Annotated in this window: 37 protein-coding genes and 3 pseudogenes; 15 read left to right on the forward strand and 25 right to left on the reverse strand. The window is 69.2% G+C overall.

Annotation, left to right across the window (positions count from 1 at the left end; genetic code table 11):
* Positions 1-148 precede the first annotated feature (148 nt).
* The 17 genes from GFH49_RS10710 to glgX form a co-directional block, all read right to left on the reverse strand.
* Positions 149-1576 carry an IS1182 family transposase gene (locus GFH49_RS10710; RefSeq protein ID WP_456243052.1) on the reverse strand — a complete coding sequence of 476 codons (1428 nt, stop codon included), beginning with the start codon at positions 1574-1576 and terminating at the stop codon, positions 149-151.
* A gap of 137 nt (positions 1577-1713) precedes the next feature.
* Positions 1714-2001 carry a DUF6881 domain-containing protein gene (locus GFH49_RS10715; RefSeq protein WP_155055603.1) on the reverse strand — a complete coding sequence of 96 codons (288 nt, stop codon included), beginning with the start codon at positions 1999-2001 and terminating at the stop codon, positions 1714-1716.
* A 150-nt stretch (positions 2002-2151) separates the two neighbouring features.
* A complete protein-coding gene (locus GFH49_RS10720; RefSeq protein ID WP_155055604.1) occupies positions 2152-2598 on the reverse strand; it encodes a hypothetical protein in 447 nt (148 codons plus the stop codon).
* Between the two features lie 101 nt (positions 2599-2699).
* Positions 2700-3176, reverse strand: coding sequence for a hypothetical protein (locus tag GFH49_RS10725; RefSeq protein WP_230396228.1), 477 nt, complete (start codon positions 3174-3176; stop codon positions 2700-2702).
* A gap of 190 nt (positions 3177-3366) precedes the next feature.
* Positions 3367-3816, reverse strand: a complete 450-nt coding sequence (locus tag GFH49_RS10730) for a hypothetical protein (RefSeq protein WP_155055605.1) — start codon at positions 3814-3816, stop codon at positions 3367-3369.
* An 85-nt stretch (positions 3817-3901) separates the two neighbouring features.
* The gene (locus tag GFH49_RS10735) at positions 3902-4318 is read right to left on the reverse strand and encodes a contact-dependent growth inhibition system immunity protein (RefSeq protein ID WP_230396229.1); all 417 of its coding nucleotides are present in this window, start codon (positions 4316-4318) and stop codon (positions 3902-3904) included.
* Positions 4319-4402: 84 nt separating this feature from the next.
* Positions 4403-9124: a putative T7SS-secreted protein gene (locus tag GFH49_RS10740; RefSeq protein WP_155055606.1), complete on the reverse strand. Its 4722-nt coding sequence runs from the start codon at positions 9122-9124 to the stop codon at positions 4403-4405.
* On the reverse strand, positions 9124-9735 hold the full coding sequence (locus tag GFH49_RS10745) for a hypothetical protein (protein ID WP_155055607.1): 612 nt from the start codon (positions 9733-9735) through the stop codon (positions 9124-9126). Before GFH49_RS10745 ends, GFH49_RS10740 begins: the two co-directional genes overlap by 1 nt.
* Positions 9732-10178 (reverse strand): SseB family protein, encoded by a 447-nt coding sequence (locus GFH49_RS10750; protein WP_155055608.1) that lies wholly within the window; start codon positions 10176-10178, stop codon positions 9732-9734. Before GFH49_RS10750 ends, GFH49_RS10745 begins: the two co-directional genes overlap by 4 nt.
* 35 nt (positions 10179-10213) lie before the next feature.
* A complete protein-coding gene (locus GFH49_RS10755) occupies positions 10214-10723 on the reverse strand; it encodes a DUF1990 domain-containing protein (protein ID WP_155055609.1) in 510 nt (169 codons plus the stop codon).
* A gap of 69 nt (positions 10724-10792) precedes the next feature.
* Positions 10793-12445, reverse strand: coding sequence for a M4 family metallopeptidase (locus GFH49_RS10760; RefSeq protein WP_155055610.1), 1653 nt, complete (start codon positions 12443-12445; stop codon positions 10793-10795).
* Between the two features lie 204 nt (positions 12446-12649).
* On the reverse strand, positions 12650-14701 hold the full coding sequence (locus GFH49_RS10765; RefSeq protein WP_155055611.1) for a M4 family metallopeptidase: 2052 nt from the start codon (positions 14699-14701) through the stop codon (positions 12650-12652).
* Between the two features lie 239 nt (positions 14702-14940).
* Positions 14941-16728, reverse strand: coding sequence for an ABC transporter ATP-binding protein (locus GFH49_RS10770; RefSeq protein WP_155055612.1), 1788 nt, complete (start codon positions 16726-16728; stop codon positions 14941-14943).
* Complete coding sequence (locus GFH49_RS10775) at positions 16725-18440, reverse strand: ABC transporter transmembrane domain-containing protein (protein ID WP_155055613.1); 1716 nt, start codon at positions 18438-18440, stop codon at positions 16725-16727. The genes GFH49_RS10770 and GFH49_RS10775 overlap by 4 nt, the downstream gene beginning before the upstream one ends.
* A gap of 43 nt (positions 18441-18483) precedes the next feature.
* A complete protein-coding gene (locus GFH49_RS10780; RefSeq protein WP_155055614.1) occupies positions 18484-20346 on the reverse strand; it encodes an ABC transporter ATP-binding protein in 1863 nt (620 codons plus the stop codon).
* Positions 20343-22244 carry an ABC transporter ATP-binding protein gene (locus tag GFH49_RS10785; RefSeq protein ID WP_155055615.1) on the reverse strand — a complete coding sequence of 634 codons (1902 nt, stop codon included), beginning with the start codon at positions 22242-22244 and terminating at the stop codon, positions 20343-20345. The genes GFH49_RS10780 and GFH49_RS10785 overlap by 4 nt, the downstream gene beginning before the upstream one ends.
* Before the next feature lie 186 nt (positions 22245-22430).
* Complete coding sequence (glgX, locus tag GFH49_RS10790) at positions 22431-24689, reverse strand: glycogen debranching protein GlgX (protein WP_155055616.1); 2259 nt, start codon at positions 24687-24689, stop codon at positions 22431-22433.
* Between the two features lie 153 nt (positions 24690-24842).
* Between glgX and GFH49_RS10795 the strand changes: the two genes are divergently transcribed.
* The 9 genes from GFH49_RS10795 to GFH49_RS10835 all read left to right on the forward strand — a co-directional run bounded on the left by GFH49_RS10795 (position 24843) and on the right by GFH49_RS10835 (position 33427).
* Complete coding sequence (locus tag GFH49_RS10795) at positions 24843-26096, forward strand: L,D-transpeptidase (RefSeq protein ID WP_155055617.1); 1254 nt, start codon at positions 24843-24845, stop codon at positions 26094-26096.
* A gap of 186 nt (positions 26097-26282) precedes the next feature.
* On the forward strand, positions 26283-27587 hold the full coding sequence (locus tag GFH49_RS10800) for a L,D-transpeptidase (protein ID WP_408055894.1): 1305 nt from the start codon (positions 26283-26285) through the stop codon (positions 27585-27587).
* Positions 27588-27663: 76 nt separating this feature from the next.
* A complete protein-coding gene (locus GFH49_RS10805) occupies positions 27664-28431 on the forward strand; it encodes an enoyl-CoA hydratase/isomerase family protein (protein ID WP_155055619.1) in 768 nt (255 codons plus the stop codon).
* A gap of 179 nt (positions 28432-28610) precedes the next feature.
* On the forward strand, positions 28611-29219 hold the full coding sequence (locus GFH49_RS10810; protein ID WP_196217930.1) for an ATP-binding protein: 609 nt from the start codon (positions 28611-28613) through the stop codon (positions 29217-29219).
* A 363-nt stretch (positions 29220-29582) separates the two neighbouring features.
* Positions 29583-30353: a polysaccharide deacetylase family protein gene (locus tag GFH49_RS10815; protein ID WP_155055621.1), complete on the forward strand. Its 771-nt coding sequence runs from the start codon at positions 29583-29585 to the stop codon at positions 30351-30353.
* The gene (locus tag GFH49_RS10820) at positions 30353-31528 is read left to right on the forward strand and encodes a YncE family protein (RefSeq protein WP_155055622.1); all 1176 of its coding nucleotides are present in this window, start codon (positions 30353-30355) and stop codon (positions 31526-31528) included. Before GFH49_RS10815 ends, GFH49_RS10820 begins: the two co-directional genes overlap by 1 nt.
* A gap of 81 nt (positions 31529-31609) precedes the next feature.
* The gene (locus GFH49_RS10825; RefSeq protein ID WP_155055623.1) at positions 31610-32209 is read left to right on the forward strand and encodes an ADP-ribosyltransferase; all 600 of its coding nucleotides are present in this window, start codon (positions 31610-31612) and stop codon (positions 32207-32209) included.
* Positions 32210-32388: 179 nt separating this feature from the next.
* Positions 32389-32601 carry an EF-hand domain-containing protein gene (locus tag GFH49_RS10830; protein WP_155055624.1) on the forward strand — a complete coding sequence of 71 codons (213 nt, stop codon included), beginning with the start codon at positions 32389-32391 and terminating at the stop codon, positions 32599-32601.
* A 163-nt stretch (positions 32602-32764) separates the two neighbouring features.
* The gene (locus tag GFH49_RS10835; RefSeq protein ID WP_155055625.1) at positions 32765-33427 is read left to right on the forward strand and encodes an NADPH-dependent F420 reductase; all 663 of its coding nucleotides are present in this window, start codon (positions 32765-32767) and stop codon (positions 33425-33427) included.
* A gap of 21 nt (positions 33428-33448) precedes the next feature.
* Here GFH49_RS10835 and GFH49_RS10840 read toward each other — a convergent pair whose 3' ends face one another.
* From GFH49_RS10840 to GFH49_RS10860, 5 genes and pseudogenes are all read right to left on the reverse strand, one after another.
* Positions 33449-34006 carry a glycoside hydrolase family 25 protein gene (locus GFH49_RS10840; protein WP_155055626.1) on the reverse strand — a complete coding sequence of 186 codons (558 nt, stop codon included), beginning with the start codon at positions 34004-34006 and terminating at the stop codon, positions 33449-33451.
* Between the two features lie 106 nt (positions 34007-34112).
* Positions 34113-34781 (reverse strand): annotated as a pseudogene (locus GFH49_RS41435) (CdaR family protein); the annotation flags it as partial.
* A gap of 4 nt (positions 34782-34785) precedes the next feature.
* A complete protein-coding gene (locus tag GFH49_RS10850) occupies positions 34786-35244 on the reverse strand; it encodes a CBS domain-containing protein (RefSeq protein ID WP_155055627.1) in 459 nt (152 codons plus the stop codon).
* Positions 35231-36469, reverse strand: coding sequence for a cation:proton antiporter (locus tag GFH49_RS10855; protein ID WP_155055628.1), 1239 nt, complete (start codon positions 36467-36469; stop codon positions 35231-35233). The genes GFH49_RS10850 and GFH49_RS10855 overlap by 14 nt, the downstream gene beginning before the upstream one ends.
* A 384-nt stretch (positions 36470-36853) precedes the next feature.
* Positions 36854-37252: pseudogene (locus GFH49_RS10860) on the reverse strand (cation:proton antiporter); the annotation flags it as partial.
* On the opposite strand from GFH49_RS10860, the gene GFH49_RS40945 reads away from it, so the two are divergent.
* Positions 37248-37376 carry a hypothetical protein gene (locus GFH49_RS40945; RefSeq protein WP_268867477.1) on the forward strand — a complete coding sequence of 43 codons (129 nt, stop codon included), beginning with the start codon at positions 37248-37250 and terminating at the stop codon, positions 37374-37376. The pseudogene GFH49_RS10860 and the gene GFH49_RS40945 sit on opposite strands and share 5 nt — an antisense overlap.
* Positions 37377-38175: 799 nt before the next feature.
* Here the strand turns inward: GFH49_RS40945 and GFH49_RS10865 are convergent.
* Positions 38176-38694, reverse strand: coding sequence for a nitroreductase family deazaflavin-dependent oxidoreductase (locus GFH49_RS10865; RefSeq protein WP_155055629.1), 519 nt, complete (start codon positions 38692-38694; stop codon positions 38176-38178).
* Between the two features lie 169 nt (positions 38695-38863).
* Here GFH49_RS10865 and GFH49_RS10870 point away from each other — a divergent pair, with 169 nt between their 5' ends.
* Together GFH49_RS10870 and GFH49_RS10875 are read left to right on the forward strand one after the other, a co-directional pair.
* Positions 38864-39952 (forward strand): PP2C family protein-serine/threonine phosphatase, encoded by a 1089-nt coding sequence (locus tag GFH49_RS10870; protein ID WP_155055630.1) that lies wholly within the window; start codon positions 38864-38866, stop codon positions 39950-39952.
* A 34-nt stretch (positions 39953-39986) separates the two neighbouring features.
* On the forward strand, positions 39987-40523 hold the full coding sequence (locus tag GFH49_RS10875) for a MarR family winged helix-turn-helix transcriptional regulator (RefSeq protein ID WP_155055631.1): 537 nt from the start codon (positions 39987-39989) through the stop codon (positions 40521-40523).
* Between the two features lie 401 nt (positions 40524-40924).
* Here GFH49_RS10875 and GFH49_RS10880 read toward each other — a convergent pair.
* Together GFH49_RS10880 and GFH49_RS10885 are read right to left on the reverse strand one after the other, a co-directional pair.
* Positions 40925-42079: pseudogene (locus GFH49_RS10880) on the reverse strand (radical copper oxidase GlxA); the annotation flags it as partial.
* A gap of 387 nt (positions 42080-42466) precedes the next feature.
* Entirely contained in the window at positions 42467-42703 is a 237-nt protein-coding gene (locus tag GFH49_RS10885; protein ID WP_230396231.1) for a hypothetical protein, read from the reverse strand.
* Between GFH49_RS10885 and GFH49_RS10890 the strand changes: the two genes are divergently transcribed.
* From GFH49_RS10890 to GFH49_RS10900, 3 genes are all read left to right on the forward strand, one after another.
* Positions 42702-42896, forward strand: coding sequence for a hypothetical protein (locus GFH49_RS10890; RefSeq protein WP_155055632.1), 195 nt, complete (start codon positions 42702-42704; stop codon positions 42894-42896). The two genes, GFH49_RS10885 and GFH49_RS10890, sit on opposite strands and share 2 nt — an antisense overlap.
* A 470-nt stretch (positions 42897-43366) precedes the next feature.
* Positions 43367-43804 (forward strand): NfeD family protein, encoded by a 438-nt coding sequence (locus GFH49_RS10895; protein WP_155055633.1) that lies wholly within the window; start codon positions 43367-43369, stop codon positions 43802-43804.
* A gap of 29 nt (positions 43805-43833) precedes the next feature.
* Positions 43834-44712, forward strand: an 879-nt coding sequence (locus tag GFH49_RS10900) for an SPFH domain-containing protein (protein ID WP_155055634.1), incomplete at its 3' end; no start/stop codon positions are given.

Raw genomic sequence — 44712 nt, forward strand, 5'->3', positions numbered from 1 at the left:
CTAGGAGCGTGTCTCAGTAACGGGCAACTGGCCGGGAGGTCGTGATCGGCGGGATCGGTCGCGGTGGTCCGGTCAGCGCCTGTGGGGCCGACGGGCGGGTCGGTCGGGCCGGGATTTCGGCCCGCGGTGGCCGGGGCGGCCCGGTTGGTCAGTCGGCCGCGGCGGCGAGGCCGGTCGGTCCGGCGTGGCGGAAGATCTTGCGGAGGTTGTGGCAGGCGGCAAGCAGTCGCCACTCGCCGCGGGCGCCGTCTTCGCCGCGCAGGAGGAGCCGGCGGCCGTTGTGGCAGGTCATGATCTGTCCGAAGACGGGTTCGACGATGGCCTTGCGGCGGGCGTAGGCGGCCCGGCCGGGCTTGGTCCGCAGCTTGCGGGCCATGCGCTCCTTCAGCGTGGCGTCCTTGGGGATGCGTCCGCGTGGAGCGGGCGGAACCTGCTCGTCGTGGGCCAGTCGGCCGGTGGCCATGAACGTGTCGGTGCCGCAGGCCAGTTGGCGGTCCTTGGCGGCTTCGAGGTTGGCTTCCGAGCAGTATCCGGCGTCGACCAGCGCCTGCTTGGGGTGGGCGCCGGTGTTCGCCGCGGACTGGTCAAGCATCAGGGTGTAGTTCAGCGCGTCCGAGGGGTTGCACGTCACGTCGGCGGCGGTGATGACCTGGTGTTCCTCGTCGACTACGGCCTGCGCGTTGTAGGCCTGGATGTAGGCGCCGTCGCTGTTCTTCATGATCCGCGAGTCGGGATCGGTGAAGTTGGCCTGCGCCTTGGGCTTGGGCCGGGCCCTGGCGGCGGTCGCCTCGCCGGCGTCGGTGACGGCCTGCTCATCACTGGTGCCGGCGCGCTGCTGACGGCGGCGTTCCTTGTCCTCGGCATGCTTGCGGGCCTTGTCGGCGGCCTCGGCCTCGATCTGCGCGCGGGCGGCCTGCAGCTTCGCCAGGCGCTTTTCACGCCGGTCCAGTTCGGCGGGCAGGTCCACCTCCTTGCCGTCCACGCCGAAGACCTGGTCCTCGGCTTCGTCGGCGGCCTCCGCGTCGGCCAGCAGTGCCTGGGCCTTCGCTTCCAGCTGGGCGATCTCGGCCTCGATCCGCTCTTCCTTGTCGACCAGGCGGCCGTAGCTCATCGCCTTGTGCTTGGAGGCACTGGCCTCCAGCTTGGTGCCGTCCAGCGCGACGCGGCCCATCTTGACCAGGCCGAGTCGCATGGCCAGGTGCAGCGACTGGGTGAACAGACCGGCCAGTGCGTCCAGGTGGCGGCGGCGGAACCGGGCGATCGAGCGGAAGTCGGGGGCCTGGCCGGCGGCCAGGAACCGGAACGCGACGTCGTCGGCCATGCGGCGCTCGATCGCCCGGGAGGAGCGCACCCCGGTGGTGTAGCCGTAGATCAGCAGCCGCACCATCAGCCGGGGGTCGTAGGGCGGGTAGCCGCGCTTTTCGGTGTAGTCCGCCAGGACCGGTCCGAGGTCGAGCACCTCGTCGACCAGGTCGGCGACGAACCGGGCCGGGTGGTCCTCGGGCAGCCAGTCATCCAGCGACGGCGGCAGCAGCAGGACCTGATGCGGGTCGAACGCCCGGAACGTCTTGTCCACCGCCACCGCAGGACCCATCGGCCGCTTCTTCTCGACCGGCTCGACCTCGAACAGCCCATCCCCACCATGCATACCGTGATCATCCCGCACCAATGATCACGAACCATAGGCGGGTTGCCCGTTACTGAGACACGCTCCTAGAGTTTCCCGTTGAGAGTTGCGCGATTCCATGCTGCTTCGAATTCTGCTTCCGTGATGACGAATGCAGAGAATTCAGGCTGTGCGGCAACATCTTCGATATCTCCGACGGGAATTTCACTCAGTCCAATTGCTGTATTGTCGTTCGATCCGTCGGTGTACAGGAGGCGCCCATCGCGATATTCTTGCACCTTGCGCGTCTCGTAGCCATCTTCGCCGATTTCGCTGAAGAAGACCACCGACTCTTCCTCGAAGTCGTGATGCCAGATAACTTTCCAATACTGCATAATCGGCTCCTGCCATGGCCTATTACTCGTCCAGCCACGTCAAAGGGCTGCTGGTTTGGGGATACGATGCACGTCTGGCCGGTCGTCGGAGCACCATACAATCCCCAGGCGGTGTGGGGCTTGGCTGGACGGATGATGCATTTTGCGCAGCTACTGCGCGCTGCAGAACCCAAGGCATTCGTACTCTTCTTCAAAGAAGACAATCAGGAACTTCTTGTCATGGGAAACGATCACCAGGTCGCGGCTGATCGCTGTGCGAAGTGCCTTCGCCCACCCGCTCCCAGTGGCTTCACAATCAATCCAAGGGAAAAAGTGCATTCCGGTGCGACAGTAGAACCTTTTCCCTGTTCCCGCCCTATCAGCGAATTCTTCAATCCATCGATCGGCCTCATCCCTACTTTTGTCGCAAATCCGAGAGTCTGCTGACGATGTCGATCGGGTCCATTCTGTGAGTTTTCGGCGCGTCCAGTCGGGGATCTCGCTCTCTTGAACGTATCCGAAATTGCGCATGCCGATAAGCGATTCCGGAAGTTTTGACGCGCGTTCCTCCTCTCTGCGTCGCCGAAGCTTCATGCGCAAATCGTTGCTCGCCACCACTTGTCCCCAGGGTAGTAGAAATGGTGTTTTTGGCCGACCTGCTGATAAGCGTTGACCCGTCCTGTCAAGAGTCATAATATGCGGTCTGAACGTCTGAACTGCTAGGCAAAGAGTAGATGATCCTTGACAGCCAGGTTTGGGGATGTCTGAATTTCCATCTTTCCGACACACTCACCCATATGGAAATCCAGCAAGATATATTTGGCGCTCTCGCTGGAGTACACCGCCATGCGCGTTGCGCCTTCACGAAAGACGTCGAGAATGTCTTGCCCCTTTCCGTTTTTCCAGCGAACTCTCACTGATCGGGCGAGCGCATCGTAGGAGAATGAGATGGACGCGTCACCCTCACCTTGCAAGGTGAGCAGGCGGACGCTGCTGCTTTCCTCGGCTTCGGGCCACTCACCGATTGTTTCGAGGATTTCGTGGTCGTCAGGGACGATGAACTCTCTATACATTCCTTCTCCGGCGTCGTTCGGACTAATGACTGTATGGCGGCCAATAACCCGTGTCCCGTTAGGGGTCTCGTCCTCAACGTGATCAGCTGGCTGCTGCCTCAACTCCCGCTGGACGCGGACCATCTACGGTCCCGGAACTGGCAACCACGCTGGCCGAGGTCAGCGCCGAGGCCACCTGGGAGGGCGTGGCGCTCGGGTTATCGCCCAGGTGGGCGGCGCTGGCGACGTGCGGCCAATTGGTGGCGGGTGCGTGCCGTCATGCCTGTTTCATCTCGTCGACGACGCTTCATAATAGACGCAGAATGGCTCACCTTCACCACGTGTGACGAAGAGGGATGCCCGAGACCTCGTCGGAAAATGGCATGCCGCTATCCCATGAGAAGTCGTAACCAGACCTGGCGGCGTCGTATTCTACGCTGATGCCTGCTGGTGCCAGACTAAACGCCTCTCGTACCCACCCTTCCATGGCGAAAGCGGCGACCTCGGGAACGTAGTCACTCGTCGGGAATGAGAAACTCTTTACTCTCACCGTGAGGCCTTGCGGGTGCAGGGTGTTCAGGCTTTCTGAATGCAGCGACAGGCCGTACATCATCCACGCGACGTCACGCCAGTTCATCGGAGCATCCGGCAACTGTAGCCAGAGCTTTCCACTGATCTGCATGGCACACCTCGGGATGGTTCCAGAGGTGTCGGCCTCAGCGCTGATGTCGGCAGCCAGTCCGCCGAGCGGGCTGCGCTTTCTGTAGTGGAATTTCGTTGCCAACGGATACCTCTCAATTCAGCAGGGGCCGGAAACGCCCTTACCGATTTTGATACCAACCACGCCCGGTGATTTCTGGATTGATATCTCAGATATCCTCGGGGAGTGACGCAAGGAATGTTTCGACCTCTTGTTTCAGGTAGCGTGACAGTTCAGTCAACATTGATACTGTAGTTTTGAGTTGACGGCCGAGCTCAGGATCGGCTGTCCATACGTCGGGACTCCTGGTGACGACTGCATACAACAAGTCACCATCGAGAAAGCCGCCTGCAGCCTGTCCGATCGCCTCCTCTCGAAGAATCTCCACGCCCAGCGGGAGCAGCCATCGCAAGCCGACATTCTGGCCGATCAAACGTGCAAGCTCGTGGGGTTCCAAAGTTCCGATGGGGCGTCGGCGCCACTCGTAGATGGTCCTGACCAGTGACGTTGAGTCCGCTGGCGGATCGCCCCAGCGTTCGCCCTCCAGTTGCTCAAGTGACTTGGTGCGATCAATAAACTGAGGCATCGTCGATTCCTCTCATGGCGTACCTGCTATGACGCGCTAGGCGGTGCTGCTTGACGCTGGTTGTGCCCACATTACGTCTTGCTGTCACCGATGTCCTATGGAGTGCAGGAAGCCATTCAATCGGTCGAGTTCCTCGATGGCTTCCTTGCGCTTCTTCAGTAGGACCTCCATACCGCGTTCAGTCATCGACGAGAGTGGATTCTGTATTTCTCTCTCAAGGGCCAACCGAACATTGTCCAAACCGTTGCGCGCTCCCTTCAAGTCTGCAATATGGTCAAACGGTGTGCCGTCTGGCTTCCGTGCTACGACTTCGCCCTGTGCCTCGCGACGAGCAGCGCTGTAATGGTTGTGATTCGGTTGCGAATTGATCTCTCCGAGTGGGTCCTTCTTGATGTTTTCGAGCTTTCTGATCGCATCCACCGCGTTCTGCCGCAACCCGAGATCACGGCATGGAGTGAGTCCCAGTGGGTCGATCCACGTAAGAGGGTTGTGGACGTAGGTGGTGGGGTTGGGTGCGGGGGTGAGGCCGAGGGGGTCGGGGGTGGTGTAGCGGGCGGTTTCGGGGTCGTAGTGGCGGAAGTAGTTGTAGTGGAGGCCGGTTTCGGGGTCGTGGTACTGGCCGGGGAAGCGCATGGGGGTGTAGGCAGTGGCGGTGCGGTTCCAGGTGGTGGTGCCCCAGAGGGTGGTGCGGGTGTGCCAGGCGATGTCGCCTTGTTCGTCGACCAGTTCGGTGGGGGTGCCGATCAGGTCGGTGACGATGGCGTAGAAGCGGGAGTCGATCTCCTCCTGCGAAGCGCCGATGGCGGGAGCCGGCGTCGTCTTGCGTTCGGTTTGGGTCAGGGGGTGCAGGCCCTGGTGGTCCCAGGTGAGCGTGATGGCCGGACCGTCGGTGCCTGGGGTGTGCGTGGTCTGTTCGCACAGGGTTGTGCCGTCCCAGGAGAAGTCGACCTGTTCCAGGACGGTTTCGTTGTCTGTGGCGAGGCGTTGTTTGGCGATGCGGCGGCCCAGGGGGTCGTAGGTGTATCGCCATGTCGTGCCATCTGGGGTTACTACGGATGTGAGGCGGTCTTCGGCGTCCCACGTGTAGCGCCAGGTGTCCGGTTTGCGGGACAGGCGGGTTTTCTGGCGCAGGGTGATGCGGCCCGCGTCGTCGTGTTCGTAGCGGACGTTGCCCGCCCGGGTGATGCGGGTGCCGGTGTAGGTGCGATCACCGGTTGCCTCCTGGCCTGGCATGGGGGTCGGCCAAGACGCATGTGTCTGGTTGCCTGCTGTGTCGTAGGCGTAGGACTCCGTCCAGTTCGCGGCGTGGACGGCGGTGACCCGGCCTGCGGCGTCCAGGTCGAAGCGGCGGGTGCCGGTCAGGTGGTCGTCGATGGCGGTCAGGTTGCCGTCGGCGCGGTACGTGTAGGCGCGCTGCTGGAGGCGCTGGTTCGCGGGGCCGGTGAGTTGCTGTTTTGTCAGGCGGCCCAGCGGGTCGAAGGCGTGGGTGAGGGTGATCGTTTCGCCGATGTGGCGGGTCAGTTCGCGGCCTGCGGCGTCGTGGGTGAAAGTGAGGGTGTGGCCGGAGGTGGTGAGTTCGGTGCGGTTGCCGGCCGTGTCGTAGGTCCAGGTGCTGGTCGCGCCTGTTGGGGTGGTGCGGCTGGTGCGGCGGCCCAGTGTGTCGTAGGTGTAGGTGAGGGTGCGGCCGTTGACCGTCTCGGATATCAAGCGGCCCAGTTCGTCGCGCTGCAACTCCAGGATCGCGTCTGGGCTGGTTGCCTGGGCCAGGGCGCCTGTCGTGTCGTAGGCGTACGTCGTGACCGTTCCGGCTGCGTCCTTGCGTAGTACGCGGTCCAGCACGTCGTGTTCGAAGCGGATGGTCTGGCCGGAGGCTGTGGTGCGGGCGGTGAGTTGGCCAGCCGCGTCGTGCGAGTACGTCAGCCGGCGGTCGTCGAAGTCCGTCTCCGCGGTCAGGCGGCCCGTCGGGTCGTATTCGTAACTCCAGGTCAGGCCCTGGGGGTTGGTGACCTGTGTGAGGCGTAGTTCGGTGTCGTGGGTGAAGGTGTAGCGGACGCCGTCCGGGCCGGTGCGGGCCGACATCAGGTCGAAGTGGGTGTATTCGTAGCGGGTGGCGGCGCCCATGGGGTTGGTGTGGCTGGTGGTGTTGCCTTCGCCGTCGTACGTCCAGGACTCCGTGGTGCCGTCGGCGGCTGTGCGGCGGGACAGGCGGCCCTCGACCGTCCATTCCAGGCGGGTTATTGAGCCCGTGGGGTCCGTGAGGGTGACCGGGCGGCCGAAAGTGTCTCGTTCGTAGCGGGTCACGGCGCCCAGTGGGTCCGTGATCTCCAACGGCAGGCCTGCGGGGTTGCAGCGGACCGTCGTGGTCGCGCCCATCGCGTCCGTGATCGCCGCCAGGTGGCCGAGTTCGTCGTAGGTGAAGCGGGTCGTGGCGCCGGAGGCGTCGGTGACCTGCGTGCGGTTGCCGTACTCGTCGAACTGCTGGGTGAGGTGGGTGCCGTCCGCGCCGGATATGGAGACCGGCAGGCCCTGGTCGTTGTAGCCGATGCTGGTGTAGCGGCCGTCGGGGCGGACGACCATGATCGGGCGGCCTGCCTGGTCGTAGGCGTAGCTCTGCGTCCTGCCGAGGGGGTCGGTGACGGTCAGGGGGCGGTCGTGGCGGTCGTAGGTGGTGCGGGTCGTCGCGCCGTCCGGGCCGGTTTCCGCCACCACTTGTAGGTCGCTGTTGATGTGGTAACGGGTGCTGTGGCCGAGGGAGTTGGTCGCGGTGATGACCTGGTGGCCGGTATCGGGGTCGGTGTCGTCGTAGGTGTAGGTGTTGCGCAGGTGGCCCGCTTCGCCTGTCTGGAAGGTGCAGCGGTCCTGGTCGTCGTAGGCGTAGTGGTACGACGAGTTGTTCGTGTCGGTCCAGGCGGTGATCCGGCCCAGTTCGTCGTTGGTGAAACGGGTTGGTATGCCGGAGGAGTTCGTCACTGCCGACAAGTGGCCTTGCTCGTCGTAGCCGAAGCGGACCAGCTCGGTGCTGGTGTCGTCGTCTGCGGTGGTGTCGGTCAGGTGCAGGGCGGTGATGCGCTCGCCGGCGGTGGTGATCTTCAGGTGGTAGCCGGACGAGTGGATGATCGCCGTGGGGGCGCCCTCGCGGTCGTATGCGAAGGTCAGCCACTGGGTGCCGGAGCGGTCGGTGATCTGTTCCAGCAGGGCGATGCCGTTGCCGTCGCCGCCCGGGGCCGCGAAGTGGCAGGTGCGGCCGGATTCGGGGTCGGTGACCGTGTAGTCGCCGTAGGCGTCGATGGTCAGCGGGTGGCACTCGCCGTCCACGGGCAGGACCGGCACGCCGGGCGCGGGGTGCGGATACGCGAGCAGGGAGCCGTCCTCGCGGATGAAGATGACGCCCTCGGCGTCGATCTCCAGGCGCTGGTCCGCCGTCGAGGTCCAGGCGGGGCCGAACCAGCGGCCCGCCCGGTACGAGGACTCGAACTGGCGCGAGAAGACCAGGGGCAGCCCGGCGGGCAGAGTGACGTCGGTCTGGGGCAGCGACATGCGGCCGGTGGCCATGTCGACGGGGTCGCCGCCGAAAGTCTTGCACCACAGCCTCCGGGCGGCATCCCGCAGCCCGGCACGCACCCCCTCCCGGGCCGCTCCCGTCGCCGCCCCCTTGGCGGCCCCGCGAGCGGCCCCCCGGGCCACGCCGCCGGCTCCCTTGCCGCCGATCAGGTTCGAGGCGAGGTAGCCCATCGCATCGCCGGGGTCGCTGCGCCAGCCGCTGCCCAGCAGTGATGCGGGCAGGCGTTCGGGGTGGGCGGCCGTGCCCACCAGCCCGGCCAGCAGCATGTTGGACTGGCCCAGCCACTCCCCGGGATGGGTGAGGTTGTAGGGGTCCATCGGGTTGAGCGTGCGGGCCAGCTTCAGCACGTCCGTGCCGCCCCTGAGCAGCCCGCCCATCACATGCACCGAGTTCAGCTGGGTACCGACGAACGCGTCCGTCGCGTTCGCGGCGACCCGGTCGGTGAACTCCGGCTTCGGCGGCGCCGACTCCAAAGCGGCGGCGATCCGGCGCTGCGCGTCCCGGGCGGCATCCGTGCGCTGACGCCGCGCCTCCGCCAGGATCTCCCCGGCCTCCCGCCTGCCCGCCACGCCCGGGTCGGTGAAGGTGCCAGGTTCGGTCGGCCTCTCGCCCGGATCGCGGCCCGCTAAAGCGGCCGTGTTGTATTTTTCGGCGGCCTGGTTGTAGGCATCCACCCGCGTGTTGTGGGCGTCCGCCGCCCGCTGGGAGGCCTCCTGCGCGGCACGGTAGGCGTCGATCGCGGTCTGTGCCTGCTGCTGCGCCCAGCGCACCGTGTCCGCGTACGCCTCCAGCGCCCCCGCCGCCTCCCCGCACGCATCCGCCCCCTTCAGCCACTGCCGGGGCTGCATGTCGAACTTCGCCCGGAACGCGTCCGCCGCCTGCCCCTGCCAGCCGTCGCCGGTGTCCAGCGACCGCATCCCCTGGCCGACGTTCTCGAACGCCCGCGCAAAGTCCCGCAGATGCCGCGCCCGCGCCTCCAACGCCCCCGCACTGCCGTGGACCAGCTCCTTCGGGTCCTCGCTCTCACCCAGAGCGCGTTCGGTGACCTCGCCGCCCAGCCGGTTGTTCACGCCCTCGCCGAAGTCGCGAACCCCCTCCGCGGCACCGTCCGCACCGACGGCGGACAGCCCGTCCGCCGCCCGGTCCGCACCCCAGTTGACGGCCTCCCCGACACCCTCCTTCACCCCGTCGACAGCCGCCTCCAGGCCGTCCCCGAGACTGTTGAGCGCATCCCCCAATCCCATCAGCGCTCACCCTCCCCCGGCGCCGCTGCCTCCGGCGGCCCGCCCCACTGCCAGTCCGTGTCCGCATCCAGCAGCGCATCCGGCGTCACCGTCGAACTGTCCACGTCCTGCCCGGCCTGCACCCAGGCCTGCCCGGCCGCATCCGCGCCCGCCGCGACAGACTCCGCGCTGTAATCCGCGCCCGCCACCTGCGAGACGGCATTGTCCTTCAGCGTGTCCGACCAGGACCGCTGCCCGGCCTCCTCCGCCGTCAGATACGGGTTGCCCGCGGCGGCCGTCCACGCCGTCTTCAAGGTGTCCGAGACGTACTGCTCCTGCTCGTGATAGATCCCCGCCGACAAATTCAGCCGCCCCGCGAACTCATTCGCATCCTGCATCAGCGAACGCACACCCCAGCCCCACCGCTCACAGAAGTCGGCGAACACCTCCCGCAGACCCGCATCCCCCACCTCCAGGCCCGCCAGCTCCAGATCACCGAAGCCCCGCCCCAGATTCGCCTCGATGTCGAAACCCAACTCCTTCAGCTCATCCATCGCCTGATTGATGCCCCGCGTGATCCGCGCCAGCGCCTCCGGATCGACCTGGTAACCGCCACCGCCCCCACCACTCACCGGCTCGCCCCCTCCGCATCCACCGCCACCGCGTCCGCAACGATCCCCCGCACCGGAGGCAGCACCATCCCCGCCGCACTCCCCGCATCCACCGCGATCCCCACCGGCCCACCCACCGCCGCCACCTCCGGCACCACCTGATCCAGCAAACGCGCCCCAAACACCGCCACCCACCCAGGCACAGCCTCACCCCGCGCCCCAGCAAAACGTTCCAGCGCCGCCACATCCGTGAACACCGGCAACCAGCGGACACCACCCGCCTCCACCGACAACAACGCCCCGTCCACCACCGCCACCAACACCTCAGCGCGCCGGAACTCCCCCACCACCGCCCGCAGATCACCCAGACCGGCCGCCGCAAGATCCGCCAACCGCAACCGCAACCGCAACGCACCGGCACTCACAACAGACACCCACCCCCACTCACAGACATCACCGCTCATCGCACAAGCGAACGATCAGGGAAACAAACATGGCCTCACGGCTCCTCGTACGGCGCGCACAGTCGGCGCAGTGTCGTACCGAGGCGGCGGGCGTAAGCGTGCTGCAGGCCCCGGGTCGCCGGTCCGCCTGCGCGGGCGTACCACTTGGCGCCACGGCTGAAGGCGGACACCGTCAGCCAGACGGTGCCGTCGCCGGTGCGTTCCACGACGAAGGCCTCCTCGCCGCACTCGGGGTGGCCGGCGAGGGTGCCGTACGCCCAGCCGGCCCTGCGGTGTTCCTCCACCGTCCAGACCACGCGGCAGGGGGCTTTGATCAGCCCGGCGAGGGTGACGGTGACGTCCACGCCGGGTTCCGCGCGGTCGGCACTCGCGTCGATGCCCACGCCCATCGCGCGGTGCATCTCCCAGGTCAGGACCGCCTCGGACGCGCGGCGGAAGACCGGCTCGCCCTCGCCGATGCGGGTGCGGACGTTCATGGGGTGGAAGCCGGGCGGGCAGTAGCCGCGCTCGCGGGTCGCGCCGACGTCGTCGTACGTGAAGGACATGGGAGACAAGCGTAGGGCGGCATCCGGAAATGCCGTCGTTCCGGGTGCCGCCTGTCAACTTGGTGGCAGCTAGCTGACGTTGACCGCGCTCCAGGCGGCGGCGACCGCCCGGTACTCGGTGCTGTCGGATCCGTACAGGTCGGTAGCGGCGCTCAGGGTCGCCGTACGGGCGCCCGCGTAGTCGGTCGTCGAGGTCATGTACTCGGTCAGCGCCTTGTACCAGATCTGGACGGCCTTGCCCCGGCCGATGCCGGTGACCGTGGAGCCGTCGGCCGTCGGCGAGTTGTAGGACACGCCGTTGATCGTCTTCGCGCCGCTGCCCTCGGAGAGGAGGTAGAAGAAGTGGTTCGCGGGGCCGGACGAGTAGTGCACGTCCAGGTTCCCCAACGACGAGGACCAGTAGTCGGCCGAGGAGCCGTCCCTGCTCGGCTGGTCCATGTAGCGCAGCGGGGAGCTGTTGATCTTCTCGCCGATGAGGTAGTCACCGGCGTCGGAGGAGTTGTTCGCGTAGAACTCGGCCGCCGTGCCGAGGATGTCGGACGTGGCCTCGTTCAGGCCGCCCGATTCGCCGCTGTAGTTCAGGCCCGCGGTGTTCGACGTCACACCGTGCGTCATCTCGTGGCCGGCCACGTCGAGGGACGTCAGGGGCCGCGTGTTCCCCACGCCGTCGCCGTAGGTCATGCAGAAGCAGCTGTCGTCCCAGAACGCGTTGACGTACCGGTTGCCGTAGTGGACGCGGGAGTACGCGGCCACGCCGTCGTTCCTGATGCCGTTGCGGCCGAAGGTGTCCTGGTAGAAGTCCCAGGTGACCTGGGCGCCGTAGGCGGCGTCCACGGCGGCCGTCTGGTCCGTGGTGGAGGCGGAGGCGGTGCCGGTGCCCCAGGTGTCGTCCGCGTCGGTGAACAGGGTGCCCGGGGAGGAGCCGGTGGTGCCGGCCATGTTGTTGGTTTTGTGACCGCCGCGCGAGGTGTCGTACAGCTGGTACGTCGAGCCCGACAGGTAGGTGCCGAGCGTCACCGTGCCGGAGTACAGGCTCCGGCCGGTGCCGGTCTCGATGCCCTGGTACTCGTAGAGCTTCTTGCCGGTGGCCGCGTCGGTGACGACGTGCAGTTCGTTCGGGGTGCCGTCCTCCTGGAGGCCGCCGACGACCGTCTCGTAGGCGAGGGTCGGCTTGCCGTCCCCGGCCCAGACGACCTTGCGGGGCGCGTTCTCGGCCGCCGACTCGGTGGAGCCCGCCGCCTTGGCGAGCTTCACTGCCTGCTGCTCGGCGGCCGACTTGGTTATCTCGGGGGTCAGGTCGGCGACCTTGATCGCCGTCTTCGTCGCTTTGGTGACGCCCTCGGTCCTGCCCGACGCGTTCTCGTGGACGACCAGGTCGCCGCCGAGGACGGGCAGGCCGGCGTAGGTGCGCTCGTAGCGGGTGTGGACCGTGCCGTCGGCGTCCTTGATGACGTCTCTGACGACCAGCTTCTCCTCCGCGCCGAGGCCTATCTCGTCGGCGGTCTCCGTCGTGGCCGCGTCCGCCTGCCTGATCAGGGCGGTGCGGGCGGCCGGGGTGAGGGCCAGGGGGGCGGCGGAGGCCTGGTCGGTGCCGGACCGTGCGGGCTCGGCGGAGGCACCGGTGGTCAGCGCGGTGGTGAGGAGGGCTCCGGCCGCGATGGCGGTGGCGATGGTCAGAGTGGTGCGCCTGCGACGCGCGTAGTGGGGGGTCGGGCGGTTCACACAAGCTCCTTGTGTGTGGGGTTAGTTGGGAAGTTGTGCGGTGGTGTGGGAAGAGTGGCATCTGGGGTGCATACACGTCAGGACCTCAAAGTGACGTTGGCTGAAACTCGACTGCCTGGTGAACGTTTCGGGAACATGAACGCGGGTGCCGCCCCGGGGGGTTGAACCACCCGGGACGGCACCCTGCCCGCAGAACCTTGCGTCTTACGGGAACGTCAGCTGCCAGCTGTTGATGTGACCGGTGTCTGCCGCCGCGTTGTCCTGGACCCGCAACTGCCAGGTCCCGTCGGCGACTTCGGAGGAGGCGTCCACCGTGTACGTGGTGTTGAGGTTGTCCGTGCTCCCGCCGGTGCCGTACGCCTTCAGCGTGTAGGCCGTGCCGTCGGGTGCGACCAGCTGCACCTGAAGGTCACCGATGTAGGTGTGCACGATGTCCACCGCGACCGCGAGGTTCGACGGCGCGTTGCCCGTCCGCCCGGACACGGTGATCGACGACGTCACCGCCGCCCCGTTGTCGGGAATCGTCACGTCCGCCGCGTTCTCGAAGGACGTACCGCCGCCTGTGCCACCACCGTCGGAGCGTGCGCCGACCGCGATGCCGGCCCAGGCGTCCTGCACCGCCTTGTACTCGGCGCTCGTCGTGCCGTACAGCTCACCGGTCGCCGCGAGCGTGCCGGTGCGGGCGGCGGCGTAGTTGGTCGTGGACGTGAACTTGGTGGTCAGCGCCCGGAACCAGATCTTCTCCGCCTTGTCGCGGCCGATGCCGGTGACCGGAAGGCCGTCCGAGGTGGGCGAGTTGTAGGTCACCCCGTTGATGGTCTTGGTGCCGCTGCCCTCGGAGAGGAGGTAGAAGAAGTGGTTCGCGGGGCCGGACGAGTAGTGCACGTCGATCGAGCCGATGCCCGAGTACCAGGCATCCCGCGACGAACCGTCCTTGCTCGGCTGGTCCATGTACCGCAGCGGCGTGCCATTGCCGTTGATGTTGATCTCCTCGCCGATGAGGTAGTCACCGACGTCGGAGGAGTTGTTCGCGTAGAACTCGACCGTCGAGCCGAAGATGTCGGAGGTGGCCTCGTTCAGGCCGCCGGACTCGCCGGAGTAGTTGAGGCCCGCGGTGTTGGAGGTGAGCCCGTGGGTCATCTCGTGCGCGGCCACGTCGATGGCCGTCAGCGGGTTGGCGTTGCCGGAGCCGTCGCCGTACGTCATGCAGAAGCAGCTGTCCGACCAGAACGCGTTGACGTAGTTGTTGCCGTAGTGGACGCGGGAGTAGGCGCCGACGCCGTCACCGCGGATGCCGTCGCGGCCGTGCACGTTCTTGTAGTAGTCCCAGGTCAGCGCGGCGCCGTAGTGGGCGTCGGCGGCGGCCGACTCCAGGTTCGACGGGCTGCCGTTGCCCCACACGTCGTCGGAGCCGGAGAAGAGGGTGCCGGTGCCGGAGGTGCCGCGGTTCAGGTTGTACGTGCGGTGGTTGCCGCGCGCGCCGTCGGTGAGGTTGTACGTCGAACCCGACTGCGTGGTGGTGAGGTCGACCGTGCCGGAGTACACCGTGTTGCCGGTGCCGGTCTCGATCGCCTCCCACTCGTACAGCTTCTCGCCGCTGGTGGCGTCGGTGATGACATGCAGTTCCTGCGGGGTGCCGTCGTGCTGGAAGCCGCCGACGACCGTCTCGTACGCCACCGTCGGCGTGCCGTTCGCCGCCCAGATCACCTTGCGGGGCGCCCGGTTGACGTCGGGGCTCTTGGCGTCCTCGGCCTTCGCGGCGGCCAGCGCCTGCTGTTCGGCCTCGGCGGTGGGTACGGCGGCCTTCGTGGTCGCGGGCTTGATGGCGGCACGGGTGGCCTTGACGACGGCCTCGGTCGCGCCGGACTCGGCGGTCTCGACGACGAGGTCGCCGCCGAGGACGGGGAGGCCGTCGTACGTCCGCTCGTAGCGGGTGTGGACCGTGCCGTTGCCGTCCTTGAGGACGTCGCGGACGACCAGCTTCTCCTTGGCGCCGAGGCCAAGGTCCTCGGCGGTGTCCGCCTTGCCGGCATCGGCCTCGCGGATCAGCTCGGCGCGCTGGGCGGGGGAGAGCTTGACGGACTCCGCGCCCGGTATGACCTTGCCCGCGGCCGACGGTGCCTTCTCCGGGGCGGCGGTCGCGGCGCCCGACTGGACGGCCGCGGCGATCAGGGCGGCGGCGCCGACGAAAACGACGGCGGCGGTTCGGGGGGTGGATCTGTGAGAGGTTCGTCTGTCTGAGGAATTGCGTCTCAACACGGACTCCTTCTGGCAGCAGTGGGGGGTTGTGCGGAACCACGTGCGCGAGCGGCGGCCAGGCACCGCGGTGTGGTGGAACTGTGCGCTGTGAACTGTGAACTGTGAGGTTGCCGTGGTGTGGCCGTGGGAAGAGTGGCAGGAGAACACGGTCCTTGTCAGGAGCGCGTCAGGAAGTTGGCCGGAAATCGTTCGCTGTCCGGGAGTTCACGTTCGATATACGAACCCTTGGCGAGGGTTCAGGTCTCCCGCCCTTTCAGGTCCCGCTCCCCGTGCCACGTCCGCCACAGCCGCGCATACGCCCCGCCCGCCGTCACCAGCTCCTCATGCGTGCCCAGTTCGGTGAGCCGGCCGTCCTCCATCACGGCCACCCGGTCCGCGTCGTGGGCCGTGTGCAGCCGGTGCGCGATGGCGATGACCGTACGGCCCTCCAGTACGGCCGCCAGGGCGCGCTCGGTGTGCCGGGCGGTCGCCGGATCCAGCAGCGCCGTGGCCTCGTCGAGGATCAGGGTGTGCGGATCGGCCAGCACGACCCGGGCGAGGGCCAGTTGCTGGGCCTGCGGCCCGTCCGTACCGCGGCCCCCCTCGCCGAGCACGCTGTCGAGGCCGTCCGGCAGCTCCCGTACCCAGGCGTCGGCGCCCACGGAGGTCAGAGCCGCCCACAACTCCTCGTCCGTGGCGGCCGGTTCGGCGATACGGAGGTTGTCCCGGACCGTGCCGATGAACACATGGTGCTCCTGCGTCACCAGCACGACCTGGCGGCGCAGCTGCTCCGGGCCGAGCGCGACGACGGGCACCCCGCCCACCGTCACCGTGCCCTCGGTGGGCGCGTCGACACCGGCAAGCAGCCTGCTCAGCGTCGTCTTCCCGGCCCCCGACGGCCCCACCACCGCGAGCCGTTCCCCGGGCCGCACCGTCAGATCCACCCCGCGCAGCACTTCGCCGCCGCGGTCGTAGGAGTACCGCACACCGGTCACGTCGATCCGGTCGTCCGCCGGCGCCGGGCAGTCCCGGTCGGTCGCGTCCCCGAGACCGCTCAGCCCCTCCACCCGGGCGAACGAGGCACTGCTCGCCTGGAGTTGCTCGATCCGCATCAGAACCTCGTCGAGCGGCTGGCCGAGCCGTTGCAGATACAGGGCGGCCGTCACCACCGCGCCGAGACTCAGCGCGCCGTTCTCCAGCAGCACGCCGCCGAGCAGCAGCGCGAGCGCCACCGGCAGGACGTACGAGACCTCCACCGCCGGGAAGAACCCGGTGCGCAGGAACAGCGTGTACAGCCGGGTGCGCCTGGCTGTCTCCAGCGCGTCCCGGCCGACCTGGGTGCGCCGCTCCTCCAGCCGCAGCGCCTCCACCGTGCGGGCGCCGGACGCGGTCGCCGCGAGGATCTCGGCGACCTGGGAGGTGGCGGCGCCCTCGGCGAGGTAGCCGTCGCGGGCCCGGCGCAGGTACCAGCGCAGGGCGTACCGGATGCCGATCAGGCCGACCAGCCCGCATGCCCCCAGCCGGGGGTCGAGCAGGAACACCGCGCCGATCAGGAACAGTGCCTGCACGCCGTTGACCAGGAGGACCGGGCCGATGTCGCGCAGGGTGGTGCCTACGGTCGCCACGTCCGCGGTGCCGCGGGCGGTGAGGTCGCCGGTACCGGACCGTTCCACGGTGGACGCGGGCAGGGCGAGTGTTCGGTCCACGAATTCCTCACGGACCCGGGCGAGGGTGCGTTCGCCGAAGCGGTGTCCTATAAGCCGTGCGTATCGCGTCAGCACGAGTTGGGCGAGGGCGCAGAGCAGGATGCCGAGGGCGAGTCGGTCCACGGTTGACGTGCCGGTACCGGTCCGTACCTCGTCGATGATTCGGCCGAGCAGCCAGGGGCCGGCGAGGCCGGCCACGGCTGCCGCCGAGTTCAAAGCGAGCATGACGAGGAAGGCCCGCCGGTCCGCCCGGATCAGCCGGACGGCTGCGCGGCGGACGTCTGCGGGGTTGGCGATGGGGAGGGCGGCTACGGGCTGGGGGCGTTGCTGTGCCGTCAACTCAGGAACTCCTCGGCGTTCTCGTCCCGTGCCACCAGGGCTCGGTATCCCGGCTCTCCGTCCAGAAGTTCGTCGTGGGTGCCTGTGGCCGCCACCTTGCCGTCGACCAGGTAGTGCACGCTGTCCGCGCGGTCCAGGATCAGGGGGGAGGTGGTGGTGACCACGGTCGTACGGCCGCCGCCCCGCGCTTCATGCAGCCGTTCCGCCACCCTCGCCTCGGTGTGGGCGTCCAGGGCGGAGGTCGGTTCGACGGCCAGCAGGACTTCGGGGTCGGCGAGCAGTGCGCGGAGCAGTCGTATGCGCTGTCGCTGGCCGCCGGAGAGGTTGCGGCCCTGGGCGTCGATGGCCGAGTCGAGGCCGTCGGGCAGGGCCTGGACGATGTCGTCGGCGACGGCGGCGTACACGGCACGGGCGATGTCCTCGGTGCCGGGCTCCCGGCGCCCGCTCACCAAATCGCGCAGGGTGCCCGCGAACAGGTCGGCCTCGTGCTCGGCGACCAGGATCCGCTCCCGCACCTGCCGCAGCGGGATCTCTGCCAGAGGTACGTCGCCCCAGGTCGCCGCCGACGGCGTATAACGGCCGAGACGGTCGATCACGTTCGCGGCGTCGGCGGGGTGGGCGGCGGCCAGGGCGGTCAGGCGGCCGGGCCGTACCCGTACCCCTGAGTCGGGATCGTGCAGTACGGCGGGTTCGACAGGCGCTGGTCGCGTCCCGGCGTCCGCCGCCGGCTCCAGCCGCAGGAACCGTACGACCCGTCGCGCCGCCACCACTCCCCGGATGAGCTGATAGCCGCACTCGACGAAGAAGCCCACCGGGCCCACCAGGACGGCCACATAGCCGTACACCGACACCAACTCGCCCACGGTGATCTCCCCTTGGGCGGCGAGCCGGGCCGCGAGCCAGGTCACCACGCCGAGGAACACCGTCGGCAGGCCCATGCCGAGGGCCTGCACCCAGCTGGTGACCGCGCCGACCCGGTAGCCCTGCGCCAGGAGTCGCCGTGAGTCGCGGTGGAAGGCGTCGGCGAACAGCGCTTTCCCGCCGAGGCCGTTGAGAACGCGCAGCCCGCCCGCGAGGTCGCCGATCCGTGCCGTCAGGACGCCCTGCCGCTCGCGGTAGTCGGTCTCGGCGCCCTGCAGCCGTGCGAGCAGCGGGCCGACGAGGAGGCCGAGCACCGGCATGCCGAGCAGCACCGCCAACGCGATGGGCACCGACACCGACAACAGCAGGGCGGCGACGACGAGATAGGCCACGACGGCACCGACCCCCGGGCCGACGGCCGTCAGGGACTGGCTGATCGTCAGCACGTCGCCCACGCCGATCGTCACGACCTCCCCCGCACCCGCCCGGCGTGACAGGGCGCCTCCCAGCCGGATCGCCTGCCCGACGACGACCTTGACCGTGCGGAAGTTGGCGTCCATTCGCACCCGGGTCATCGTGCGATGGCGCATGATGCTCAGCCAGGCGTTGAAGGCCCCCACGGCGACCAGGGCGGCCGTCCAGCCCGCCAGCGCCGGGAAGTCGCCCGGTTCGAGCCCCTCGTCGATCGCCCGGGACAGCAGATACGGTGCCGCCGCCGCCAGCACCATCCACACGCTGCCCAGCAGCGCACCGGCAAGCGAACGGCCCGGCTGCCGCATCACCAGCCACCACAGGAACCGTCCGCCGCCCCGGCAGTCGGGCTGCCCCGGATCCTCATACGCGTCGATCACACGGCCCCCGAAGATCTCAGCTGGCAAATGTCCCGCCAGACCGTCATGCCAGGCTGTCCCGCCACGCCCGGTGCAGATCCGCGAACCGGCCCGTTCCCGCGACGAGTTCGGCGGGGCTGCCGTCCTCGACGATCCGGCCGTGCTCCATGACCAGCACGCGGTCGGCGATCTCGACGGTGGACAGCCGGTGGGCGATGACGACCGCCGTGCGGCCGTGCAGGACCGTCTGCATGGCCCGCTGCACGGCCCGTTCGCCCGGCACGTCGAGCGAGCTGGTCGCCTCGTCGAGGATCAGCACCGCCGGATCGGCGAGCAACGCGCGGGCGAAGGCGACCAGTTGGCGCTGTCCGGCGGAGATACGGCCGCCCCGTTTGCGTACGTCGGTGTCGTAGCCGTCGGGCAGCGCGGCGATGAACTCGTGCGCGCCGATCGCCTTCGCGGCCCGCTCGATCTCCTCGTGCGTGGCGTCGGGGCGGCCGATCGCGATGTTCTCGGCGACCGTGCCGGAGAACAGGAACGCCTCCTGCGTCACCATGACCACCCCGCGGCGCAGTTCGGGCACGTCGAGGTCGCGCAGATCGACGCCGTCGAGCAGGACCCGCCCGGCGGAGGGGTCGTAGAACCGGGCGAGCAGCTTCGCCAGCGTCGACTTGCCCGCGCCGGTCGAGCCGACCACGGCGACGGTCTGCCCGGCGGGGATCGTGAGGTCGAAGCGGGGGAGGACCTCGCCGCCGGTGCGGTAACCGAAGCCGACCGCGTCGAAGACGACCTCGCGGCCGGGGTGCTCCGTCGTGAGTGCCGGAAGCTGCCGCGGCGTCGACGGCTCGGGCACGGACGGCGTCTGGGCGAGCAGACCGGCGATCTTCTCCAGTGAGGCGGCGGCCGACTGGTACGAGTTGAGGAACATGCCGAGCCGGTCGATCGGGTCGTACAGCCGCCGCAGATACAGCACGGCGGCGGCGAGCACGCCGAGGGCCAGGGAGCCGCCCGCCACCCGGTAGGCACCCCACAGCACGATGCCCGCGACGGCGGTGTTCGCGACCAGCCGGGACCCGACGACATAGCGGGCCATCTCCAGCAGCGCATCGCCGTTGGCGCGCTCGTGCCGGGAGTTGAGGACGCGGAAGTCGGCGTCGTTGGCGGTCTCGCGGCGGAAGGCGCGGACCGGCCGGATGCCGTTCATCGTCTCCACGAACTTCACGATGACGGCGGCGATGGCGGTGGACCGGATGCGGTACGCCCGTCCCGCGCGCCGCTGGTAGACCCGTACGAGGAGATACAGCGGCACGAACGACGCCACCGCCACCGCGCCCAGGCCCAGATCCAGCCAGAGCAGCGTCACCGAGATGTAGACGAAGGACAGCACGACGGTCACCAGCTCCTGAAGCCCCTCGTTCAGCAGCTCGCGCAGCGACTCGACGTCCGTCGTGGAGCGGGAGATGAGCCGGCCCGAGGTGTACCGCTCGTGGAAGTCGATGCTCAGCGCCTGCGCATGCCGGAAGATACGGCCGCGCAGGTCCAGCAGCACGTCCTGGTTGACGCGGGCGGCGGCGATGATGAACCAGTACTGCAGACCGCCGGCGGCCAGCGCGCACAGCAGGTAGCCGACGCCCACGGCGATCAGCGGCCCGTGGTCGTCCGCACGCGACGCCGGTACGGCACTGTCGATGGCGTACGCCACCAGCAGCGGGCCCGCCTGCACGGCCGCCTGCTGAAGCAGCAGCAGGAACGTCGTGAGGGCGACTCTGGCCTTCATCGGAGCGAGGAGAGAACGCAGCAGCGCGGCCGTCGCGCCGGGCGGAGTCGGCAGGATGTCGCGGTCGAAGGGGTCGCCGCCGCCGGGGGACCGGGGGAGGTCCTGCTGGCCGTCGTCGGTCGTGGGCACGGAGGTCGAGGGAGCGGTCACCGGTAGTCCTCGTCTTCCTCGGGCTCTTCCTCGGACTCTTCCTCGGACTCTTCTCCGGTCGTCTCTCCGGTCGTCTCTCCGGATGTCTCTCCGGACATCAGATGGGCGTACTCCGCGTTCGTCCGCAGCAGTTCGTAGTGCGTGCCCACGGCGGTGATACGGCCGCCGGAGAGCAGGGCGACGCGGTCGGCCAGCAGCACGGTGGAGGGGCGGTGCGCCACGATGAGCGCGGTCGTGTCGGCGAGCACGTCCCGCAGGGCGGCCTCGACGGCGGCCTCCGTATGCACGTCCAGCGCCGACAGCGGGTCGTCCAGGACGAGGAACCTGGGGCTGCCCACGACGGCCCGGGCGAGCGCGAGGCGCTGCCGCTGGCCCCCGGAGAGGCTGAGGCCCTGCTCGCCGACCTGAGTGTCCGTGCCCTGGGGGAGGGCGTGCGCGAACTCGGCCTGCGCGACGGAGAGCGCGCGGTGCAGCTCCTCGGCGCCGGCTCGGTCATCGGCGCCCATGAGGACGTTGTCCCCGACGCTCGCGGAAAAGAGGGTGGGCTCCTCGAAGGCGACGGCTACGAGGGCGCGCAGCGATGCCCGGGGGATGGCGGTGATGTCCTCGCCGTCCAGTGTTATGCGGCCGGAGGTGACCTCGTGGAGGCGGGGGACGAGCGCGGTGAGGGTCGTCTTGCCGCTTCCGGTGGCGCCGACGAGGGCCATGGACTCGCCGGGGCGTATGTGGAGGTCTATGCGGTCGAGGGTGGGTGGGGAGTCGGCGGGGGCGTCGGGGTAGCGGAAGGTGACGGAGGAGAAGCGGATGCCTTCGTTGTCGTCGGGTGCGGGTTCGTGGGGGCTGGGCGTGCCCACGCGGCGGAGCCGCATATGTGACAGCCCCGCGCCCCTTTGGGGCGCTTCTGCCTCCGGCGCCTCGTCCATCACCTCGAAGTACCGCTCCGTAGCCGTCGCCGCCTCCTGGCTCATCGCCAGCAGGAACCCGATCGAATCCACCGGCCACCGCAACGCGAGCGCCGTCGACAGAAACGCCACCAGCGTCCCCGCGGACAACGCCCCGTCGGCCACCTGCACAGCCCCCAACACCAGCGCCGCCCCGATCGCCACCTCCGGCAGTGTCACGATGACGGCCCAGATGGCGGCCAGCAGACGAGCCTTCCGCAGCTCCGTCCCCCGCAGGGTCCGGGACAGCTCACGGAAGGCACGCGCCTGGCTGCGATGCCGCCCGAAGCCCTTGATGATCCGGATGCCGAGCACGCCCTCCTCGACGACGGTCGTCAGATCCCCGACCTGGTCCTGCGCCCGCCGAGCGACCTCGGCATACCGCCGCTCGAAGATCACGCAGGTGATCAGCACGGGCACGGCGGGGCCGAGTATGACCAGCCCCAGCGTCCAGTCCTGCATCAGCATGATGGCCACGCCGACCAGGATCGTCACCCCGTTGACCAGCAGGAACGTCAGTGGAAAGGCCAGGAACATGCGCAGCAGCATCAGATCCGTGGTGCCCCGGGACAGCAGCTGCCCGGACGCCCACCGGTCGTGGAACTCCACCGGCAGCCGCTGCAGGTGCCGGTACAGATCCGCCCGCATCTCCGCCTCGACATGCGACAGCGGCCGTGCCACCAGCCACCGCCGCAGCCCGAACAGCAGCGCCTCCGCGAGCCCGAGCAGCAGCAGATACAGCGCGCCGAGCCACACGCCCGCCGGATCCTGCTCGGTGACCGGCCCGTCCACCATCCACTTCAGGACGAGCGGGATCACCAGCCCCACGCACGAGGCGAGTACGGCGACGAACGCGGCGGTGAACAGCCGCACCCGGACGGGCCGCACATACGGCCACAACCGCAACAGGGTTCTGACGGCGGAGCGTTCCTTCGTGGTGGCAGGTGTCGTGGACATCAATTGCGAGCCTACGGACCGGCACTGACAACGCCCACCGAGTTTTGGCCGGACCGGGATCGGCCGCTGGTCCTACGACCTGCGCGTTCGACACGTCGAACCAACGAGGCTCGGGTTGGCTGTCGGGGCAGTCGTACCCCGGCTCCGCAAACGCCGGAAGCAGAAGCGGCGGGGGCGTAAAGCTCCTCACCCCGCCACCCGCAGCAGCAACACCGCCCGCGCCGGCACCGTGATCGCCGCCCCCGCCCGATGCTCCACCCCGGGCGCCTCGGCCTGCTCCTCCCGTGACGTGTCGACGACCACCTCGTACCGGTCCGCCCACGGCGGTCCCGGCAGGACGAAGCTCACCGGCCGGTCCCCGGCGTGCAGCACGGCGAGGAAGCTGTCGTCGAGGATCGGCGCCCCCCGCTCGTCCCGCCCCGGGATGTCCCGTCCCGACAAGTACATGCCCAGCGTCGCGGCGGGCGCGTACCAGTCCCGTTCCGTCATCTCGGTGCCGCGGGCCGTGAACCAGGCCAGGTCGCGCAGGCCGTCCGCGGAGTGCGCCCGACCGGAGAAGAAGGCCCGGCGACGGAGCACCGGATGCCGGTGGCGCAGGTCTATCAGCCGGGCGGTCAGGTCGAAGAGGGCCTTCCAGCCCGGCTCCTGAAGCAGCCCCCAGTCCAGCCAGCTGATCTCGTTGTCCTGGCAGTACGCGTTGTTGTTGCCCCGCTGCGTCCGCCCCAGCTCATCGCCCGCGACCAGCATCGGCACCCCCGTGGACAGCAGCAGCGTCGTCAGCAGGTTCCGCAACTGCCGCCGCCTGAGCGCCCGTACGCGCTCCTCGTCCGTCTCTCCCTCGGTGCCGCAGTTCCACGCCCGGTTGTCGTCCGTGCCGTCCCGGTTGCCCTCGCCGTTGGCCTCGTTGTGCTTGCGCTCGTACGACACCAGGTCGCGCAGGGTGAAACCGTCGTGCGCGGTGATGAAGTTGACCGAGGCGTAGGGGCGCCGCCCGCCCCACGCGTACAGGTCGCTGGAGCCGGACAGGCGGTAGCCCAGGTCCCGGACGTCCGGCAGCGCGCCCCGCCAGTAGTCCCGTACGGCATTGCGGTAGCGGTCGTTCCACTCCGTCCACAGGGGTGGGAAGGCCCCCACCTGGTAGCCGCCCGAACCCACGTCCCACGGCTCGGCGATCAGCTTCACCCGCCGCAGCACCGGATCCTGGGCGATGACGGCGAGGAAGGGCGAGAGCATGTCGACGTCGTGCATGGAGCGGGCCAGTGCCGCCGCCAGGTCGAAGCGGAAGCCGTCGACGCCCATCTCGGTCACCCAGTAGCGCAGGGAGTCCGTGATCAGGCGCAGCACATGCGGCTGGACGACGTGCAGCGTGTTCCCGCAGCCGGTGTAGTCCGCGTACCTACGCGCGTCCGACTGCAACCGGTAGTACCCGCGGTTGTCGATGCCCTTCATCGACAGCGTCGGGCCCAGCTCGCCCGACTCCGCCGTGTGGTTGTAGACCACGTCGAGGACGACCTCTATCCCGGCCGCGTGCAGCGCCCGCACCATCCGCTTGAACTCGCCGACCTGCTGGCCCGCCGTGCCCGTGGCCGCGTACGCCGCGTGCGGGGCGAAGTAGCCGATGGAGTTGTAGCCCCAGTAGTTCTTCAGGCCGCGGCGCAGCAGATGGTCCTCGTGCGCGAACTGGTGCACCGGCAGCAGCTCGACCGCCGTGACGCCGAGCTTCACCAGATGTTCGACGGCGGCCGGGTGCGCCAGGCCGGCGTAGGTGCCCCGCAGTTCCTCGGGGATCCCCGGGTGCAACCGGGTGAACCCGCGGACATGCAGCTCGTAGATGACCGAGTCGGCCCACGGCGTCTTCGGACGCCGGTCGTCGGACCAGTCGTCGTCGTCCTGGACGACGACGCCCTTCGGGACGTACGGCGCCGAGTCCCGGTCGTCGCGCACGGTGTCCGCCACGTGCTGCTGGGGCCAGTCACGCACATGGCCGTACACCTCGGGCGGCAGACTGAAGTCACCGTCCACCGCGCGGGCGTACGGGTCGAGGAGCAGCTTGGCCGGGTTCCAGCGGCCACCGGTCCACGGGTCCCAGCGGCCGTGCACGCGATAGCCGTAGCGCTGACCGGGCATCACGCCGGGCACGAAGCCGTGCCAGATCTCGTGCGTCAGTTCGGTCAGCCGGACCCGGGTCTCCTTGCCCTCCGGCCCGAACAGGCACAGCTCGACCGCCTCGGCCCCGCCCGCCCACAGCGCGAAGTTGGTGCCGGTCACCCCGTCCGGACCGGTACGGAACCGGGCGCCGAGCGGCATCGGCGCACCCGGCCACACCGGTGCGCCGGGCGGCACCGCACGGCGCGCGCCGTTCACGACGGACCGCTGCTCCGTCACGGCTTCCTGTTCGGCAGCGCGCCCCTCGGCCACCGCCTCCTGCTCGGCTGCGCTGGACACGTGACAGCCTCCCACGGCTCGCGGAACGACCCGGAGGAAGAGCGTGTGGCGTCCCGGCCCCCGCTCCCCGTCGTGTCGTTCTCCCCACTGTTCTGCCCAGAGCTTGGGTCGCACTCACGTTTCCCGGGAGCGGGCGCCGTCGTTGGGGTCGTTGTGAGGCACGTACATGGGCGCGCGCGGCGCGCGGGGGCCGCGTTGGCCGCCGTACTGACATGGGCAGGACTGCTGGCCGGGGCCGCCGGATGCACGTCGGGCGGCGGCTCGGGCGGGGCCGGCGTCGACGCGGTGTTCGGCAAGGGCCGGGCACCCGACGACGTCATCCGCGTCTCGCCGGACGACGGCAGCAGGGGCGTGAAACCCGACACGAGGCTGCGGGTGCGGGTGCCCAGCGGGCGTCTGGAATCGGTGCGGGTCGTCAAGTCCCAGGACGCGCGGCGGACCCCGGTCTCCGGGCACATCTCCGAGGACGGCCTGCGCTGGGAGCCCGACGACGAGAAGCTCGCGCTGGCCGCCGAGTACACGATCGACGCGGTGGCGCTGGACGGCCGGGGACGGCGCTCGGCACGGCACACGACCTTCACCACGTACGTCCCCGAGGAGCGGTTCATCGGGTACGTCGCCCCGGAGAACCGCTCCACCGTCGGCACCGGAATGATCGTCTCCATCGAGTTCAACCGGGAGATCGCCGACCGGGCCGCCGTCGAACGCGCCGTCCGCGTCAGCGCGAAGCCCGCCGTCGAGATCCGCCCGCACTGGTTCGGCGACGGCCGCCTCGACTTCCGTCCCGAGCACTACTGGAAACCCGGCACCCGGGTCACCGTCGCGCTGCGCTTCCGCGACATCGAAGGCGCACCCGGCGCCTACGGCCTCCAGCACAAGACGTTCTCCTTCACCGTCGGCCGCAGCCAGGTCTCCCTGGTCGACGCCCGCGCGCACACCATGGACGTACGCCGCGACGGCGAACTGCTCGCCACCGTGCCGATCACCGCCGGCGCCCCCAAGAACACGACGTACAACGGCAAGATGGTGGTCACCGAGATGCTCGAACTGACCCGGATGAACGGCGCCACGGTCGGCTTCCGCAAGGCCGACGGCAAGAGCGAGTACGACATCCCGGACGTCCCGCACGCCATGCGCCTCACCGACTCCGGCACCTTCCTGCACGGCAACTACTGGGCCCCGGACACCGTCTTCGGCCGGACCAACATCAGCCATGGCTGCGTCGGCCTGCGTGACGCGAAGGGCGGCGGCTCGGACACGCCGGCGGGCTGGTTCTTCGACCGCAGCCTGGTCGGGGACGTCGTCGAGGTCGTCCACAGCAAGGACAGAAAGGTCGCTCCCGACAACGGCCTCGGCGGGTGGAACATGGGCTGGAAGGAGTGGAAGGCGGGCGGTGCGGTGAAGTAACCGGAACAGGGGGCGGGTTGGCCGACATTCTGTTGAAGGTCGGTTGAAGATCGGTTGAAGGTCGGTACGCAACGGTGACAGTCATGCCGCGACCATGCCGCCGGCCTTGTGGTTAATATGCGCCGAGCGCGGGGGACGCGCAGGGGAGCGGGCCTGGCCGGGCCAGGCCCGGCGAGGGGAGAAAACTTGAACGTGCGGCCGATATCGGGGGCGTCGGTTGACGCGCACGCGAGTGAGCCGGCTGGAGCGCTCCGGAGGCGAACGAGCCGACAAAGGGGGCGGCGCGGGAAAGCGGCGGTCGTGGTGTGCGGGCTGCTTCTCGCCGTCACCGCGTGCGGCGGGGGCGGCTCGGACTCGAAGTCCGGATCCGGCAAGGGCAAGGACTCCACCCAGACCGGGAGCCAGGCCGGGGGCCGGGCCGAGAGCAAGCAGTCGCAGGCCGTGGTGACGATAGCCCCGAAGGACGGCGCCAAGGCGGTCGACACCAACGGCGCCCTCAAGGTCAGCGCCGCCGAGGGCCAACTGACCGAGGTGCGGGTCGAGGACGCCGACGGCACCGAGATACCCGGGAAGATCACCGACGCCGGGGCGAGCTGGACGCCGTCCACGCATCTCGCCGCGTCCACCACCTACCAGGTCCACGCGGTCGCCGAGGACTCCGAGGGCCGTGCGGCCGCCGAGGACTCCAGCTTCACCACCCTGACGCCGCAGAACACGTTCATCGGTGAGTTCACCCCCGAGGACGGCTCCAAGGTCGGCGTGGGAATGCCGTTCTCGATCCGCTTCACCCGGGGCATCACCGCCCCCGAGGACGTAGAGCGGGCCATCAAGATCAGGACTGAGCCCGCCGTCGACGTCGAGGGCCACTGGTTCGGCAACGACCGCCTCGACTTCCGTCCCGAGGAATACTGGAAGCCGGGCACCAAGGTCACCGTCGATCTCGACCTCGACGGCGTGGAGGGCCGCGACGGCGTCTACGGCGAGCAGGCCAAGACCGTCTCCTTCACCATCGGCCGCAGCCAGGTCTCGGTCGTCGACGTCAAGAAGCGCACCATGGAGGTCGAGCGGGACGGCAAGGTCATCAGGACGATCCCCGTCACCACCGGCAAGCCCGGCTACGACACCTGGAACGGCCAGATGGTCATCACCGAGCAGCTCACGGTGACCCGGATGAACGGCGAGACCGTCGGCTACGGCGGCGAGTACGACATCAAGGACGTCCCGCACGCCCAGCGCCTCACCACCTCCGGCACCTTCATCCACGGCAACTACTGGGGCGGCGACGCCTTCGGCAACTACAACGCCAGCCACGGCTGCATCGGCCTGCGCGACGTCCGCGGCGGCTACGACAGCGGCGTCCCGGCGGCCTGGTTCTTCGACAACTCGATGATCGGCGACGTGGTGGTGGTGAAGAACTCCAACGACAGGATCGTCGACCCGGACAACGGTCTCAACGGCTGGAACATGTCGTGGGAGAAGTGGACCTCGTAGCCCTCTTCCGGTACGCGGGCCCGGTGTGACTCAATGCACCGGGCCCGCTGTCGTTAGTCCCCGTTAACCTGCTGCCATGACCGTGAACCTCGAAGTCGCCGAAGGTGTGGGCACCCTCCGCCTCGACCGCCCTCCGATGAACGCGCTGGACGTCGCCACCCAGGACCGCCTCAAGGAACTCGCCGAGGAGGTCACCCGGCGCGAGGACGTACGCGCCGTGGTGATCTACGGCGGCGAGAAGGTGTTCGCGGCCGGCGCGGACATCAAGGAGATGCAGGTGATGGACCACACCGCGATGGTCCTGCGCGCCCGCGCCCTGCAGGACTCCTTCACCGCCGTGGCCCGTATCCCCAAGCCGGTCGTCGCCGCCGTCACCGGCTACGCCCTCGGCGGCGGCTGCGAGTTGGCGCTCTGCGCCGACTACCGCATCGCCGGGGAGAACGCCAAGCTGGGCCAGCCGGAGATCCTGCTCGGCCTGATCCCGGGCGCCGGCGGCACCCAGCGCCTGGCCCGGCTGGTCGGCCCGTCCAAGGCGAAGGACCTGATCTTCACGGGCCGTCAGGTCAAGGCCGACGAGGCGCTGACGCTCGGCCTGGTGGACCGGGTGGTGCCGGCCGCCGAGGTGTACGAGGCGGCGCACGCCTGGGCGGCGAAGCTGGCGCAGGGTCCCGCGATCGCCCTGCGCGCGGCGAAGGAGTCCATCGACACGGGCCTGGAGACGGACATCGACACCGGCCTGGCGGTGGAACGGAACTGGTTCGCAGGCCTGTTCGCCACGGAGGACCGGGAGCGCGGCATGCGCAGCTTCGTCGAGGAGGGGCCAGGGAAGGCGAAGTTCCGGTAAATCTCTTCCCAAACTCCCCGCAGCGCCTTGCAATTGACGCGATGTCTCATCAAGGTCCCTCGATGGGGCGGTTTATGGGAGCCTTAAGGCAACCTTAAGCCTGCCTTGTCGAGGGAGCCTGTCGATTGCCTCCAATCGAGCCTGCGCCGCAGTTCAGCGGGGCTGTAACCGGCTCCGAACTGCCCTTGGCATATGCCGATCCACCGGTGCGGAATGGGGGATTCCGGGGGGCGTATTCCGCGGAGACGCCCCCGGAGGGCGTTCGGGGCCGCCATGATGGGGGCATGGCGGGGCTGGAGGGCATCGAACAGCCGCGGGGACAGGGCCGTGCGACCGCGGCGCGCTGGTCGCCGACGGCCGAGGACGAACACGCTCTCAAAGTAATGGAGTTGTTCGGCAATCCGACGGAGTCGGAGGTGCCGCTGCCGTCCCGCCCCGAGTCCGCGGCCACGGCGCGCAGACTGACCCAGGTCGTCGTACTGCGTCACTGGGGGCTCACCCCCAAGATGACGGAGGACGCGGTCCTGCTCGTGTCGGAACTCGTCGGCAATGCCGTACGGCACACCGGCGCCCGGGTCTTCGGACTGCGCCTGCGCCGCCGCCGGGGCTGGATCCGCGTCGAGGTCCGCGACCCCTCCCGGGGGCTGCCCTGTCTCATGCCGGTCCAGGAGATGGATGTCAGCGGGCGAGGGCTGTACCTCGTCGACAAGCTCTCCGACCGGTGGGGCGTGGATCTGCTGCCGCGCGGGAAGACGACGTGGTTCGAGATGCGGGTCGCCGACAGATGACCGCCGCCGTGGACCGGCCCGTGGGCCGCCGCCGTGGACCGGCCCGTGGGCCGCCGCCGTGGACCGGCCCGTGGGCCGCCGCCGTGGACCGGCCCGTGGGCCGCCGCCGTGGACCGGCCCGTGGGCCGCCGCCGTGGACCGGCCCGTGGGCCGCCGCCGTGGACCGGCCCGTAGGCCGCCGCCGTAAACCGGCCCGTCGACTGCGCCGTCAACCCGTCGCTGACCACACGCTGACCGCGCCGCTGACCGCGCCGCTGACCGCGTCGTTGACCACACCGTTTACCCGACCTTGACCCTGCCTTGACTGCACCGCCAACCGGATCAATCGCGAGTTTTCGGGCATAACGCCTCTTAAATGGTGCGGTGACCACCACCGACCGACGGGCGGCGCTGCGTGCCGGCGCCGCCCTCGTTGCCGCCGCGGGCGGGCTCGCCGCCGGGTGCGGTGCCGCACCCGGCGCCACAGCTCAGCACACCCGCCCGCCCCGCCCGTCCGCCCGACCCCCCGCTCCGGGCCCCCGCCGCTTCCCCCGGCACCCCGCCCAGATCGCCCACGGCCCCCGCGACCGCCCCCGCGTCGCCCTCACCTTCCATGGCGCCGGCGACCCCGCCATCGCCCGTTCCCTGCTCGGCGCGGCCGAGCGGCACGGCGCCCGGGTCACCGTGCTCGCCGTCGGTACCTGGCTGGACGAACACCCGGAGCTGGCCCGCCGCATCCTCGACGGCGGCCACGACCTCGGCAACCACACCCAACGGCACCTGGACATCAACGCCATGTCCGAGGCCGAGGCGCACGCCGAGATCAGCGAATGCGGCGAGCGGCTGCGGCGGCTGACCGGATCGATCGGCACCTGGTTCCGCCCGTCCCGCGCCGCGCGGGCCTCCCCGCTCGTAGCACGGCTGGCCCGCACCGCGGGCTACCCCCACGTCCTCTCCTACGACGTGGACTCCCTCGACTTCACCTCGCCCGGCCCCGACGCCGTCACGGGCAACGTCATGGGCGGGATCCGGGGCGGATCGATCGTGAGCCTGCACTTCGGCTACGCGGACACGGTCGCCGCGCTCCCCGCCGTACTGGAAGAACTCGACCACCGCCGACTGCGCGCGGTCACCACCACGGAGCTGCTGAGCTGATGCACCGGAACCTCGTCAAACGCACCCTGATGGCGGGCGCCGCCCTCGCCGCGCTCGCCGCCTGCGGCACCGAGTCCGCGGACCGGGCGCCGAAGGCCCTCAACACCAAGGCGGCCGTACCCGCGCCGCCGAAGAAGACCGTCCAGGGCCTGCCCGGCATGCCGCCGGTCCTCGACCCGAAAGACGTCTACGCGGCAGACCGACCCAATCAACTCTCGCCGGTGGTCAAGGACTTCCCGTCCCGGGTCTACGTCCCCAACACCGAGTCCGACACGGTCTCGGTCATCGACCCGAAGACGTACGAGATCATCGAGACGATCCCGGTCGGCCGCCAGCCCCAGCACGTCGTCCCGTCCTGGGACATGAAGACCCTCTGGGTCAACAACAACCGCGGCCACACCCTCACCCCCATCGACCCGAAGACCGGCAAGGCGGGCAAGGAGGTCGAGGTCCACGACCCGTACAACCTCTACTTCACGCCCAACGGCAAGTACGCCGTCGTCATGGCCTCCCTCGACCGCGAACTCGTCTTCCGCGACCCGCACACCATGGAGCGGATCAAGACCGAACCGGTCACCTGCTACGGCGTCAACCACGCCGACTTCTCCGCCGACGGCAAGTACTTCATCGTCTCCTGCGAGTTCAGCGGTGAGCTGCTGAAGGTCGACACGGAGAAGATGGAGGTCGTCGGGCAGCAGAAGCTTCCCTTCGACGGCGCCATGCCGCAGGACGTGAAGATCTCCCCGGACGGCAAGAGGTTCTACATCGCCGACATGATGGCCGACGGCATGTGGATGCTGGACGGCGAGAAGTTCACCGAGCCCACCCTCCTGCCCACCGGCAAGGGCTGCCACGGGCTGTACGTCAGCCGGGACTCCCGCGAGATGTACGTCTCCAACCGTGGCGAGGGCTCCGTCTCCGTCTTCGACTTCACCCAGAACAAGGTCACCAAGAAGTGGCACCTGCCCGACGGCGGCAGCCCCGACATGGGCGGCGTCTCCGCCGACGGCAAGGTCCTGTGGCTGTCCGGCCGGTACGACGCCGAGGTCTACGCCATCGACACCCGCACCGGCACCCAGCTCGCCCGCATCCCGGTCGGCGCCGGTCCGCACGGCCTCGCGGTCTACCCGCAGCCGGGCCGCTACTCACTGGGCCACACGGGCATCTTCCGGTGAGGTAACGGCAGTTGGGCGGACACGCCGCCGTACGAGTGAAGGTCCACGCTCCGCCGCCGCAGACACGGAATCGTGCCCCGCATGATCACAACTCGTCTGCGGCGGCGGGCTGTTGCCGCCGTCCTGTCTCTGGCGGCCGTCCTCGTCACGACCGCCGCCACAGTCCCGACCGCGACCACCGCGGCGAAGGCCGCCGCCCCCGTCTGTCCCCAGCTCCACGACCCGGTCAAGGCCGCCGCCGACCGCCGCGTCGACATCGCCCGCATCACGCCCGAGCCGGTCTGGCGCAAGACCTGCGGCACGCTGTACCGCGCCGACGGCCGCGGGCCTTCGGTGGTCTTCGAGGAAGGCTTCCTGCCCAAGGACGTCAACGGCCAGTACGACATCGAGAAGTACGTCCTCGTCAACCAGCCCTCGCCCTACGTCTCGACGACGTACGACCACGACCTGTACAAGACGTGGTGGAAGTCGGGCTGGAACTACTACATCGACGCCCCCGGCGGCATCGACGTCAACAAGACGATCGGCGACACCCACAAGTGGGCCGAACAGGTCGAGGTCGCCTTCCCCGGCGGTATCCACCGGAAGTACATCATCGGCGTCTGCCCGGTGAACAAGACGACCAAGGTCGAGATCATGAGCGGCTGCCAGAGCAACCCGCACTACGAGGCCTGGCACTGAGCGATATCCGGCCCCTGCCGATCCGCAGCGGGGGCCGGACGTGCCGCCGCACTCGACCGCCTGGAGTCCGCCTGGAGTCCGCCCGGAGTCCGCCTGGGTGGTCGCTGCGCTGCGTCATCGAGTCGCCCGATAATCTGAGCCCCGCACACACGGAACATGCATGACGAAGGGGCGGATCGGTGGCGGACATCGACGAAGCACGCAAGCAGTTCGAGCGGATCGATACGGACGGTGACGGCTTCATCACCGCAGCCGAGTTCAAGGCCGCCCTCGCCCAGGGCGGCGACTGGCACGTCACCGAGACGGTCGCCGAGGTGATCATCGCCAGTCGCGACCTCAACGGTGACAAGGTCCTGTCGTTCGACGAATTCTGGGCCTACCTGAACAAGTGACGTCGGTGAGGGGCGCCGGTCCGGAAGGAAACGGGCGGGCGCCCCTTCGTCACGTCTGCCGGAATAGTCCACCCCGCGCCGGGGTTATCGCCTCCTGTCAGGCGAACTGTCAGGCGAACTGTCAGGCGAACTGTCAGGAGCACCAGACCCGGAAGGCCCTGTCATGAAGATCGGCATCATCGGCGCGGGCAACATCGGCGGCAACCTCGCCCGGCGGCTCACCGCCCTCGGTCACGACGTCTCCGTGGCCAACTCCCGCGGACCCCACACACTCACCGCGCTCGCCGAGGAAACCGGCGCCACGCCCGTCAGGGTCGAGCAGGCCGCGCAGGGTGCGGAGATCGTCGTGATCACGGTCCCCGTGCGAGCGGTCCCGGACCTGCCGGCCGGGCTGCTGGACGGGGCGGCGGACGGGCTCGCCGTCATCGACACCGACAACTACTACCCCCGGCAGCGGGACGGCAGGATCGCCGCCATCGAGGACGAGGGCCTCACCGAGAGCCGCTGGACGGAACGGAACATCGGCCACGCCGTGATCAAGGCCTTCAACGGCACCTACGCCCAGGACCTCCTGGAGCGCCCGCGCCCCGCCGGCGACCCCGACCGCATGGCCCTGCCCGTCGCGGGCGACGACGAGGTCGCCAAGCGGAAAGTGCGGGCCCTGATCGACGACCTCGGCTTCGACACGGTCGACGCCGGCGGCATCGACGACTCCTGGCGCCAGCAGCCCGACACCCCCGTGTACGGACTGCGGGCGGGTGCCGAGGCGGTCACCAAGGCCCTGGCAGAGGCGTCACGCGAACGCCCGGCGACGTTCCGCGGCTGACGCCCCGCCCCCAGGGACGGGTCAGGCGTTGTCGGCCCATGCCCGCAGCGCCGCCTTGCTCTCGAAGTCCGCCACGTTCGTGTCGATCGGGTCGCTCGTGTACTGGTGGAAGCGCCACTTCGCCTTGATCCGGGGCTCGCCGGCGGTGACGTAGTCGGCGATCCAGAGGCCGTCGCCCGCGTACGAGGTGTCGTCCACGGTCAGCCAGAAGTTGCGGTTGCAGTAGAGGACCACCCGATGGTTCGGCCGCAACTCCTTCACCTTCCGGATGAACCGGTCCTTCTCCGCGCCGCTGGCGTGGGTGCCGTCGCCGGTCGTTTCCCAGTCGACGGCGAGGATGTCGCTCCCCTTTTCCGGGGCGTGCTTGACGAAGTACTCGGCCTGGGCGGTGAGGTTGCCGGGCCACAGGAAGTGGTAGAAGCCGACGACCAGGCCGGCGTCGCGACCGGTCTTGGTCTGGCCGGCGAGCTTCGGGTTGACGTACGAACGGCCTTCCGTCGCCTTGATGAAGACGAAGGAGAGACCGTCGGTGTCGTAGGCGGAGGACTGGTAGGCGCTCACATCGATACCGCGCAGCATGGGCACTCCCGGAAGTGCTCGTGGGGGGACAGGAGTTGTCGGACGTCCGCCCACCATGGCACGCGTGATCCGCCGGTGCGGGCCGTGCCGCGGAAACTCACCCTTAGGGTTCGTCGAGGTCCAGGCGGTCAGCCAGTTCGAGGGCGTTCAAGGCCTCCTCGTAGGAGTGGACGCCGCCGCCGGGGCCAGGCTGGGGGCGGCCGATGGCGACGCGTCCGCCGTCGGTGGCGGCGTGTGCCTGCTTGGCGAAGTAGGTGCGTACCTCGTCCGGGGGGCCGGGGGCGATGCACAGCAGCCGGCCGTCCTTGGTGGTGAGCAGGAAGCTTCGGTCGCCGAAGCGGGTGATGAGCGCCTGCTCCACCTGTCGGGGGACCGGATCGCCATCGTCGTAGGTGGACAGGCCCTGCGCGACGGCGACCGCGTGCGCGTGGGACAGACGCAGGCCGAAACGTTCTGCACGTTCGGCAAGGCGGCCCAGGTCGCTTCGGCCGTAGAGGAGGTCGTCGATGCGGCGCGCTGGCCGCCGGCAGCCCGGACGAGTGCGACGATCAACTCGCCCGCATGCTGGTGCAATTGGCGAACCTGGAGTCCCAGTTCGCCGAATTCGACGACTTCCTCGGCGAACTGGCCGACAGGCGCGACGAGATCCACGAGACGCTCTCCGCCCGCAAGCAGACTTTCGCCGACGCCGACGCCGACGCCGACGCCGACGCCCACCCCGCCGAGCGCCTCGCCGACGCGGAGCACCGTGGCCACGTACTTCACTTCCTGCCAGCCGTTCACGATCCTCCGACGAGTCGTTCCATCAGGCGGGCGGCCGTGACGGCGCCCGCGAGCCGGGTACGCTCGCCGTCGTGCTCGACGACGGCGACCAGCGGGGTGTGCGTGCGGGCCATGAGGGCCGCGATGTGCACGACGCTCGTGCCCGGTCCGACGGTCGGCGGACGAAACCTGCGGCCCGGCAGCCATTCGGCCACCGTGAGCCCGGCGAGCTTTTCCGGTACCTCGTCCAGGTCCTGGTCGTCGATCACGGCGGCGAGCGTCGGGTCTTCCAGCGCGTACTCGGGTACGAGCTGTCCGATGAGCTGCGAGCCGGGCACGATGGCGTACGGCTGTCCATCGCGGTCGACGACCAGCAGCGCGGGCAGCTTGTGCGCGGCCAGCAGCCGGGCCGCGTCGGTGGCGTCGTCGTCGGTGGACACGGACGGGTAGGGCTGGGCGAGTTCACGCGCCGACATGGCCGGTCTCCTTGGCGGTACGGGTTTCTGCCGGCGTGTCGTCGTCCACGCCGGCGAGGTCCTGGACGTGGAAGAGGCGGGCGATGGGCACGTCGGTGGAGCTGTGAGCGATGATCGAGAAGGCGATACACACGGCTATGAGCGTGAACGCCTCCTCGCCCTGCGGGATCCCGGCCTGGAGCACCAGCAGCCCGTACACCACCGAGGCGAAGCCCTTCGGCCCGAACCAGGCGGCCACCAGCTTCTCCCGCCGGTCGAACCGGGTCCCGATGAGGGAGAGAAGCAGCGACGCCGGGCGGATCAGCACGATCGCCAGGACCACGGCGGCGTAACCGCCGGCCGACAGGTCACCGAACAGCTGCGGCGTCAGCAGCGCGCCGAACACCAGCAGCGCCGCGAACTTGGCCAGTTCCGCCAGCGCCTCGCCCAGCGGCTCGAACGCCTCCTTCGCCTCCAGCGAGCGCGCGGTGAGCACCGCGCCCGCCGAGAAGGCGGCGAGGTAGGGGTTGGCGTGCGTGAGGTGGCAGACCGCGTAGAGGATCACACCGATCGCGAGCGGCAGCAGCGGCTGCAGCTTCGGCTCGGCGCCCAGCAGCCGGAACCGTACGAGCGCGATCACCACGTACGGCAGGGCGATGCCGAAGACGAGGCCGAGGACCAGTTCCAGCGCGATCTTCCCGAAGTCGGCCTCGGCGTGCCCGGATGTCGGTCCGGCCGCGGCGATCAGGATGAGGACGACGGGCAGGGCGAGCCCGTCGTTGATGCCGCTCTCGACGTTCAGCAACTGCCGCAGTTTCGCGGGGACTTCCTTGCGTCCGACGATCGCGGAGGCGAACACCGGGTCGGTGGGCGCGAGCACGGCACCGACGAGGAAGGACGTCGTCCAGTCCAGGCCCACAAGGAAGTGGGTGATCAGTGCCATGCCGATGAAGGCGAGCGGCATGCCGAGTCCCAGAGCACGGGCCGGGTTGCGCCAGTTGTCGCGCAGCTTCGGGAAGGAGACGTGCATGCCGTCGGTGAACAGCACCGCGAACAGCGCCAGGTCGGCTGTCACGGACACGATCTCGCTGTCCGGCGTGATGTGGATCAGGCCGAGGAAGCCGTCGCTGACGAGCGCGCCGCCGACCAGGAAGAGAAAGGACGTGGACAGGACGGTCCGGGCGGCCAGGCCGGACAGCAGCACCGCGATGAGCAGCGCCACCCCGAAGACCACGATGAGCACCATGACCCAGACCCCCGATCGGCGAAGAGAGTTGTCCTCACAACCGCCGACCAGGCTTCCCGGCACACCGCTGGGAACCCTACACGTCCTTTACGGGGCACTGACAGGTTCTTGGCGCGCAGTCAGGTACGACCGACATTGCCGCATCCCGGCAGAGAGCGCTGCCCGTGGCGCGTGTGACCGTGTGACGATCTGCCGGGTGGGCGTGTGCCAGTGTGGCGGACAGTGCGGCGGACAGAAGCGAGTGGAACGCCGCGCAGCCGTCCATGGATGAGGTGTCCTGCGGCCCGGGCTGTCGGCGGCGCAGGCGCCTGACGTGCCCTCTCCCCGGAAGGTCCAGAAACGCCTGCCCGCCCCTCGTGGTCGGCGGGCAGACCGTCCGGTTCCTCACGCGTGGCCCACGGCGTCCTGGTCGTCGATGCTTTCGTACGTGTCCGCAGGCGGAAGTGGGCTGCCCTTGGCGGCCAGGGTGGTGTGCCCGGCGTGACGTCGGAACAGGCGGGTGGCGAGGGGCTCGGTGTAGCGGGCTGTGAGGGGGCCGAGGATGACGAGGATGAGGACGTAGGCGGTGGCCAGGGGGCCGAGGGAGGGCTCGATGCCGGCTGTGACAGCGAGCCCGGCGATCACGATGGAGAACTCGCCGCGGGCGACCAGAGTCCCGCCGGCCCGCCAGCGCCCCTTGGGAGCGATCCCGGCGCGGCGGGCGGCCCAGTAGCCGGTGGCGATCTTGGTGAGGGCGGTGACCACGGCCAGGGCGAGAGCGGGCAGCAGGACGGGCGGAATGCTCGGAGCCCTCGGCGTCGCCGTCGTCGACTACGTCAGCCGGATGCCACTCGGTGCTCTGAGCCACCGGAAGGATCTCGACCTGGATCGGGTCGCCCACGGCGCCACCGACATTCGTACGGCTTGAGGTTGTGAGGGTGTGCCGAGGTTGTCGAGAGACGCTGTTTCCCCGGCGGTGGACGTCATCCTGCCGTGAACAGCCGGATCCTGTCGTGACCAGCCGACGAAGACGGCTCCGCGACGGCGGATCCGGGCGGGAGGTGGGTTGCCGGGCCCTGCCCCGGGGATGCCTCGTCCAACTGCCGCACGATGGCGTCGTCCGGCGACTGCCAGGAGTGCCCCCGTCGGTGGACAGTCAGGACCAGGCCCTCAGGGCGACGGTGATCACGGCAGCTGTGCCGATCACGCGGCCGACGCGCCGGAGTCCGGCCCGTCCGTCCAGGTCCCGCCCGGAAGGCCCGACCCACGGGCCTTCCGGCTGCCGTCGGCTCGTGGCGCATCGAGGCTCCGGATCACGGGCGGGATCAGGTGGCGGCAGAGCGGCGTAGGGGAGGCCCGCCGACGGCCGGTGTGCCGTCCCGCTTGCCTTGCCGGTGTCACTCCTGGGCGCCGGACGGCAGTCGGCCGTCGGCTCGACCCCCCGCCCGATCATTGCATGATGCAAAATTAGATCGCCAGTCCCTCCGGCCGCTTTCCGTGTATCTCCCTGCGATGGCCTGGGTGGTGGCGCTCGCGCCGAAGCCCCGGTCCGGTGGGTCTGCCGGGTGAAGGTCGCAGTCCTTGCGAGAGCTTGACGTGGCCGCGAGACCGCTCTCTCCTGTTCGCCCCACGGGCGACTCTGGTCGGCCGGAACGGCTCGCTCACCAAGGTCACCATGGGCGATGCCTTCAGCATCATCACCGGTCAACGGCGATGCCCCAGAATCATCACTGTGAGTGTCCGTGCTGGTGATGTCCGATGGCGGCGTCCAGGCGGACGAAGGGAATGTCGCGTCCCGCCTCGCGGTATGACTCCTCGCCGCGGTCGACCGGAAGGCCCGTGTACGCGCACAGACGGCGGGCCGTTCGGGGGTGCCGCTGCGCGTACTCGGCCATGATTTCGGCACCCTCCTCGGGCGGGACGAAGTGGGCGGTGACGGCGTAAGGGCGGTTGCCGAACCGGATGACGGTCTGCGGCTGCTCCCGCAGGTTCTGGTACCAGTCGGCCTTCGGACCGAATCCGGAGGCGACGGTCCAACTCGCGCCGGTCGGGTCGTGGGACACGACCTCCACGACCACCATGCGGTCGAGGCCGCTGACGCGACCGAGGTGGTGCAGGAGGAGCAGCCGTTTCCCGAAGAGCGACCCCAGGCCCGCGCGGTAGAGCGGAATCGGCAGCCGTACGGCCAGGCGCCGCCACCCGGTGGGGAGTTGGGGGCGGCGAGGTGTGGTGTCTCTCTGCATCATGGTCGCCTTCCGAGGGTGGGAAATGTCGGCTCTCGGCCTCGGTTGGGTAAAGGACCGGGGTTGTGAGCCGCCTCGCACCAGCCACCTTTGCATAGTCTAAAGGTGGGGGGAGGGGCGCCTGCGGCACCGAGGGCGGCTCTCGAGCGCCGGGATACCGCTGGAGTGCATCATGACCGACAAGAAGGCGCCGTCGAGCTGGACAGTGCTGTCCTGGATGCCGGCGGTGGTCATGGCGGTGGTCGCGGTCATGGATGTCGTGGCGGGGCCGGGGATCGGGTTCCTCCCGCTCGTCTCGCTCGGGCCCGCCTTCTCCGGGCTGGTCGGGGGGTGGCGCCGGACGGCGGTGTTCGGGCTGGTGGCGCTGGTGTTGTGCGTGGCCCTCGGGTTGTACGACGGGCTGTTCGAGGAACGCCGGGGGTTCACCGCGCTGGCCTCGGTGGCGGGCGTGACGGGTGTCGGCATCGCGGCGGCCGTGATGCGTTCGCGCCGGGAGGGGGAACTGGCGAGTGTGCGGTCGATCGCGGAGGTGGCGCAGCGGGTGCTGCTGCGCCCGGTGCCGCTGACCGCAGGCCCACTGCAGGCGGCGGTGTCGTACACCTCGGCGGTCGCCGAAGCCCGCATCGGCGGGGATCTGTACGAGGTGGTGGCCTCGCCGCACGGCGTCCGGGTGATCGTGGGCGATGTGCAGGGCAAGGGGCTGACCGCGGTGGAGACGGCCGCCGTCGTTCTCGGCGCCTTCCGGGAGGCCGCGCATGACGAGCCGGACCTGGTGGGCCTCGGCGAGCGCCTGGAACGGAGCGTGGCCCGGGAACTGGAGGGCGAGAGGTTCGTCACCGCGATCCTCGCCGAGATCGGCTCGGGAGAGGGGGTCGTCTTCCTCAACTACGGCCATCCGGCCCCGATGGTCGCACGCAAGGACGGTGCCGTCGACTTCCCGCAACCGCCCGCCTACGCCCTTCCGCTGGGCCTGAACGCGCACGGGAGCGAGGGCCCGAAGCCGTATCGGGTGGACTTCGCTCCCGGTGAGCAGCTCCTGCTGTACACCGACGGCGTCACCGAGGCCCGCGACCCGGACGGCCGCTTCTATCCGCTCGGCGAGCGCACCCACCTGCTGAAGGACCCCGACGCGCACCGCGCCCTGGAGGCTCTGCGTTCGGATCTTGCTCAGTATGCCGATGGGCCGCCCCACGACGACGCCGCGATGCTTCTGCTGCGCTACCACGGTCATGGGGAAGGAAAATCTGTTCCCATCACGTGAGTGAGCAGCCACTTCGGCACGGTACAAAGGACCTATGCCGGAGCGTGAGACCCCTGCGGGGGCGAGGGACGATGTCGACGCGGTGACCCGTGCGGTGCTGACCGCGTCCAGGCTGCTGGTGGCGGTATCCGCCCGCTCGCTCGCCGAGGTCGAGGAGCGGGTGACGCTTCCTCAATTCAGAATGCTGGTGGTGCTGTCCACCCGCGGGGCCACCAAGCTGGTCGCGCTTGCCGACCTGCTCCAGGTGGCGCCGTCCACCGCGATGCGGATGGTGGACAGGCTGATCGCGGCCGGGCTGGCCGATCGGCAGGCCAATCCCGGTAACCGCCGCGAGACTCTCCTGCAGCTCACGGAGGAAGGCCGGCGCACCGTCGAGGACGTCACCGCCCGGCGTCGTGCCGAGATCGCCGCGATCGTCGCACGGCTCACCTCCACGCAGCGCCTGGCGCTCATCGAGGCTCTGACCGCCTTCAACGAGGCCGGGGGAGAGCCCCTCGCCCCGGCGCTCGACGAGGCGCAGCCGCACCCGCTGGGTTGGGCGGTGGACGTGCCGGTGGCGCACGACGCCTGACCCGCCCGGGGGAACCGACCGGATAGGGCAGCTGCTTTTCGGCCCCTGGCTCGTTTTGCATAATGCAAGGGAAAGGTTCAGGTGATGCACGGTCTGCCTGGTCCCAGCGACGCGGGCCGCGTGTTCGTGCCCGGTCGAAGGGTGGTGCGGACGGTCCGCCTGCCGCACCAGGATGCCGGACACCGAAGGGGTGCCGGGAAGGAGGACGTGCATGCGCCGAAGACGTCGCCCCCCGGCCCCGCCGGAGACGCACCTCATGGCGCATCTGCGGAGCACGGTGTGGGGGCCCGCCGAATTCGTCGGCCTGCCACCGTGGCGACTGGCGGTCGAAGGGCTTCTCGTCGGGTGCGTGGGAGCGGCAGCGATCGTCGGGACCGCGGTCGCCGGCGCCTGGTACGGGATTCCGGATCCTTCAGGCCGGGGACGGGGCTGAAACTGTTCGTCCTGAGGTCCCACAGGCCGGGGGTTCGGCCCTGGTCGGCGGGCCCGTATCCGGCGTTGGAGCCGGAGTAGAAGATCTTCCGCCTGCCGGTCAGGAAGAGCGACGGGTAGGTGGGGAAGTACCGGGCCGGTGCCGGGGACCAGGTCTGTGTCCTCGGGTCGTAGATCTCGTTCTTGCCCGGCACGACCTGCCCGATGTCGTCGAGGCCGGAGACGGCGAGGACGCGCCCGTCGGAAAGGGTGGTCAGGGTCGGGTACCAACGGGCCTCGCTCATGGAGCCGACCTTGGTGTACTTCTCGGTGACCGGGTCGAACTCGTAGGCGTCCTTGATGCCTTGGAAGTCCTTCTTGTCGAGGCCGAGCTTGTTGGCGATGCCGTAGAGGTTGTCGGCGTCCTTGCCCTTCAGGCCCACGATCGCGTACTGCTCGGTGGTGTTGGTGATGCCGGGCGGCCCCTCCTCGACCGCCTCGACGAACACACGGGCCTCGCTCGCGGTGACCTTCACGGGACCGATCCGCCCGGTGGGCGTCTTCTTCGCGGCGGGTACGCGCACGGGGAACTGGGAGCGGTACTCGATGCCGGAGGGCGAGCGGAAGAGGGTGCCCTTGGGGAAGGTGCGGGCACGGTCCGGGTCCTCGTTCTTGACCAGCATGGCGCCGCCGGCGCGTTTCACGTCGCCCTTCAGGACCTCGTAGCGGGCGGTGCCCCCGGCGACGAGGATCTTGCCGTCGGGGAGCTGGGCGTGGCCGCCGCAGAACAGGTCGGCCGGAGTGTCGATCTTCTTGAAGGTGCCGGTGGCCGGGTCCCACAGGGTGCTCTTGAAGGATCCGCCCTCGAACAGCTTCACGCTGTTGCCGGATCCGGCGATCAGCAGCACCTTGCCGGTGTGCAGCAGGATCGCGTGGATGGAGTTGAGCTGGTACTTCTCCGGGAGTGAGGCGAGTGCCCAGTGACCGTACTTCGCTTTGTACTCGGGCTGGTTGATCTCGTAGCGGTGGTAGGCGTGCTGGGCGAAGCCCGCCACGGCCGGGGCGTTGAGGACTGCGAGGGCGGCCATGGCGGCGACGCCGAACACGGTCTTGCGGGTGGTCGGACGCGAGGAATGCTGGGCCATCGGGTGCCTCCGCGGTGGGGCGGGTCGGTCCCACCGAGGCCTACCCTCTGCGGCCGGGGACGCTTGGCGGGCCACTCGCTTGCACTATGCAAAATGCCCCGATCCGCGCAATGTGCGGATGGCCGTCGGCCTGAGGGGGCGTGTCCGGGGTGGGCCTGTGCCTACAGTCATCGGGTGTGGACCAGTGAGGTGGTCAGGAAGAAGCCGACGATGTCGGTGGGCTGAATGAGCAGCCACCCGGAGGCCGTCTTTCTCCGTCAGTCCGGGCGGAAGACGGCCTCCTGACGCGAGCCCGGTCGCTCGCGCAGGGCCGCGCCAGGTTCGTCCGGCCACCGGCCTTCGCCGGGACGGAGGCCGGACGCATGGCGCCGTCGCCGCCCTCACGTCTCATGCAGGTGTGCGGACGCGACGCGGCGGTCGCATGATGCGTATCTTGTGGCTCTCGCAGGCCGGGCGCTGCGGCGACTGCAAGGGGGACGGCGCGCGCTCGCCGTCGACGCGGTAGGCGGTGGTGATCCGGGCGTGTTCGTCCATCGTCACATCGATGTCGTAGGCGCCCTCCCGGCCGTGGCCGCAGTTGAGGCAGGCGAACGCATGGGCGCGCTGCACGTGACGTGTGTGCATGGCTCACCTCCGAGAGGCTGCCTGTCTGCCGCAGCCGGTGCGGCTCGCGCGGATCCCCGCGCAGCGGCGGGAGACACTGCGGGTGCGGGACGCGGCGACACCGTTGCCGCAGAACGCCATGTGCCCACCGGATGACCTCCTCGAAGACGTACTCGTCCAGCGCCACGCGCTTCGCGGCACGGAGAGCCGGTGAGTACTCGCCCTGGCCCTCCCCGAACGGCCGATCCAGTCACCGGCGTGGTGCAGCCGGATCCGGTGGCCGAACCGGCTCCGGGCACCGGCCTCGATGTCGCGCCGGCCGAACCTCGCGTCGCGACCGTGCAGGCAAGAGGCACCCAGGACTGCCGGAATCCGGCATGGTTGCCGCCGCTGCGTGGCCATATCGTCTCCAGTGCCGCACAGGGACCTGGCGTCGTGTGACCGGAGCAAAGAGAGGGGCGGGCTCGTGCACGGTAATCCGCTGTACCACTGGAGCTGAGAACGCAAGCGGAAGTCGCGCTCTCAGCTCCGGCGACGTAGTCGTTGACCTGCGCTTATGTGACGGACGAGCCAGCCGAGGTCGGGCAGGTGCCCAACGATCAACAACCGCAGCTGCCGTCCTGTTCTGCCCGGCGGACCGCGAGGTGCCTATGGTGGACAAGGCGCCTGAAGGAGGGCGATTCGATGCCGTGGTTCGTATGGCTGCTCGCCGCTGCGGCGCTGGGTGTCGCGGAGTTCTTCACCCTGACACTGTTCTTCGGGTTGCTGGCGGGCGCTGCGTTGGTTGCCGCCGTAGTCGCTGGTGTCGGTATCGGCATTCTCGGCCAGTTGCTGGCCCTGGGGGCAGCAGCGGCAGCGGGCCTCTTCCTCGTCCGTCCTGTCGCACTGCGGCACATGGCACAGCAGCCCCTCACATACGAGGGCAGTGATGCGCTGATCGGCAAGCGGGCCGAGGTGATGCAGGAGGTCACCGCGACCCGCGGCCTGATCAAACTGTCCGGCGAAGAGTGGTCCGCTCGTGCCTTCGACGAAAGCCTTGTGATCCCGGTGGGAGCGCTGGTGGACGTCATGGAGATCGAAGGCGCCACGGCCATCGTCTACCCCCGCGAACTCCTTCCATGAACGGCTGAACACACAGCAACGGAGGCACTGTGGATCCAGTTGTCGTCCTCACACTGGTGGCGGCCCTTGTCGTCGTCTTCCTCGTGGCCTCCACTGTGCGGATCGTCCCGCAGGCACGCCGCTACAACATCGAGCGGTTCGGCCGGTATCGCCGGACGCTGCAACCCGGCCTGAACCTGGTCCTGCCGGTGGCGGACCGCATCAACACCAAACTCGACGTGCGCGAGCAGGTCTATTCGTCCGACCCGAGGCCGGTGATCACCGAGGACAACCTCGTGGTGAACATCGACACCGTGCTCTACTACCAGATCACCGACCCACGGGCGGCGGCCTACGAGGTCGCCGATTACCTGCAGGCGATCGATCAGCTCACCGTGACCACGCTGAGGAACGTCATCGGCAGCATGGACCTGGAGGAGACGCTCACCTCGCGTGAGGAGATCAACTCCCGGCTCCGCGCCGTCCTCGACGATGCCACCGGCAAGTGGGGGATCCGGGTCAATCGCGTCGAGATCAAGGCCATCGACCCACCGCACACCATCAAGGAAGCGATGGAGAAGCAGATGCGGGCCGAGCGTGACAAGCGCGCGGCCATCCTGCACGCAGAAGGGGAGCGGCAAGCCAAGATCCTTACAGCGGAAGGCACGAGGCAGAAGGACATCCTGGAGGCGCAGGGCACGCAGCAGGCCATGATCTTGCGGGCGGACGGTGAGGCAAAGGCGGTGGAGCTCGTCTTCCAGGCCGTCCATCGCAACAATGCCGACCCGAAGGTCCTGGCCTACAAATACCTGGAGACGCTCCCGCACTTGGCGGGCAGCGACAACAACACGTTCTGGGTGATCCCGGGGGAGCTGACCGAGGCGGTTCGGACCGTCACCCGTGCGTTCGGTGACCAGTCGGCGGCGGGT

This window comes from Streptomyces blattellae (genome assembly GCF_009709555.1).
Lineage (GTDB): Bacteria > Actinomycetota > Actinomycetes > Streptomycetales > Streptomycetaceae > Streptomyces > Streptomyces blattellae.

What these genes read in the sequence shown, in the direction of transcription:
- GFH49_RS10715 (WP_155055603.1), bottom strand. Translation starts at nt 2,001, where the DNA reads ATGCAGTATTGGAAAGTTATCTGGCATCACGACTTCGAGGAAGAGTCG.
- GFH49_RS10725 (WP_230396228.1), bottom strand. Translation starts at nt 3,176, where the DNA reads ATGGTCCGCGTCCAGCGGGAGTTGAGGCAGCAGCCAGCTGATCACGTT.
- GFH49_RS10735 (WP_230396229.1), bottom strand. Translation starts at nt 4,318, where the DNA reads ATGCCTCAGTTTATTGATCGCACCAAGTCACTTGAGCAACTGGAGGGC.
- GFH49_RS10740 (WP_155055606.1), bottom strand. Translation starts at nt 9,124, where the DNA reads ATGGGATTGGGGGATGCGCTCAACAGTCTCGGGGACGGCCTGGAGGCG.
- GFH49_RS10750 (WP_155055608.1), bottom strand. Translation starts at nt 10,178, where the DNA reads ATGAGCGGTGATGTCTGTGAGTGGGGGTGGGTGTCTGTTGTGAGTGCC.
- GFH49_RS10755 (WP_155055609.1), bottom strand. Translation starts at nt 10,723, where the DNA reads ATGTCCTTCACGTACGACGACGTCGGCGCGACCCGCGAGCGCGGCTAC.
- GFH49_RS10785 (WP_155055615.1), bottom strand. Translation starts at nt 22,244, where the DNA reads ATGTCCACGACACCTGCCACCACGAAGGAACGCTCCGCCGTCAGAACC.
- GFH49_RS10805 (WP_155055619.1), top strand. Translation starts at nt 27,664, where the DNA reads ATGACCGTGAACCTCGAAGTCGCCGAAGGTGTGGGCACCCTCCGCCTC.
- GFH49_RS10820 (WP_155055622.1), top strand. Translation starts at nt 30,353, where the DNA reads ATGCACCGGAACCTCGTCAAACGCACCCTGATGGCGGGCGCCGCCCTC.
- GFH49_RS10825 (WP_155055623.1), top strand. Translation starts at nt 31,610, where the DNA reads ATGATCACAACTCGTCTGCGGCGGCGGGCTGTTGCCGCCGTCCTGTCT.
- GFH49_RS10835 (WP_155055625.1), top strand. Translation starts at nt 32,765, where the DNA reads ATGAAGATCGGCATCATCGGCGCGGGCAACATCGGCGGCAACCTCGCC.
- GFH49_RS10840 (WP_155055626.1), bottom strand. Translation starts at nt 34,006, where the DNA reads ATGCTGCGCGGTATCGATGTGAGCGCCTACCAGTCCTCCGCCTACGAC.
- GFH49_RS10850 (WP_155055627.1), bottom strand. Translation starts at nt 35,244, where the DNA reads ATGTCGGCGCGTGAACTCGCCCAGCCCTACCCGTCCGTGTCCACCGAC.
- GFH49_RS10855 (WP_155055628.1), bottom strand. Translation starts at nt 36,469, where the DNA reads ATGGTGCTCATCGTGGTCTTCGGGGTGGCGCTGCTCATCGCGGTGCTG.
- GFH49_RS40945 (WP_268867477.1), top strand. Translation starts at nt 37,248, where the DNA reads ATGCTCGGAGCCCTCGGCGTCGCCGTCGTCGACTACGTCAGCCGGATG.
- GFH49_RS10865 (WP_155055629.1), bottom strand. Translation starts at nt 38,694, where the DNA reads ATGATGCAGAGAGACACCACACCTCGCCGCCCCCAACTCCCCACCGGG.
- GFH49_RS10870 (WP_155055630.1), top strand. Translation starts at nt 38,864, where the DNA reads ATGACCGACAAGAAGGCGCCGTCGAGCTGGACAGTGCTGTCCTGGATG.
- GFH49_RS10875 (WP_155055631.1), top strand. Translation starts at nt 39,987, where the DNA reads ATGCCGGAGCGTGAGACCCCTGCGGGGGCGAGGGACGATGTCGACGCG.
- GFH49_RS10890 (WP_155055632.1), top strand. Translation starts at nt 42,702, where the DNA reads ATGGCTCACCTCCGAGAGGCTGCCTGTCTGCCGCAGCCGGTGCGGCTC.
- GFH49_RS10885 (WP_230396231.1), bottom strand. Translation starts at nt 42,703, where the DNA reads ATGCACACACGTCACGTGCAGCGCGCCCATGCGTTCGCCTGCCTCAAC.
- GFH49_RS10895 (WP_155055633.1), top strand. Translation starts at nt 43,367, where the DNA reads ATGCCGTGGTTCGTATGGCTGCTCGCCGCTGCGGCGCTGGGTGTCGCG.